This is a genomic window from Bacillus massiliigorillae, from assembly GCF_000380245.2.
GTDB lineage: Bacteria > Bacillota > Bacilli > Bacillales > DSM-1321 > Bacillus_AD > Bacillus_AD massiliigorillae.
On the sequence record NZ_HG428745.1, the window covers coordinates 7,374 to 65,044 of the forward strand.

General features: G+C 34.6%; 57 protein-coding genes (1 of these 57 only partly in view). 11 read left to right on the forward strand and 46 right to left on the reverse strand.

Annotated features, from left to right (window positions below; translation table 11 throughout):
* On the forward strand, nucleotides 1-530 hold a 530-nt coding region (locus TX86_RS27345; protein ID WP_230203702.1), incomplete at its 5' end, for a hypothetical protein.
* 453 nt (nucleotides 531-983) lie between these two features.
* Here TX86_RS27345 and TX86_RS21550 read toward each other — a convergent pair.
* The 6 genes from TX86_RS21550 to TX86_RS21575 all read right to left on the reverse strand — a co-directional run bounded on the left by TX86_RS21550 (nucleotide 984) and on the right by TX86_RS21575 (nucleotide 8,551).
* Nucleotides 984-1,217 (reverse strand): MMPL family transporter, encoded by a 234-nt coding sequence (locus TX86_RS21550; protein ID WP_042352088.1) that lies wholly within the window; start codon nucleotides 1,215-1,217, stop codon nucleotides 984-986.
* Nucleotides 1,218-1,788: 571 nt separating this feature from the next.
* A complete protein-coding gene (locus TX86_RS21555) occupies nucleotides 1,789-3,219 on the reverse strand; it encodes a 6-phospho-beta-glucosidase (RefSeq protein WP_042352089.1) in 1,431 nt (476 codons plus the stop codon).
* Between the two features lie 102 nt (nucleotides 3,220-3,321).
* Nucleotides 3,322-3,975 (reverse strand): beta-phosphoglucomutase, encoded by a 654-nt coding sequence (gene pgmB / locus TX86_RS21560; RefSeq protein WP_042352090.1) that lies wholly within the window; start codon nucleotides 3,973-3,975, stop codon nucleotides 3,322-3,324.
* A gap of 12 nt (nucleotides 3,976-3,987) precedes the next feature.
* On the reverse strand, nucleotides 3,988-5,688 hold the full coding sequence (locus tag TX86_RS21565) for a glycoside hydrolase family 3 protein (protein ID WP_042352091.1): 1,701 nt from the start codon (nucleotides 5,686-5,688) through the stop codon (nucleotides 3,988-3,990).
* 24 nt (nucleotides 5,689-5,712) lie between these two features.
* A complete protein-coding gene (locus TX86_RS21570) occupies nucleotides 5,713-7,599 on the reverse strand; it encodes a beta-glucoside-specific PTS transporter subunit IIABC (protein WP_042352092.1) in 1,887 nt (628 codons plus the stop codon).
* A gap of 85 nt (nucleotides 7,600-7,684) precedes the next feature.
* On the reverse strand, nucleotides 7,685-8,551 hold the full coding sequence (locus TX86_RS21575) for an AraC family transcriptional regulator (RefSeq protein WP_042352093.1): 867 nt from the start codon (nucleotides 8,549-8,551) through the stop codon (nucleotides 7,685-7,687).
* Nucleotides 8,552-8,952: 401 nt separating this feature from the next.
* Between TX86_RS21575 and TX86_RS26840 the strand changes: the two genes are divergently transcribed.
* Complete coding sequence (locus TX86_RS26840) at nucleotides 8,953-9,111, forward strand: hypothetical protein (protein WP_154663194.1); 159 nt, start codon at nucleotides 8,953-8,955, stop codon at nucleotides 9,109-9,111.
* A gap of 45 nt (nucleotides 9,112-9,156) precedes the next feature.
* Here the strand turns inward: TX86_RS26840 and TX86_RS21580 are convergent, their stop codons facing one another.
* The 4 genes from TX86_RS21580 to TX86_RS21595 form a co-directional block, all read right to left on the reverse strand.
* Nucleotides 9,157-9,879: an amino acid ABC transporter permease gene (locus tag TX86_RS21580; RefSeq protein ID WP_042352094.1), complete on the reverse strand. Its 723-nt coding sequence runs from the start codon at nucleotides 9,877-9,879 to the stop codon at nucleotides 9,157-9,159.
* A gap of 13 nt (nucleotides 9,880-9,892) precedes the next feature.
* Nucleotides 9,893-10,594, reverse strand: a complete 702-nt coding sequence (locus tag TX86_RS21585; protein ID WP_042352095.1) for an amino acid ABC transporter permease — start codon at nucleotides 10,592-10,594, stop codon at nucleotides 9,893-9,895.
* A 104-nt stretch (nucleotides 10,595-10,698) separates the two neighbouring features.
* Complete coding sequence (locus TX86_RS21590; protein WP_042352097.1) at nucleotides 10,699-11,562, reverse strand: transporter substrate-binding domain-containing protein; 864 nt, start codon at nucleotides 11,560-11,562, stop codon at nucleotides 10,699-10,701.
* A gap of 19 nt (nucleotides 11,563-11,581) precedes the next feature.
* Nucleotides 11,582-12,337 (reverse strand): amino acid ABC transporter ATP-binding protein, encoded by a 756-nt coding sequence (locus tag TX86_RS21595; RefSeq protein WP_042352099.1) that lies wholly within the window; start codon nucleotides 12,335-12,337, stop codon nucleotides 11,582-11,584.
* Between the two features lie 185 nt (nucleotides 12,338-12,522).
* Between TX86_RS21595 and TX86_RS21600 the strand changes: the two genes are divergently transcribed.
* Nucleotides 12,523-13,710: an acyl-CoA dehydrogenase family protein gene (locus TX86_RS21600; protein ID WP_042352100.1), complete on the forward strand. Its 1,188-nt coding sequence runs from the start codon at nucleotides 12,523-12,525 to the stop codon at nucleotides 13,708-13,710.
* Nucleotides 13,711-13,810: 100 nt separating this feature from the next.
* On the opposite strand, the gene TX86_RS27650 is transcribed toward TX86_RS21600, so the two are convergent.
* The 6 genes from TX86_RS27650 to TX86_RS21610 form a co-directional block, all read right to left on the reverse strand.
* The gene (locus TX86_RS27650; RefSeq protein WP_081707796.1) at nucleotides 13,811-13,897 is read right to left on the reverse strand and encodes a transketolase C-terminal domain-containing protein; all 87 of its coding nucleotides are present in this window, start codon (nucleotides 13,895-13,897) and stop codon (nucleotides 13,811-13,813) included.
* Nucleotides 13,879-14,079 (reverse strand): hypothetical protein, encoded by a 201-nt coding sequence (locus TX86_RS26845; RefSeq protein WP_154663195.1) that lies wholly within the window; start codon nucleotides 14,077-14,079, stop codon nucleotides 13,879-13,881. Before TX86_RS26845 ends, TX86_RS27650 begins: the two co-directional genes overlap by 19 nt.
* 6 nt (nucleotides 14,080-14,085) lie before the next feature.
* Nucleotides 14,086-14,232: a hypothetical protein gene (locus TX86_RS26850; RefSeq protein ID WP_154663196.1), complete on the reverse strand. Its 147-nt coding sequence runs from the start codon at nucleotides 14,230-14,232 to the stop codon at nucleotides 14,086-14,088.
* Nucleotides 14,233-14,893: 661 nt separating this feature from the next.
* Nucleotides 14,894-15,418 carry a YwhD family protein gene (locus tag TX86_RS21605; RefSeq protein ID WP_042352101.1) on the reverse strand — a complete coding sequence of 175 codons (525 nt, stop codon included), beginning with the start codon at nucleotides 15,416-15,418 and terminating at the stop codon, nucleotides 14,894-14,896.
* Nucleotides 15,419-15,420: 2 nt separating this feature from the next.
* The gene (locus TX86_RS27655; RefSeq protein ID WP_369126218.1) at nucleotides 15,421-15,537 is read right to left on the reverse strand and encodes a riboflavin kinase; all 117 of its coding nucleotides are present in this window, start codon (nucleotides 15,535-15,537) and stop codon (nucleotides 15,421-15,423) included.
* 46 nt (nucleotides 15,538-15,583) lie between these two features.
* Nucleotides 15,584-16,207: a superoxide dismutase gene (locus tag TX86_RS21610; RefSeq protein WP_042352102.1), complete on the reverse strand. Its 624-nt coding sequence runs from the start codon at nucleotides 16,205-16,207 to the stop codon at nucleotides 15,584-15,586.
* A 238-nt stretch (nucleotides 16,208-16,445) separates the two neighbouring features.
* Between TX86_RS21610 and TX86_RS21615 the strand changes: the two genes are divergently transcribed.
* The gene (locus TX86_RS21615; RefSeq protein ID WP_230203703.1) at nucleotides 16,446-17,105 is read left to right on the forward strand and encodes a helix-turn-helix transcriptional regulator; all 660 of its coding nucleotides are present in this window, start codon (nucleotides 16,446-16,448) and stop codon (nucleotides 17,103-17,105) included.
* 48 nt (nucleotides 17,106-17,153) lie between these two features.
* Here TX86_RS21615 and TX86_RS21620 read toward each other — a convergent pair whose 3' ends face one another.
* From TX86_RS21620 to TX86_RS21660, 10 genes are all read right to left on the reverse strand, one after another.
* Nucleotides 17,154-18,368 (reverse strand): multidrug effflux MFS transporter, encoded by a 1,215-nt coding sequence (locus TX86_RS21620; RefSeq protein WP_042352106.1) that lies wholly within the window; start codon nucleotides 18,366-18,368, stop codon nucleotides 17,154-17,156.
* An 83-nt stretch (nucleotides 18,369-18,451) separates the two neighbouring features.
* A complete protein-coding gene (locus tag TX86_RS21625) occupies nucleotides 18,452-19,267 on the reverse strand; it encodes a MerR family transcriptional regulator (protein WP_042352107.1) in 816 nt (271 codons plus the stop codon).
* A gap of 172 nt (nucleotides 19,268-19,439) precedes the next feature.
* The gene (locus TX86_RS27920; RefSeq protein WP_500676235.1) at nucleotides 19,440-19,610 is read right to left on the reverse strand and encodes a hypothetical protein; all 171 of its coding nucleotides are present in this window, start codon (nucleotides 19,608-19,610) and stop codon (nucleotides 19,440-19,442) included.
* Nucleotides 19,611-19,628: 18 nt separating this feature from the next.
* Entirely contained in the window at nucleotides 19,629-21,275 is a 1,647-nt protein-coding gene (locus TX86_RS21630) for a gamma-glutamyltransferase family protein (protein WP_230203704.1), read from the reverse strand.
* Nucleotides 21,272-22,426, reverse strand: a complete 1,155-nt coding sequence (locus TX86_RS21635; protein ID WP_042352111.1) for a CapA family protein — start codon at nucleotides 22,424-22,426, stop codon at nucleotides 21,272-21,274. Before TX86_RS21635 ends, TX86_RS21630 begins: the two co-directional genes overlap by 4 nt.
* Before the next feature lie 10 nt (nucleotides 22,427-22,436).
* Nucleotides 22,437-22,886: a poly-gamma-glutamate biosynthesis protein PgsC gene (pgsC, locus tag TX86_RS21640; protein WP_042352113.1), complete on the reverse strand. Its 450-nt coding sequence runs from the start codon at nucleotides 22,884-22,886 to the stop codon at nucleotides 22,437-22,439.
* Nucleotides 22,887-22,897: 11 nt separating this feature from the next.
* Complete coding sequence (gene pgsB, locus TX86_RS21645) at nucleotides 22,898-24,085, reverse strand: poly-gamma-glutamate synthase PgsB (RefSeq protein ID WP_042352114.1); 1,188 nt, start codon at nucleotides 24,083-24,085, stop codon at nucleotides 22,898-22,900.
* A gap of 427 nt (nucleotides 24,086-24,512) precedes the next feature.
* Nucleotides 24,513-25,511 carry a C40 family peptidase gene (locus tag TX86_RS21650; RefSeq protein ID WP_042352116.1) on the reverse strand — a complete coding sequence of 333 codons (999 nt, stop codon included), beginning with the start codon at nucleotides 25,509-25,511 and terminating at the stop codon, nucleotides 24,513-24,515.
* A 778-nt stretch (nucleotides 25,512-26,289) separates the two neighbouring features.
* Nucleotides 26,290-26,979 carry a response regulator transcription factor gene (locus tag TX86_RS21655; RefSeq protein ID WP_042352117.1) on the reverse strand — a complete coding sequence of 230 codons (690 nt, stop codon included), beginning with the start codon at nucleotides 26,977-26,979 and terminating at the stop codon, nucleotides 26,290-26,292.
* Nucleotides 26,976-28,235: a HAMP domain-containing sensor histidine kinase gene (locus TX86_RS21660; protein WP_230203705.1), complete on the reverse strand. Its 1,260-nt coding sequence runs from the start codon at nucleotides 28,233-28,235 to the stop codon at nucleotides 26,976-26,978. Before TX86_RS21660 ends, TX86_RS21655 begins: the two co-directional genes overlap by 4 nt.
* 337 nt (nucleotides 28,236-28,572) lie before the next feature.
* Between TX86_RS21660 and TX86_RS25955 the strand changes: the two genes are divergently transcribed.
* On the forward strand, nucleotides 28,573-28,863 hold the full coding sequence (locus tag TX86_RS25955) for a hypothetical protein (protein ID WP_052343826.1): 291 nt from the start codon (nucleotides 28,573-28,575) through the stop codon (nucleotides 28,861-28,863).
* A 190-nt stretch (nucleotides 28,864-29,053) separates the two neighbouring features.
* The gene (locus TX86_RS21670; protein ID WP_042352118.1) at nucleotides 29,054-30,190 is read left to right on the forward strand and encodes a conserved virulence factor C family protein; all 1,137 of its coding nucleotides are present in this window, start codon (nucleotides 29,054-29,056) and stop codon (nucleotides 30,188-30,190) included.
* A gap of 66 nt (nucleotides 30,191-30,256) precedes the next feature.
* On the opposite strand, the gene TX86_RS21675 is transcribed toward TX86_RS21670, so the two are convergent.
* The 6 genes from TX86_RS21675 to TX86_RS21700 all read right to left on the reverse strand — a co-directional run bounded on the left by TX86_RS21675 (nucleotide 30,257) and on the right by TX86_RS21700 (nucleotide 39,528).
* Entirely contained in the window at nucleotides 30,257-30,589 is a 333-nt protein-coding gene (locus tag TX86_RS21675; RefSeq protein WP_042352121.1) for a DUF1904 family protein, read from the reverse strand.
* 377 nt (nucleotides 30,590-30,966) lie between these two features.
* Nucleotides 30,967-32,385 (reverse strand): NAD-dependent succinate-semialdehyde dehydrogenase, encoded by a 1,419-nt coding sequence (locus TX86_RS21680; RefSeq protein WP_042352442.1) that lies wholly within the window; start codon nucleotides 32,383-32,385, stop codon nucleotides 30,967-30,969.
* A gap of 155 nt (nucleotides 32,386-32,540) precedes the next feature.
* On the reverse strand, nucleotides 32,541-33,914 hold the full coding sequence (locus TX86_RS21685) for a putrescine aminotransferase (protein WP_042352123.1): 1,374 nt from the start codon (nucleotides 33,912-33,914) through the stop codon (nucleotides 32,541-32,543).
* Between the two features lie 50 nt (nucleotides 33,915-33,964).
* A complete protein-coding gene (locus TX86_RS21690) occupies nucleotides 33,965-35,431 on the reverse strand; it encodes an aldehyde dehydrogenase family protein (RefSeq protein WP_230203706.1) in 1,467 nt (488 codons plus the stop codon).
* Nucleotides 35,432-35,848: 417 nt separating this feature from the next.
* Nucleotides 35,849-37,972, reverse strand: a complete 2,124-nt coding sequence (locus TX86_RS21695) for a sigma 54-interacting transcriptional regulator (RefSeq protein ID WP_042352124.1) — start codon at nucleotides 37,970-37,972, stop codon at nucleotides 35,849-35,851.
* A 209-nt stretch (nucleotides 37,973-38,181) separates the two neighbouring features.
* Nucleotides 38,182-39,528 (reverse strand): APC family permease, encoded by a 1,347-nt coding sequence (locus TX86_RS21700; protein WP_042352126.1) that lies wholly within the window; start codon nucleotides 39,526-39,528, stop codon nucleotides 38,182-38,184.
* 508 nt (nucleotides 39,529-40,036) lie between these two features.
* On the opposite strand from TX86_RS21700, the gene TX86_RS21705 reads away from it, so the two are divergent.
* Together TX86_RS21705 and TX86_RS21710 are read left to right on the forward strand one after the other, a co-directional pair.
* On the forward strand, nucleotides 40,037-41,134 hold the full coding sequence (locus TX86_RS21705) for an AI-2E family transporter (protein WP_042352128.1): 1,098 nt from the start codon (nucleotides 40,037-40,039) through the stop codon (nucleotides 41,132-41,134).
* A gap of 205 nt (nucleotides 41,135-41,339) precedes the next feature.
* Complete coding sequence (locus TX86_RS21710; protein WP_042352130.1) at nucleotides 41,340-41,840, forward strand: GNAT family N-acetyltransferase; 501 nt, start codon at nucleotides 41,340-41,342, stop codon at nucleotides 41,838-41,840.
* A gap of 79 nt (nucleotides 41,841-41,919) precedes the next feature.
* On the opposite strand, the gene lepB is transcribed toward TX86_RS21710, so the two are convergent.
* Nucleotides 41,920-42,474, reverse strand: coding sequence for a signal peptidase I (gene lepB, locus TX86_RS21715; RefSeq protein ID WP_042352131.1), 555 nt, complete (start codon nucleotides 42,472-42,474; stop codon nucleotides 41,920-41,922).
* A 461-nt stretch (nucleotides 42,475-42,935) separates the two neighbouring features.
* Here lepB and TX86_RS21720 point away from each other — a divergent pair, with 461 nt between their 5' ends.
* Nucleotides 42,936-44,780: an acyltransferase family protein gene (locus tag TX86_RS21720; protein ID WP_042352132.1), complete on the forward strand. Its 1,845-nt coding sequence runs from the start codon at nucleotides 42,936-42,938 to the stop codon at nucleotides 44,778-44,780.
* Between the two features lie 334 nt (nucleotides 44,781-45,114).
* On the opposite strand, the gene TX86_RS21725 is transcribed toward TX86_RS21720, so the two are convergent.
* The 6 genes from TX86_RS21725 to TX86_RS21750 all read right to left on the reverse strand — a co-directional run bounded on the left by TX86_RS21725 (nucleotide 45,115) and on the right by TX86_RS21750 (nucleotide 49,396).
* The gene (locus tag TX86_RS21725) at nucleotides 45,115-45,390 is read right to left on the reverse strand and encodes a late competence development ComFB family protein (RefSeq protein ID WP_042352134.1); all 276 of its coding nucleotides are present in this window, start codon (nucleotides 45,388-45,390) and stop codon (nucleotides 45,115-45,117) included.
* Nucleotides 45,391-45,575: 185 nt separating this feature from the next.
* Nucleotides 45,576-46,088: a methyl-accepting chemotaxis protein gene (locus tag TX86_RS21730; protein WP_195892939.1), complete on the reverse strand. Its 513-nt coding sequence runs from the start codon at nucleotides 46,086-46,088 to the stop codon at nucleotides 45,576-45,578.
* 19 nt (nucleotides 46,089-46,107) lie between these two features.
* Complete coding sequence (locus tag TX86_RS21735; RefSeq protein ID WP_042352138.1) at nucleotides 46,108-47,274, reverse strand: methyl-accepting chemotaxis protein; 1,167 nt, start codon at nucleotides 47,272-47,274, stop codon at nucleotides 46,108-46,110.
* 42 nt (nucleotides 47,275-47,316) lie between these two features.
* Nucleotides 47,317-47,907: a spore protease YyaC gene (gene yyaC, locus TX86_RS21740; RefSeq protein WP_052343828.1), complete on the reverse strand. Its 591-nt coding sequence runs from the start codon at nucleotides 47,905-47,907 to the stop codon at nucleotides 47,317-47,319.
* 166 nt (nucleotides 47,908-48,073) lie between these two features.
* The gene (locus TX86_RS21745) at nucleotides 48,074-48,676 is read right to left on the reverse strand and encodes a YczE/YyaS/YitT family protein (protein WP_052343830.1); all 603 of its coding nucleotides are present in this window, start codon (nucleotides 48,674-48,676) and stop codon (nucleotides 48,074-48,076) included.
* A 72-nt stretch (nucleotides 48,677-48,748) separates the two neighbouring features.
* Nucleotides 48,749-49,396: an HD domain-containing protein gene (locus TX86_RS21750; RefSeq protein ID WP_042352140.1), complete on the reverse strand. Its 648-nt coding sequence runs from the start codon at nucleotides 49,394-49,396 to the stop codon at nucleotides 48,749-48,751.
* A 107-nt stretch (nucleotides 49,397-49,503) separates the two neighbouring features.
* On the opposite strand from TX86_RS21750, the gene TX86_RS21755 reads away from it, so the two are divergent.
* The gene (locus tag TX86_RS21755) at nucleotides 49,504-50,283 is read left to right on the forward strand and encodes a potassium channel family protein (protein WP_042352142.1); all 780 of its coding nucleotides are present in this window, start codon (nucleotides 49,504-49,506) and stop codon (nucleotides 50,281-50,283) included.
* Here TX86_RS21755 and TX86_RS21760 read toward each other — a convergent pair.
* The 4 genes from TX86_RS21760 to TX86_RS21770 form a co-directional block, all read right to left on the reverse strand.
* Nucleotides 50,271-50,672, reverse strand: coding sequence for a YugN-like family protein (locus tag TX86_RS21760; RefSeq protein WP_042352143.1), 402 nt, complete (start codon nucleotides 50,670-50,672; stop codon nucleotides 50,271-50,273). The two genes, TX86_RS21755 and TX86_RS21760, sit on opposite strands and share 13 nt — an antisense overlap.
* 469 nt (nucleotides 50,673-51,141) lie before the next feature.
* Nucleotides 51,142-51,714, reverse strand: a complete 573-nt coding sequence (locus TX86_RS21765; RefSeq protein ID WP_042352145.1) for a hypothetical protein — start codon at nucleotides 51,712-51,714, stop codon at nucleotides 51,142-51,144.
* 222 nt (nucleotides 51,715-51,936) lie between these two features.
* The gene (locus tag TX86_RS26855) at nucleotides 51,937-52,095 is read right to left on the reverse strand and encodes a hypothetical protein (RefSeq protein ID WP_154663198.1); all 159 of its coding nucleotides are present in this window, start codon (nucleotides 52,093-52,095) and stop codon (nucleotides 51,937-51,939) included.
* Nucleotides 52,096-52,326: 231 nt separating this feature from the next.
* Nucleotides 52,327-53,676, reverse strand: coding sequence for a glucose-6-phosphate isomerase (locus TX86_RS21770; RefSeq protein WP_042352147.1), 1,350 nt, complete (start codon nucleotides 53,674-53,676; stop codon nucleotides 52,327-52,329).
* Nucleotides 53,677-53,965: 289 nt separating this feature from the next.
* Here TX86_RS21770 and TX86_RS21775 point away from each other — a divergent pair, with 289 nt between their 5' ends.
* Complete coding sequence (locus TX86_RS21775) at nucleotides 53,966-54,199, forward strand: DUF378 domain-containing protein (RefSeq protein WP_042352149.1); 234 nt, start codon at nucleotides 53,966-53,968, stop codon at nucleotides 54,197-54,199.
* 275 nt (nucleotides 54,200-54,474) lie between these two features.
* On the opposite strand, the gene TX86_RS21780 is transcribed toward TX86_RS21775, so the two are convergent.
* The 3 genes from TX86_RS21780 to yugI form a co-directional block, all read right to left on the reverse strand.
* Complete coding sequence (locus TX86_RS21780; RefSeq protein ID WP_042352150.1) at nucleotides 54,475-55,758, reverse strand: Glu/Leu/Phe/Val family dehydrogenase; 1,284 nt, start codon at nucleotides 55,756-55,758, stop codon at nucleotides 54,475-54,477.
* 20 nt (nucleotides 55,759-55,778) lie between these two features.
* The gene (locus tag TX86_RS21785) at nucleotides 55,779-56,978 is read right to left on the reverse strand and encodes an ornithine--oxo-acid transaminase (protein WP_042352151.1); all 1,200 of its coding nucleotides are present in this window, start codon (nucleotides 56,976-56,978) and stop codon (nucleotides 55,779-55,781) included.
* A 326-nt stretch (nucleotides 56,979-57,304) separates the two neighbouring features.
* Nucleotides 57,305-57,671, reverse strand: partial view of a S1 domain-containing post-transcriptional regulator GSP13 gene (gene yugI, locus TX86_RS21790; RefSeq protein ID WP_042352153.1) — the 3' portion only. The gene runs 35 nt beyond the window's last position; the window shows 367 of its 402 coding nt (coding positions 36-402); its start codon lies off the right edge, out of view; it ends in the stop codon at nucleotides 57,305-57,307.

A 57,671-nucleotide genomic window follows, 5' to 3' on the forward strand; every position in this document is an offset into this window, starting at 1 on the left:
CTACGGGTGCCACAGGACCTACAGGTGCTACGGGTGCTACGGGTGCTACGGGTGCTACGGGTGCTACGGGTGCTACGGGTGCTACGGGTGCTACGGGTGCCACAGGTGCTACGGGTACTACGGGTGAAAGCTTATTGCTGATTTATTTGGCTTCAGATCAATCAATTGGCAATGGTGATTTCATGGGATTAGGTACCTCACAAGGTGGAGCAGATGGATTTGTGAGGGATAATGTAGTTATATCACAGACCTCAACAATTACAGGCTTAGTTTTAAATATACGTGATAAAGCTTTAGCCGCTGGACAGGCGGTTAGTGGTGAAATATTTAGAAGTACGGACGGCGGGGTAACTTTTACAGGTACAGGAATTATAGCGACAGTAAATGGCCCGAACCCTCCTAATTTTGCTGCCGCGACTACCGCTAGTTTCACTGTCAATGAATTCGATTTGTTATCTGTACAAATTACTTCTGAGGCTGGGGCCTTAGCCCATGGCGCAGCAGCTACTATCATATTAAGTGCGGTTTAACCAGATTAAACGAGACAATGAATAAGTAAAGAGTTTCCTGCTCTTCAAAAAATATATAAATCCAATGCATTGTATGGTGTATTGGATTTATTCCTTGTATTTAGATTCATCTCAGGGTTGACGAACTGACTTTACAATTTGCGGTTTTGTTAATAATAAAAGAGGAAGTTTTGAAAAATGATTATTCAAAACTTCCTCTTTTCATTTACTTTTATTTCATAATAATTATTTAAAAATCATTGGAAGATTTCTTAAGGCAGCATTAACACTCAATAATTATTCTGTCCCTACCTTACTTTCATTCCAAAAATTATTTAACTTTCTTAGGCCAAAAACTATATTTTCCTGCATTCTTTTCAGCACGTTTACACGGATTAGATGGCCAGAATGACTTCTCTCCTGCAATAGCGAATAAAGCTGGCATCAGAGTTAAACATGCAATTAATATAAGTTCTATTGCAACAACAAATACTGGTCAAAGCCACGATAAGATTCATATACAGCAAAGAATAGTGTTGCCATACTTAGTAACACTGTACTCCCAATGAATACAATTGGTTCTTTAACAAAGTTCAAAGCATTTTTCATGACTGCATTTACGTGCAAGCCTTTTTCCAGCTCTTCGCGGAAACGAGAAAATAGTAAAAATGAATAATCTGTAATAACAACAAATAATAATATCACCATTAAAGAGAATAATTTCGTTAATAAGCACTACACCCGCCAATTTCTTAATCTATAGGTGGACAACCACTCTCCATGCATTAAAATAGCATACCCTAATGTATATAAACGAAAGGTGGTTGTGCTTTTTATGTCATGTAGACGTGAATTTGAATCATTAGACTGTAATAGAAATCGTTGCGATTTCAAATCATGTGACTGCGATAAATGTCGTTGCGATTTTAAATTATTTGACTGCGATAAATGTCGTTGCGATTTTAAATTAGACTGTAATAAAAACCAATGCGATTTTAAATCATGTGACTGTGATAAATGCAACAGTAGAAAACGATGTAAACGCTTCTTCCTTTGGTAGATCGCCTTTTAAGATTTATTCTAGAGTCATACTATTAGTTAGTTTCTGCAAAATAAAGAGTCTATGGTTTATTAAGGACTCTATAAGGGCTTATCTTAACCTAGAACGCTAAATATCAACCTTTGTAATCTACTAAAAAAGCGTAAAAAGGGCTGTCCAAAAAGTGATCTACAATCACTTTTTGGACAGCCCCTATAATTACTTGAAATAGGTTTCACCTTATAAGTTTGCCCCATTGGTAGCTATTACTTCTTTATACCATTCAAAGCTTTTTTTCTTCGTTCTTTTTAGTGTACCATTTCCTTCATTATCTTTATCTACATAGATAAAACCATAGCGCTTTTTCATCTCACCAGTAGATGCACTCACTAAATCTATACATCCCCAAGATGTATATCCCCAAAGGTCAACGCCATCAATGTTAACTGCATCTTTCATAGCTTTAAGATGCGCCTTTAGGTAATCAATTCGATAATCATCTTCAATATTTCCATTCTCATCTGGAATATCAACAGCACCTAATCCATTTTCCACAATGAAGAGTGGCTTCTGATACCTGTCGTAAATAGCATTCATAGTAATTCTTAACCCTAGTGGATCAATCTGCCATCCCCATTCGCTAGCTTGTAAATATGGGTTCCTTAAAGTTGCAAACACATTTCCTTCAGTTTGTTCCTCTTCAGGCTCTGCACTTGTTAATCGAGAAGAATAATATGAAAATGAAATAAAGTCTACGGTATGTTCTTTCAATAACTGCTTATCTTCCTCTGTAATACCAATATCTATGTTCTTACGTTCTAATTCCTTAAGTGCATAAGAAGGATACTCACCTCTCGCTTGTACATCAATAAAGAAATAATTCTCGCGGTCTTTTTCCATCGATTTCCATATATCTTCCGGGTTACACGTTTTTGCATACGTATTTCCGGCTGCAAGCATACATCCAATCTTAAAATCCGGATTAATTTCATGAGCTATTTTTGTCGCAGCAGCACTGGCAACTAACTCATGATGAGCAGCTAAATATTTAACAGCTTCTTCATTTTCACCATCTTCAAAATATAAGCCTGCTCCTAAGAAAGGTAAATGCATAATCATATTAATTTCATTAAATGTAAGCCAATATTTGACTAAATCCTTATATCTAGTAAATAAAACTCTACATAAATTTTCATAGAAGCCAATTAGCTTTCGGTTTTTCCACCCACCATATTCTGTTATTAAATGCATTGGACAATCAAAATGCGTGATTGTTACCAAAGGCTCTATTCCATGCTTTTTACACTCTTTAAAGATATTCTCATAGAATTGTAAGCCTTCTTCATTCGGCTCACTCTCGTCACCTTTTGGAAAGATACGACTCCAAGCAATCGATAATCGGTATGTTTTAAAGCCCATTTCTCCAAATAAAGCGATATCTTCTTTATAACGGTGATACATATCAATGGCTTCTAAAGCAGGAAAATAATGTTCCTCATCTAATTCAAACATTTTCTTTTTACCTAACATTACTGGAAAACGATCTTCACCACGAGGAATAACATCTACATTCGCTAAACCTCTTCCACCTTCACTATATCCACCTTCACATTGATTCGCAGCGGTTGCTCCGCCCCATAAAAAACCTTCGGGTAATCCAGATTTCGACATAATATCCTCCCAAACTACTACAACTCATTGTAGTCATTTTTTTAGAAAAGGTTTGAAATAGATTAGACATTTACTAATTTATTTCAAACCTCTTGTTCCACTTTATAAACTCAATCTCTCTATCACATCATTAATAACTATTTTATCGAAATCTGCTACATGCATATCTGCAATTGGTAGATTTTCTACATTACCTACTCCAACTGCTTTCATTCCCGCATTGTGCGCTGCTTCGATTCCAGCAAGAGCATCCTCAAAAACAAGGCATTCTTCATTTTGAAGATGTATTGCCGCTGCACCTTTTACAAATACCTCAGGATTCGGTTTTGCTTCAGTAACACTCTCTCCATCAATAATTGCATCAAACATATTCATAAGACCTACATTTGATAATATTGTTTTGGCATTTTTACTTGCTGAACCTAGTGCAATTTTATAACCCTGTTCTTTAGCATTTTGTAAAAAGCATTTCATACCTGGAAGTATTTCTTCCTCTGTCATATTACTAATATATTGAAGATATATTTCATTTTTCCGACGGCAAAATTCATTCTGTTCTTCTACTGACATCGTTCGATTACCTAGTTCCAAAATAATCTTGAAAGAACGATTTCTACTTACACCTTTTAAAAGCTCATTATCAGCGAGTGTAAATTCGATTTGTAATTCATCCGCAATCGATTTCCACGCTAAATAATGATATTTTGCTGTATCAACTATGACACCATCTAAATCAAATAGTAATCCTTTAATCATGTAGTACCTCCATTAAAGAGTTGTATCCCAGTATCCACAGAACGGATCGTTCGGATTGATACCTTTGAATTCACTCTTTCCGATGATTTTTTCAACAATATGCTTTGGATTAAATTCATTTGCTGTATACGCATTGATATATGTTTTAATCATCGGTACATCTTGTAAATGATATGGATTTGCGATTGATACAAAGATCGTCGGTACTTCATTTACAAACCAAGGCGCATCTAAGCCCATTGGTGGCTGCCAATTGATACGAACCGTTGTCTGATTACTTGCCGTCTTAATGTTAGCAAAGTAGAAAATAATATCATACTTTTCTTGTAGTTCACTTGTAGGAGCATTCATAAACAATTCTTTATGCGTTTCCACTTCAAATCGTTCAACATCAAAACCTGCTTTTTCAAGTTCACTAATGAACAATCCACCTGTAGCAGGCTTTCCACTTGCACTTACAGCATCACCAAGCACGATGACTAACGCTTTCTTATGCTTCTCTACATCTAGAGGAATAAGATTTTCATTGTTTTTTACTAAAGTAATAGATTGGTCGGATAATTCATTTGCCCAATCCATATGCTCTTTACATCTTAGAACGCTTAGATTTTCAATAGGAGGCATAATCTTGCCTTCCTCTTTTTTTCTATGCAATTGTAAAGAGGCTTTAGTTGCTAGGATTCGAGCAACTGCTTCATCTAATCTTTCATTCGTGATTATGCCAGTTGCGACACCTTCCATAGCTGCTTCATAATCTTCTGCTAAATTTCTCGTAAACAGAATCATGTCACAGCCAGCAGCAATCGATTGTGGAATTAACTCTTTTCTCTTTCCTTGAGCAGTAAATCCAACCATTGATGTTGCATCTGTTACAATCATCCCATTAAAATTCAATTTACCTCGAAGCAAGCCTTGCAGAAGCTCAGGTGATAGTGAGCCTGGCATAATCTCATCATCTTTAATCTCTGGAGAGAAATGCTTTGTATAGGATGGTAGCATAATGTGACCAGCCATCACTGTTTTTGCACCTGCGTCAATCATTCCCTTATAAACCATTCCGAAAGTGTCATTCCACTCTTCTATCGATAAAGTATTAACGGACGCTAGCAAATGCTGATCGCGGTCATCCACTCCATCTCCTGGGAAGTGCTTGATTGAAACAGCTACATCATGCTCCTGACAACCTTTCATATATTCCTTAGCCATCGCTAAAACACGATTTTTGTCTGATCCAAATGTTCTCACATTCGTAATAGGGTTTGAAAAGTTCATATCAATATCAATAACTGGCGCAAATGACCAGTTGCACCCAACCGCACTTCCTTCACGACCAGCAATGGCTCCAAGTCTATAAGCATTCTCTACATTATTACTTGCTGCAACTTGTATATGTCTTCCGTAAAATGTACCTTCATTTCCAATTCCGTCACCACCGGACTCTAAATTAGCCGCTAATAACATCGGTACAGAACTATTATCTTGTAGGAATTGATGAATCCCATAAATCTTCTCACTTGCGCTTGGACGGTACATCATCCCACCAGGCTTATAATCTTCTAAAATTCCTTTCAGAACAGTATAATCGTCTGAATCTCCATGTAAACAAAATAGTTGTCCAACTTTTTCATTTACAGTCATTGAGTTTAATGTATCATTTACCCACTTAATATCTAAATCTGATAAATAGAAAGGATTTTCCTTAAATCTAATCATTGCTGCCTCCAAGTATGTCTAATTTCAACCTAATGTAATAATGGTGTCGTTTGATGAAACGTTCTCTTTTGTTGTTAAATCAAAATTTGCATATTGATGACTATTCGTAATAATGATAGGCGTAGTCGTTGAATATCCTGCGTTTACAATTCCTTCAATATCAAACTCTATTAACAAATCACCTTGTTTAACAGAATCACCTTGCTTTACCTTACTTGTAAAGTGAGCACCTTTTAAATTAACCGTATCCATTCCAACATGAATTAAGATTTCAACACCATTGCTGCCAGTAATACCAATTGCATGTCCAGTAGGGAATAAGCTTGTAACCACTCCATCAATTGGCGCAATCATTTTTCCTTCAGTTGGGTTAATAGCAATACCTTTCCCCATCGTACCGCTTGCAAATACTTGATCCTTTACATCATGAAGTGCTACAACGTCCCCTTTCATTGGGCTAGCAATTTCAACAGATTGACTATCATTTTTTGTTTCTTTTACTTTAGACTCTTTTTTATCCTTAAAAATAAAGATCGTTGCAACAAAAGCGATAACCATTGCAATAACGATAGAAATGACTGCCATTAATACACTATTAACCGCACTTCCATTAGGATCAATATAACAAGGGAAAGAGAAGATACCTTGTCCACCCATTGTATAGAATTTAACACCTAACGCCATTGCTATACCGCCACCAATACCAGATGCAATACAGCTAATGATAAAGGTTTTTTTCAGCGGAAGGGTTACACCATAAATAGCTGGTTCCGTAATCCCAAATATCCCTGAGAAAAACGCCGAAATAGAAGTCGTTTTCAATTTTTGATTTTTTGTTTTTAAAATGATCGCAATTAAGATTGCTACTTGGGTAAATGGAGCTGCCAGTGTAGCTGCAAAAATCGTATCATAGCCGACTGTTGCTAAATTATTAAGTACAATCGGAATAAGTCCTTGGTGAATACCAAAAATAACAAATATTTGCCAGAATGCACCTACGAAGACTCCATATAAAATTGGATTCAATTCAAACAGAAATTGAACAATCAGACCGATTCCACTAGATAACCATGTTGCGATAGGACCAATGACCAAAAATGTAATTGGAATTACAATCGCTAAAGTTAACAATGGAACTAAGAAGGATTTCACAACATCTGGAATGATTTTCTTAGCGACCTTTTCAACCTTTGAAGCGAACCAAACGGCTAAAATAACCGGAATAACCGTTGAAGAGTAATCATTTAACAATACAGGAATTTCTAAAAATGTTAAAAATACATTTGATTCAAACGCTGTACCCTCAAATAAAACACTTAGTGGTTCTCCACTCATCACTGCGATAAGTGTCGGGTAGACCATAATCGTACCGATGGCTAAACCGATTATTTCACTAATGCCAAACTTTTTGGCTGCTGTATAACCAAGGAAAACAGGAAAGAAATAAAAGATACAGTTTCCAATGGCTGATAAAATAATGTAGGTTCCATCTGTTTCAGCTAACACACCTGCAGCTGTCAAAATAACAAGTAAACCTTTCATCATACCTGCCGCACATAGAAGACCGATTACCGGTAAGAAAATACCAGATATGGTATTAATGATTCTACTAAAGATTCCTTGCTTTTCTTCGTTCTGCTCTTCAGAATCTGCTTTTTTCAACTTTGCTTTATCCAAAACCGCCTCACAAACTGCTCCTACATGATTTCCGATGACAATTTGATATTGTCCACCGCTTTGAATGACATTTACAATTTCGTCAGACTGCTTGAGCATTTCAGTATTTGCCTTGCTCTCATCTTTCAGTCGAAATCTTAATCGTGTAAAGCAATGTTCAAGAGAGGCAATATTCTCTTTTCCACCGACATTTTGAATGATGATTCTTGCTAATCCATCATATTTGCTTGCCACTTGTATTCCTCCTCTTTAAAATCTTGTTGATAGTGTCATTTTACGGTGGAAATCGTTTTCATTCTATCCAATACTTGTTTCGTTTTTAGTCGATTTTTGACATGTCACGGTGTACCTTCCTAAACTTCAAAGGCGTTACACCATACGCATTTTTAAAATCACGGATAAATGCTTTACTGTCCGGAGCGCCTATTTCAAAGGCTATATCAGTAATTGTTTTATCTGATTCAAGCAATAATTTCTTCGCAGCATTCACTCTCAAACTTTTAATATGATCCTTATAATTAATACCAATATACTTCTTAAAGCTTCTCGAAAAGTACTCGGACGTATACCCGAAATGCTCTGCCACTTCGTTTAAAGTAATATTTTCTTTATAATGCTCATTCATATACGACAATATCTCTTTATATCTTTCCGCATATTTCTGTGTTTGAACATCAAACACTTCATGCTTGTCATATTTAAAATCCTTCATTAATAGGTATAAAATTTCGTATAAAACACTTCGAATTTGCAGATTGTATAATTCTTCATTTTGTAAATAGATATCCTTCATGCGTGATACAGCATCCATAAGCTTGTTATAGCTCGGATGATTTCGATCTAATATGAAGTGATAATTATCAATATCCGCAAATAACTCTTTCAAAAATTTATATGAAATTAAAATGGAACAACCATACGTTGTATCTTGTGCAAATCCATAATATTCATGAGCTTCCCCACTATTCATGATTTCCATATCATTCGCGACCATTTTCTTTGTTTGTCCATTTTTCCAAATCATACAACTACTATTAGCTACCCAAAAAATCTCAATGCTTCTATGCCAATGTTTCAAAATATGACCATTATCTAAATGAGTACTTTCAATTAAATGTTCATGAGGAACAATTTTCACCGGGTAATTTCTCGTCATACGATTAATTTCATAATATCCACGCTCCACACGATTTCTCTCCTTTTTAAACTCCATAATCCTATTGTTTCCATCGTTAACTCCGTTATTAACTTAAAATATTAATCAGAAATTACATTAGTATAACAAATTATCCCCCTTAGAAAGTAAATCTTTGTGTATTAACTTAAATTAACTGTTTGTTTCTGTCATAAATAGTATCAATAATAATTTCTCTGTACATAAAGCTCCTTCTGTCAAATAATTAGTCATATTCAAAATTACCTAATGATCCAATAAAAACCAATTCCTTTACAGAGAATACTATTAATATCAACTATTACACCAGCCCATTTTCATAATCTATAGGTAGACAACCACGCCTCGTACCGTATAACACCATATCCTAATATATATAAACGAAAGGTTGTGAGTTTTTATGTCATGTAGACGTGATTGCGAATCATTTGGCTGTGATGACAGATGTCATAGAAGAAGAAGATGTTGTTGTAGAAGAAGAAGATGCTGCTGCTTCCCATTCTTTTTCCCATTCTTTTGGTAAAACATATCTACATCAGTTTTCAATAAAAAAAGCACTCCCAATAATTTAGGAGTGCTTTTCAATTCAGCTAGCTTCTATCACTGAAGAAAACTCTTTAGCCCGTTATAGTAGTTGGTTTATACTTATGTGCGCTCATGTTCTTTTCTAAGTAGTAGAAAATCAATTCAAGTAGTAAGCACACAATCCAATAAATAATAGATGCAACGAGATACATTTCTAAGAAATTGTATCCTTGGTTCGCAATCATTTTTGAAATTGCCATAATTTCTACGACTTTCACTGCAAATGCAAGCGATGTTGATTTAATTAAGTTAATAAAAATATTCCCCATGTTTGGCAATGCCATCACGATCATTTGTGGAAACACAACACGACGTAATCCTTGCCATGTTGTCATCCCTACACTGTGACATGCTTCCATTTGACCTGCAGAGATAGAATTTAAGGATGCCCGGAAAATCTCAGTCGTATAAGCAGCTGCGTTCATTGAATACACAATAAAGGCATACCACAACGGTGAGATATTGTCAGCATCCCATTTAGTTTCCCACGTTGCATTAACCCAATCGAGTAGCTCTGGTATACCGTAGAAGAATACGTAAAGTTGTACAAGCAATGGTGTTCCTCGAATAAATGATACGAAAACCGTTGTACATTGATTTAATATCGGAACTCTATAAATACGTGAAAGTGCCATTCCTAAACCGAATAATGAACCTATAACAATCGAAACGGCAGCAATAAGTAGCGTAATCGGTACACCTTTTAATACTTCGGGAAAATGTTCAATTGCAAAAGTCATATCAAAAACTGGCATTTATTTTCTCCCCCTATGATTTCGCTACATTTACATGCCCTTTTTTAAAGCTTTTTTCAAATTGATGAATTAAAACTTCGATTATAGCGCATGTTGCCCAATAAATAATCGAAATGACAACATACACTTGAAACATACCGAGACCGTAATTGTTCCCGATTATTAAGCGGACTTGCCCCATAATATCAACAACTCCAATCGTAAATGCGAGCGTTGTATCCTTTAATAGTTCAATTATGGTGTTCCCCATATTCGGTAACGCCAACACGAAAGCCTGTGGTAAAATGACCCGACGCAAAGCCTGCGAATAGGTCATGCCTACACTATAGCAAGCCTCTAATTGATGCTCGCCAACAGCTAAATAAGCGGAGCGAATCACTTCTGCTAAATAAGCAGAAATATGCAAAGCAAATGTGGAAATCGCAAAAATGAGTGGTGCGACATCATTAATATAAATTCCGAAATATGCTAACAGTTGTGGTAAACCAAAATAAATTAAGAACAGTTGAACTAACAGAGGCGTACATCGAGAAAATGAAATAAATACAGTCATCAACTGATGTAATACTGGTACTTTTTTAATGCGAATAATTGCAATTAACGTGCCGAGAATGAGTCCCACTAGTAACGAAGTAATTAGCATAAAAATTGTTAGTGGTAGCCGCTCTAATATCTGTAGAAACAAATCGCTCCATTGATGAATAGAAGAATCCATTTCTTTCTCCTTTCTAACAAAAGAGAGTGTAACTTTTTCTCTCTTATTACTTGGAATAATTTCAAGAGCCGTACACTCTCCACATCGTTTTCAGTTATGAACAATTATTTACTATTAAATTTATATTGTTCTTGATTGATATAATTTAAGTCTTGGAAGAAATCTACATCGAACCACTTCTCTGCAAGTTTCGATAACGTACCTTCTTTTTCAAGCTCTTTTGTTGCTTCATTAATCGCTTTTTGTAGCTCTTCATTTTTCTTGTTATAAACAATATGAACAGGCTCTTTTGACACAATGCCCCCTACTTTTATGTCTAGATTTAATTCCTTTTGGATCGCATCAAAAGTTGAAACATTTAAAAATACTGCATCATATTTTCCAGCTACCAAGCCTTTTAAATTATCTGCATTAGATGGATGTTCAATTGTTTCAATTTCAACGGCTGTCTTTGGATTTTTTTCATTATAGCTATTCAAAATGGTACGAAGACCGCCACTCGGAGCCATCGGTGCTAGTTTTTTACCTTTTAAATCCTCAAATGTTTTAATATCATTTGTGTCTTTGCGTGTAATAAGAGCTGTCATTGAGTATCCATACTCTGGATTACCGTATAAGAATTTTGCTTCACGTTCTGGATTTTTGAAAAACCAGTTAATCGCAAAATCAAATTTATTGGTACTTACACCGATTAAGTTTCCTTCCTCTTCACCAAATTGATAATCGAATTCATATTTCCCATCTAATTTCTTCTCGACTTCTTTTAAATAGTCGATATCATAACCTACCGGATCGTTTTTATCATCTGTATATAAAAATGGCGGGTTGACCTCATCGCTTAGTGCGACTTTTACAATTTCTGCCCCATTTTCAGATGTCGCTTTTTCATCTGATGAACCACAGCCTGCTAAAAGCGCCCCTGTTAAACTTAAGACTACTGCTATTGAACCAATTTTTTTAAGTGCCATTTCTCTTTTCCCCTTTAATTTAAATAATAAATTCTGGTGCTTTATTTAATCTGCGTAAAAATTGTTTTGTACGCTCTTTTCTTGGATGGATGATTACTTCTTCTGGCGTACCTTCTTCCACAATATATCCTCCATCCATAAAGACCACGTGATTGGATACTTCACGCGCGAATTCAATTTCATGCGTTACAACAATCATTGTGATTCCCTCGCTCGCAATGGTTTTCATTAAAGTTAAAACTTCTCCCACCATTTCTGGATCGAGTGCTGAGGTTGGCTCGTCGAATAAAATAACATCTGGGTTTAAAGCGAGCGCGCGTGCAATCCCTACACGCTGTTGCTGCCCACCAGATAAACTAGATGGATACGCATCTTTCTTTTCTAACAATCCCACTTTTTTCAATAAATTTTCTGCCACTTGTTTAGCGTCTTGCTTATTACGTTTCTGTGCTACGATTAGCCCTTCGGTGATATTCTCTAAAACCGTCTTGTTTTGAAACAAATTGTAATTTTGAAACACCATAGCTGTTCTTCGACGAAGTTGTAAAATATCTCGCTTCGATGGTTTTATTGCATTAATTGATAATTCATCACCAATTTGGATGGTTCCCTTATCAGGCTTTTCTAAAAAATTAATGCAGCGAAGAAATGTTGTTTTGCCAGAGCCAGATGGCCCAATAATTGTTAAAACATCACCTTTCTTAACTTCTAAATCTATCCCCTTTAACACTTCATGATCTTTAAATTGTTTATGGATTCCAGTTAAACGAATCATACCTCCACTCCCTAAATACATTTTTTCAACGACCCGTTCTTTTTTTGAATATAACGACAATTTAACACAAGAATTCATACCTGTAAAGTATGTTTTTTGGTTTTTTTGATAGATTTTTTCCTGAATTATCTGTATTATTGATATTAGTCTCTACAAAATGACTAGGAATTAAGGAGAATTATAATATGAATTCAATAAATCTGTTTATCAAAAATAATGAACAACAAAACGTCATAAGCCAATTGCATACATTAAAAGAAGTGATTAGAAAACGTGGTGAAATAGCGGATCATGAAAATGGTTTCCCTTTTGATAATTTTCAAGACTTATTAAAGATGGATTATAATCAATTAACACTACCAAAAGAATATGGTGGTAAAGGATTTGGAATTTATGACATGATTCTATTCCAAGAAACATTAGCAAGCTTTGATGGGCCTACAGCACTTGCGATTGGCTGGCAATTAGGCGTTGTTGGTGAAATTTACAATAAGAAAATGTGGTCCGAAGCACACTTGAAGAGATTTGCGGATGCAATTGTTAAAGAGCGCGCCTTAACGAATCGTGCTGTAAGTGAAGCCATTACAGGTAGCCCAACGCGCGGTGGTCGCCCTGGTACAAACGCCAAACTCATTGATGGAAAATGGCATATTTCAGGTCGCAAAAGCTTTATGACACTTTCGTATGCCTTAACGCATTTTTTAACATCTGCATGGATTGAAGAAAAAAAGGCAATTGGATATTTCTTAATTCCAAGTGATACAGAAGGTGTTGCAATTGAAGAAACGTGGGATATGATAGCTATGCGTGGTACAGCAAGCCATGACCTCATATTAAATCAGGTCATTTTACCGGAAGATGCTCTCGTCGAAATAAATGATGGACCTCGTAGTAATAAAATTAATGGGTGGGCACTTCATATTCCAGCTGTCTACTTAGGCATTGCACAAGCTGCTCGTGACTATGCTGTTCATTTCGCTAGCACTTATTCGCCAAATAGCTTACCAGGACCAATTGGTGAGCTTCCACACGTACAAGATAAAATTGGGCAAATCGAGTTAAAACTAATGACGGCACGCCACTTCCTTTATAGTGTAGCTGAAAAAATAGAAAACAAATCAACTCAAGATTACATTCAAAATGAGCTAGGCGCAGCTAAAAACATTGTTGTAAACTCTGCCATTGAGATTGTTGATTTAGCTATGCGAGTCGTTGGTGCAAAAAGTCTTCAAAGTAATAATCCTTTAAATCGCTACTATCGTGATGTTCGTGCCGGATTGCATAATCCACCAATGGATGATATGACCATTACAAAACTTGCTCAAGCCGCAATTGCTGAAACACAAGAAGCAAAAAAAGAAATACTTAAATAGTATTTACTAGGGACTGTCTGAAAAGTGATTTTTATAATTAAAGCTATGTTCTTTTAAAACATAAACCGAGGCATCGATTTAAGACGCCTCGGTTTTAATGTTATTTCATAGAATACATATCAATCACACTAGCTTCAATTCCTTGTTCAGCTAGAATTTCTGCTGCCTTTAATGATTCTGCAACCATAATGCCGTTAGCGATTTAGGTTCCTGTCGAATGAATAAGAACATATATATCGCCATCATTCTTTCTTCTTCAGAGAAGAAAAGGGAAGTATCATTTTGTTCTTGCATCTGGTTGTTAGCAAATTGAAGTATTACTTCCGGAACCTGTATAATTGATGTTCTTTTATAAACAATTGCTGGCAATGATTGTTATTCCAACCCAAAATTTAATTTTTCAAAATCATAAAGTATTTGTCTTTTAGTTAATTGCGTTTGCTCAATCAATTGCATCATTTTCAATTTCTTCAAAGAAACAAGATGACTAAAAAGTAATGATGGTCTTCCTTCTAACTGCACTAGAACTACCTCCTGAATTCATCATAATGTAAAACGCTTTCATTTTGTGCTTTTATTGATAACAAATGCTGTTATTCCATTTTTACAAAATTGGTCTTAACTACATTCCTTCGTTGATACGCAACGACTTTATGTTGCACAATCCCCTAATATACTTCGTGTTAAATTATAAGAAAATAAAAAAAGAAACCCTTTTACATAAATTTAAAGCGTCCCATTAGTCACACATCATTTAATCATACAAGAGAAACTGAAATAAGCTATGAAGTCTTTTAGTATAGTTTTTGAAATAAGAAAAACCGTCACCGGTCTTTTTCGATTGATGCCTAGCTCCTTGATTTACTCCCAAACGAAAAAGAGCTATGCGGCAATATCGAAATGCTGAAGCGACCCGTTTAGCCCCGACCAGCATAAGACGGCTCGCTTAAGAAATACGCTTTTCATTTCTAAAGCGAGATGGCTTATGACTCGAGGGGCTGGTCGCTGAAGCTAGACAACATGTATAAGACGAGCTGTTCTTGAAAACCCGCTCTTGGTTTTCAAAACAGGTTGGCTTATTTCTGAGCATAGCAGGTATAAGGTTAGACACATAAAAAACCGCTGAATACTCATTTTATCAACGGCTTAAATACAACGCTCTACTATTCGATTATTATTTTGGTTACCATATATTCTTAAAATCATCACTAGAATACTTCCAATAGTCTTCATTAAATTTAATTAAAAAATCTTTGAGAATTATTTTTGAAACATCGTCCATTTTAGTAAGATCACATTTACTTTTCAAAACTTTACTCAAACTATTCACTTGTTCAGGCATTGATTTATAGCCTAGACGAATTCTTCTTTCTTCACTCGATACTAAAACCTCACAAGCACCGATACCAGAATAATAAGGACCATCTTTTCCTCGGTTTAACGCAACCCAAACAATCCAATATAACTTAGGATCGATAAGCCCTTCTTTTACTTTTTGAAATCTGACCTTTTTTTCAATTTTACTTCGTCCATGCATAGCCTCCATATCGATGTACGCTTCATTATTTTCGGGATCAACGATTATAGACGTAATATTTTCTAATGAAAGAGCTCCTACGCCATAACTTCCATCTCCATTTGTTGGATCATTCTTAATAATATTGAATTGAGCTTTGCTTTTCGGTGTATTAGAATCATTTGATTTCATAGCTAATCCTCCATTCTAAAAAAGACCTTAGCATTCTGTTTATCCATATTCATTTGGTCAATTAATAAGTAGAGATTAGAGAATTTTATTTCTTCTCTCATATATTTAAGGAAAGATATAGATGCCTCTTAAATAAGGTGCCATAAAGGCACCTTATTTAATTACTTATTTAATTAGCACTTGTTCGTATTTTTTAGAAACAACATCCCAGTTAATAATATTGAAGAAGCTTGAAACATAATCTGGTCTTCTATTTTGGTAATTTAAATAATATGCATGCTCCCAAACATCAAGACCTAGAATTGCTTTTTTACCATCCATAACTGGGTGATCTTGATTTGGAGTGCTCATCACTTCTAATTTATTATCTTCATTTACTACTAACCACGCCCAGCCAGAGCCAAATCTAGAAGTTGCAGCTGCAGTGAATAATTGTTTGAATTGATCAAGACTACCAAAAGTAGCATTGATTTCATCGGCTAATTGTCCAACTGGTGCATTGTTTTCTTTAGCTGGAGCAATTACTTCCCAGAATAACGAATGGTTTAAATGTCCACCACCATTGTTTCTTACAGCTGTTCTGATTCCTTCTGGTACACTTTCTAAATTAGCTAAAATTTCTTCAAGTGATTTTTCTTGTAAATCAGCATTTCCTTCAAGTGCTGCATTCAAATTAGTAACATATGTTTGATGGTGCTTACCATAATGAATTTCCATTGTTTGTTGGTCAATTATTGGTTCTAAAGCGTTGAAATCATAATTTAAAGTTGGTAATGAATATTTTGTCATAAGTATTCCTCCTAAGTTTACAAACTTTATAAACTAATAAGTATAAAAAGTATAAATAAAAGATACTATGATATAATTTTTAAAGCAAATTATTTGCTCTGTTATTTAGTGAAATCCACCAAAATCGCTGTTAATTGAATTAACACTAAGAATATTTTATACTTTTTTATATAATAAGTCTGAACAATAAGGAAAATGAGATACACTAACATCAATGATTAGAAATGAGGTGTCTACCTTGCAAACATCTAAACAAAGTACAAAAGAAAAAATTCTTGAGTATATAAAAAAAGAAGGATTACTTACTGTAAATGATCTTACAAAACGATTAGCTATTACAGATATGGCTGTAAGAAAGCATTTGAATATATTAGAAAAAGACCACCTTATTCAAGCAACAGAAATGAAGCAGCCGATGGGGCGGCCTCTTCAAATATTCTCATTAACTGAAAAAGGGGAACGACTATTCCCGAAGAATTATGAAAATATAAGTGTAGAATTTTTACACGATATTCAAGAGATACACGGAAAAGAATCCGTCAGCCTACTTTTTTCGAAAAGAGAGCAAAGACTAACTCAAGAATATTCCAATCGCTTAGCTCTTAAGCCCACAACCAATAAGATTGAAGAACTAGTAAAGATTCAAAACGAAAAGGGTTATATGGCTGATAGCACGCAGATTGATCATAATACCTATGAACTAATCGAATATAATTGTCCAATTATGGCTGTAGCAAATGATTTTAAAATAGCATGTAGCTGCGAAACGGAAATGTTAAAAAACGTGCTAGAAACACAAGAAATCAAAAGAACCTGTTGCCGTACAGATGGAGATCTTCATTGTAAATTCTTAATTACATTTCCTGACATCTCTACAAACGCAACAAAAAGAAGCTGATAAATCATTTCTCCTGATTTGACCAGCTTCTTTTTTTATTGTTCAACTTTACTTTTGCCGATGAGCCATAACAAAGTACAGAACTAATGCCAGTATTTCCGTTACGGCAATAATAACTGCCATCGGTAGCGCTGTATGCTCTCCACCCATTCCCACAAGTGGTGCAACAATTCCGCCAAACAAAAATGATAACAACCCTAACAAAGCTGCCGCACTACCCGCCGTCTTTTCTTGCTTTGCCATTGCTAAAGAGAATGTCGTTGTTCCAACAATACCAACACAAGATACAAGAAAAAATAAAGGAATTAATACAGCGAAGATATTTGCATTCAGAATAACTGCAACAAGCAATGCTATACCTGAAACCGCAGCAAGTGATAACCCAACTATCAACAGCTTTGTCTCTCCATAGCGTCCTGATAATCTCCCCGTAACTTGTGTGGCAATAATGATTCCTATTCCATTTATCGCAAAATACACGCTAAACATTTGTGGTGTGAAATTATATATATTTTGAAGTACAAATGGTGAACCTGCGATATAAGCAAACATAGCCGCAGTAACTAATCCTTGTGATAGCGCATATCCCATAAACAATCGATCACACAAAATATGTCCCATGGAAATGAATGTTTGTTTCATTCCCCCTTGCAATCTTCGTTCAGGGGGAAGCGTTTCTCCTAAACTCCAAACAACAGAAATTAGCGAAAAAACACCTATTAAACTTAAAACGAAGAAAATGCCACGCCAAGATGTTATTTCAAGCAATTGCCCTCCGGCGATTGGTGCTATGATTGGTGCTGCTCCGTTTACCAGCATAAGTAACGCAAAAAATTTCGTTAATTCACTACCTGAATATAAATCTCGTACCATTGCTTTCGAAAGGACAATTCCTACTGCTCCCGCTACACCTTGCAAAAAACGCAAAAAGATAAATACCCAAACAGACTGCGTGAACATACAAAGTAGCGAAGAAACAATATACAATAATAATCCTAAAATTAATGGCATACGACGACCTCTAACATCACTAATCGGACCTGCGAAAAGCTGACCTGCAGCCAATCCAATCATACAAGCTGTTAAGCTCAATTGTGCATAAGATGCCGACGTCTGTAATTCATTTGCTAGCATTGGCAGAGCTGGTAAGTACATATCCAGGCAGAAAGGGCCAAATGCCGATAAAACCCCCAAAACGAATGCTAGCCATAAACGTCGAGAAGCACTACTCTTCATAGAAACTGTTGTAGCCATTTGTTTCATACTTTTTAATCCTTTCCTGTTTTATAATGTAAATTTAAAATACCTGTTACACAGTTTAAACCCTCCCACTACTGGAGAATCAACTACGTAACAGGTATTTGAATTTCTGTTAAATATTCATTTTCATCCTTTGATATAAATTCATCAACAATCATTCTTTCTATCGCGTCACCCCTAATCTTTAAATGATGATCTTCGATATATTTCAGCAACATATGATAGTAATGCTTGGAATCTTCACGCTTCCCATTAAAATTAATACATACATAGTCCCCCTGTGGTAACTCCATGCTACAATCCCCATCATAGTGATGATCTTCTAATAAAATAAAAACAGAACTATACTCATTAAATAGATGCTTGCTTAAATTATGGACAGAAACTGTAAGACCAACTCTTCCTATAAATAAGGATGGCTCTAAATTAAAGCTATTTTCTAATCCCTTTAGCGTTAATTCTAACTGGTGTTCCGAGAATATATTTTCTTGTATAGCTACCATTCTTCTAGCTTCTATCTTCTTTAATTTCACTACACCCAATTCTTTTATTTGCCTAACAGCCATTAATTCCTCTATACGATTTTGAAAACGAGTACTAATTAACTGTAGCTCCTTAATCTTCTGGTCTGTTCTCTCTTTATGGTGCTCTAATAAATGTACAAAATTCTCTAAGCTCCCCTGTTCGAATTGGGTTTTAATTTCTTTCAATGATAACCCTAGAGCCCTCAAGTATTTTATGATATTCAATTGCTCAAACTGTTCTGTTGAATAATAACGGTAACCATTCGTTTGATTTGTTTCAATTGGTTTAAACAGTCCAATTTCATCATAATACCGTAATGTTTTAATTGAAATATTATGTAGCTTCGATATTTCTCCGATTGTAAAAATATTCTTCATGCCATCACCTACTTTTGCAGAATCATTATTAATCTACTTTACAATATATTTATAACTGTAGCACTTATATATGGCTAAAAAGGTAGCTCGCTTTATTTAAAGCAGAAAAGAGGCTATCCAAGAGAACCTTTCTTCTCTTTAGACAGCCTCTAAACTGTAAACAATAACTCTTTTATTCTTTAAGACTTTCAATTAACATTAGATTACTATGATATTTAATACTCTCAACTTCAGATTTATACAAAACATCCTGATATTTAAAGTGAGACATTATAAAGAGAAAGCCTGCAATTATCACAACTGGAATTAACCCGATAGAGATTTTTATCAAATTAGCTGTCATTGGATACTCCTTACTTTATTACTGAACCTTCCAAGTCCCGGACCTTCGGGCATCAGCAGCTCCATAAATTTCGTGATTTTTATAATCAATTACTAACGCTTGAACTCCCCCAAAAAACTCTGGAGAATTTTTTAACGTAACTTCATAATTATGTTTGTAAAGCTCTTTTATTTCATCATATGAAAGTTCTTTTTCTGTATAAACCATGTTATCTTCAACGAAGAATCTCGGTTGATTAATTGAATCTTGAAGTGATTCATTAAACATCAAATGACGAAGCAAAACTTCCGTTATCATTAACGGAATTCTTCTTCCACCTGGACTTCCAATTCCAATCGTTTTTTCTTCATTCCATAGCACAGTCGGTGCGGTAAATGTTCGTGATTTTTTTCCTGGCTCATGATAATTAATACTTTTCTTGTAAGTACTAAAATTACTCAAGCTATTATTAAGGAAAAAACCATTCACATAGTTACCTGATCCAAAGAAATTACTTAATGTATTAGTTACCGAAACAACAGTACCGTCTTTATCCGTTACAACAAAGTGAGTCGTACTTACATGTTCTTCATCTTGGAATGCTTCACTAAAATCATTGCTCTTACTATAATCATCATTCGACATATCTTTCAACATTTGTTCAATATAACTAGGCTCGAGCATTTTTTGATTATTAAACTTATAAAACTTTGGATCACCATTATATTTTAGTCGATCCATATATGTTCGATTTGTTATTTGACCTATCTTATGAATATAATCAGCTGAATTATTAGTTGGTGCTTCTATATTCATTAACTCTGCCATCATTAAAGATTGGATTAAAGTCGTGCCAGAAAACGGAGGTGGAGCTGATACTACATTGTAATCAAGAAACTTACCATATACTGGTTTTCTTTCGACTACCTCATAATTTCGTATATCTTCTTGCTGTATCCCACTCACATTTTTAACAATTTGATTTTCTATGAATGATTCATAAAATACTTCTGCACCATTTCTTTGCAAATTCTTTAAAGTAGTCGCTAATTCTTGTTGTTTTAAATTGGTTCCAGCCTCAAGTACTTTTCCTTCTGGAAAGAATGTAGCTAGCTTTTCAATTGGTAATCTAAATTGAGCTTTAGAAAGCCTTTTAACTAGTGTGTTATCCACAATAAAACCTTCTTCAGCTAGCTTTACAGATGGTGCAAGTAAATCAGCCAATTGCATAGAACCGAATTTTTCATGAACGGTTTCCATACCACGTACAAAACCAGGCATACCTATAGTACTTTCATTAGCTTGGGATGATTGCGGACTCGTTTCTCGATAATCAAAAAAAGTAGCATCTTCTTTGTTTTTCGGAACAATTAGCATTCCGCCGCCACCACCAATTCCCGAACCATATGGTTCAACTACACCAAGTGCATATGAAACGGCTACTGCAGCGTCTACGGCATTTCCTCCCGCTTCCAAAACTTCCATACCCACTTCTACAGCTAGTTTATTAGAAGAACTAACTCCGTAGCTCTTATTCTCTTCTATTGTTTTACTACTTTCAAAACCATTGAACACCTTGAATAATTTTCCACCTTTTTGTTGATCAACTTTTTGAATAACCACTACACCAATAACCAATAAACTTAATAGAATTACAACAACCAGAACAATTTTTTTCTTCATCATTGTTTTTCTAACATTTCATTGTAGTCAACTGAAAATGTTAGCTTTCCATCCTTTTCAGTGAAGTTAATAGTATCTGGTGATTCTTTCGTTAAACGTTTAAAGATTTTCTTCTTATGATAGAAATCATTACTTTTTAATGGGGTAGGAGTAGCTTCCTTAATAAGTAAAGGGGTAATTTCAAAATTAGCTATACCATTTGCATCTAATTTATATTGAACGATGGCTGATTCTCTAGTAGATGACCACCCTTGGTCAAAAATAAAATTACCTAAGCTATAAAAAATAATTGTATTGTTATAGCGATCAATTGACTGCAGAACGTGAGGATGACTACCTACAATGATATCTGCTCCAGCATGTGAAATAGCTTTTGCTAATGCTTTTTGTCTAGGTGAAGCTGATGTTTCATATTCTTGTCCCCAATGAACATTTACAATAACTAAATCTGCATTTTTTTTCGCTTCATTAATAAGAGGTATAAAGATTTCTGGCTTTGCAGCTAGGACGCCGGGTGTATTGATTGTGGCTCTTGAACCATCAACATATGAATCAGTAAAGCCAAGTGTTGCAATAACATTTCCTTTTATAGTTTGGTAATCTATTAATTTAGCTCCTTCTTCATGCTCACCGGCTCCAACCATAGCTAGATTTTGTCCTTGGAAGGCCTTTAAAGTAGCTAATACGCCTTCTGATGAATAATCCATTTGGTGGTTATTAGCTAAATTTAGAACAGAAAAATTTTGATTTTTTAAAGCGCTTAAAGAATCTTCTTTCGTATATAAATGAATCTTCTTATCCTGCTTTGTATATTGTTCAGGATTATCTAATATTGGATGTTCAAAATTCCCTGTTACATAATCAGAATTACGAAAATACTGATTTACATGACGGAATAGAAACTCATATCCACTTCGATTAACTATATTTTCAACATGACGACCGAACATAATGTCTCCAACCATTGTTGCAGTAATTACATTGTCATCTTTTTCACTAACAGCAGAGACTATAGATCTACGATCCATCCACGTCAATGCAAGCATGAGACATATACATGCAATAGTAACAATCCATACATATTTATGCGTCCATTTTTTCGATTTCTTTGTAAAACGAAGTATTTTTTCTTTGAAGTTTAATTTTTTTTTCATGTTATACACCTTAGAATAAATTATAAATAAGCATTAAACAGAACGTTGCTCCACTAATCAATAACGTACTACCATAGGTAACTAGTAAACCTTGTCTTTGAATTGTATTTGCAATTAACCCAGGTACAATTACACCAATTCCTCGGAATTCATAAATTTCAAATGGCATAATTGGATAAAAATAATCAAAAATTAATTTAAGAATTATTCCCACTGTGAGCATGGCTGCAAACTTTCGACGACCGTATAAAATAACAACTTTTGATATACCATACGTTACAATTAAATAGGTTAATAAACTAATAACGATAATCATAAGCATCATTGCAGGTTGGTCAAATACTAATCCTAAATAACCCGGTACAACCAAACCAGCAGGCACTATACCTGTTTTTTCAGTAAACAATAAACTTAATAACACGCCCAATATAAGAGCTACATATAAATCCGTTCCAAACATTCAATCTCACCCTAACTTGCTTTCTCTACAAATTTAATTTCTTCTATTTCTTCAATTAAAGGCTCTGCAGCACCATGAATATTTCCAACACCATATATCATGCGATTTGGTATTTGCGGCATAAGTTGACTGTATATTTCTTCTGTCGTTTGATTTTCAAGATTCATAAGTTTTTCTGCTGGAATTAAGCCATCATTATATGCCTTTACGATAGGAGATGTAGTTTCACCTATTAACACTAAAATAGCGCAAGGAATGTAAGGAAGTACGTCCTTAGCAAATTGTTCAGTACGATCTACACGGTCAGGGCGACAATTCATAATAACGATGGGATTCTCTACAGGATATCCAATCTCCCCAACCCTTTCCCAAATACGAAGTGTTGATGACGCATCGTTCGCTGCAAATCCATTAACGAAGTAAGAAACTGCCCCCGGTTGCCCAAACTTCTTAATTTTCATAGCACCTGGATCTGGATGAGCGTTTAGCATACCTCTAAATGCAATATCTTCAGGAATATCTAATGCTTTTGCAACACCTAACGCAAGAGCTGCATTATCAGGGAAAACCATATAATCAAATTCTCTTAAATAAGCATCTGTAATACGGTCATTATCTGCAACAATAACTTCAGTTCCTCTTTCACGTGCCACTTGCTTAAAATATTCTAAGTACGGGGATTCAATTGTAACTAGATATCCATTATGTGGTATTGTAGCGATAAATGCTTCAGCAACTTCATCAAGAGTAGGCCCCATAACATCCATATGATCTTCTAGAACATTAACAATTACACCAATATTGGCTTGAACCATTTTCTCTTGATAGGTAATTTGATAATCAGGATTAACCGCCATACATTCACTAATTAAGGCTTCAACTCCCATATGTGCAGCTTTCGCCACTACCTTTCTTTGTTCTCCTATATTCGGACCTTCCTTACGTCTAATAATTGGTTCTTCCTCTTTTTGATTCCAATAAATAATCCTAGCCGATGTTCCAGTTGTTTTCCCCATTGTTTTATAACTGGCTTCTTTCACAATTCCTGTAATAAGCCTTGTCACAGTTGACTTACCTCGGATTCCATTAACATTTACTCGAATTTTAATCGAATCTATATTCTTTTGATGATTTCTTTGCTCTATAACTCCGTAAATAATAAATAAAAGTACAGAAATCAAGATGACTATTAATTCCATTGAAATAGTGCTCCTTATTATATTGAAATATTATTTTTTGGAATATCGATTTATCAAAATAGTTTGAAATTTTTCTAATTCAAAATAATTTTTTAAATTCTTCACAAATCTCACACGCAATCACCATCTTATATAAGAGTTCGCTTCCAGGTCAATGCAATTCTAAATCCGCAAAATAGTTTATAAATAGCAAATTTTAAATTTTCTTTTTCAATCTTCGAATGTTCTCTCTACATGTATAGGTATGTTGATTATTTTTAGCTGTAATGGCGCTATTAAAATATTTTTTTAATATTTAAATATAATTATTTTCACCCATTTTCACCATTTATATCCTTCACAAATCCTTCTTTTTTGCACAAAAAAAACGCTCCAATAATTGAGTAACAACTCATTTTGGAACGGTCTTTTTTTATTTATCTTCTATTCACTTTACATTCAAACCACTATATAAAGCCGCTGAAAAATCTGCTCTTGTCGTATTATCATCTGGACGATATGTATCTGTTCTAAATCCTCCTGTTAAATCAATCGCATACATCTTATTAATCGTATTATACAAAGAATAATTAGGGATAGGATCTGAATATGTAAATTTAAAATCAATATCTAATTTATTTAGCTGAAATGTTCTTTCTATAATGAATGCCATTTGTCCTCTCGTCATTGTTTCATTGGGACGAAAAGTTCCATCAGAAAAACCATTTATAATATTCATTTTTTTAATAGCAGCTATATCTTTAGCAAAAGTATATCCTTCTGAAACATCCTTAAATGAATTAAGATTAGCTGGTGGCGTATTTTTCAATACTCTATTAACAATGGCAGCAGCCTGTCCTCTAGTAATTGAGATATCTGGTCGAAAAGTAGAATCACCATAACCACTAATTATTCCTTTAGAGCTTAATACACCAACAGCTCTATAAGCAAAATGTTGCTTTTTTACATCCGTATACTCCCTATATATTTCACTTTCAAACAAACGCTTAGCACCTGTATATTTTTCCTTCCAATAAGGATAGTCCAAACTATCTACCCTTACTCCACCACTTCTAGTTGCACTTATAAAACTATTATTTCCGGTATAAATACCAACGTGAGAGATTCCTTCCTTATATGTATCGGAGAAAAAAACCAAATCACCTAATTTTAAATCTGCTTTTTTGATACTTGTCCCCAAATCATATTGTTTCTCAGCTTTGTGTGGTAAAGATATACCGACTTCATTAAACACATATTTTGTATATCCTGAGCAATCAAAACCATCTACTGTACCTCCACCAAATATATAGGGAACACCTTCATATTTGTAGGCAACTTTCATTAAATCTTCTACAGTAAATGAATCAGAATTTGCACTTGTTTTATTCGTTCCAACGCTTAAAGCCAGTGCTACAACAATAAAAAAACATAGTATCCTCCTCATCAAGACTCCTCTCCTTTAACATTAAAGTATATTGATATAATTTAATGTTAACATAATTCTATAAATTCACTTATATATTTTCGGGGATTTTATAAAATATTTACTATTTTACAAAAATATAAGGAGTTTCAATGAATATAACTACTACAACAATCTAATAATTAATACAAATGTAAGACTAATATAACCCTCCATCTATACCTTTAACCACACAACAACTTCTAATCCCTATGACTCTTCTATTCTTTTTCTACACCTGCAGTATTTCTTCTGTTCATCCAACGTAATCCTACAATCATCACCATAAGAGATGCCACTGTAAATCCAAGCGACCAAAGAATTTCCATCTATAATCAAACTCCTTTTGTTTGTTTTTTAATGCCTCTTAACTATACAAAGGAAGTTTGCAGATTCTATTGATACTTTATCAAGATTTCATCGATATTTTTAGAAGTAGACAAATTACATTAAGATAAGCGCAAGCACCCGTTTAGAGACGTATAAACTGGAGCTCTCCTCCTTTAGATAAAGGAAACACCGCTAAATGTGGAGAACGCCCGTTTATCGGCGACAAGCATAAGGCAAGCTGGCTAGAAGGTCGCTTTTAACCTTCTGGACTGATCGACTTATGACCTCGAGCCGATGGCGTTCGGAACTAGACAACACGAAGAGCCAATAAGCGATTCGATTTTGACTTATCGTAGGGAAGAGATCGAAGTTTACTAGTCTCTGGGCTCTGAAGCTAGACATCGACTTAGGTTCAAGAAAGGGGCATCCATTATAGGATAGCCCCTTTCTTTGCATTCCATTTATAACCTACTCCCCATACAGTTGAAAGATACTCATCTATAGGAAAATTCACTTGTCTAAGCTTCTCGCGAATATTCCTCACATGAGAGTCAATCGTTCGATCTTCCGTGTAGGCTTCATACCCCCAAACCACTTCCAATAAATGCGATCGTGAAAATACTTTATTAGGATTTTTCACTAATAACGCAAATAAGGAAAACTCCTTTGGGGTAAGCTGAATCGGTTGATTTTCATAAGATAATTCATGAGCATCTTCATCTAATAAAAGACCTCTAAACAAAATACGATTGTCTTCATTATTTTTTAGGCGCCTACTCACCGCTGTCATTCTTGCCAATAACTCACCTTCATCAAATGGCTTCGTAACATAATCATCTGCACCTATTTCTAATCCTTTCACTATATCCGTTTTTTCATTCCTAGCCGTTACCATAATAATAGGTACATCCGAAAACTTCCTGATTTCTTTACATGTGCTCCATCCATCTAATTCAGGCATCATGACATCTAATAAAACAATATCCACATGATTTTCTTTTATATAAGAAATCGCGTCTAAACCTGAATTTTTCTTTATACATGAATAATAAGGAGACAAATATATCGTTAATAAATCAAGCATTCGAGGTTCATCATCAACAAGTAAAAGTGTTTTCATTCTTTCATCTCCTTCATCCTAATAGTAAATGTTGTTCCTTCACTTAAACGACTTGTTACTTCAATTATTCCATCTTGCGCTTCTATAAGCTCTTTCACAATAGAAAGTCCTAAACCCGTTCCACCAGAATCTCGTGATCTGGATTTTTCGACCCGATAAAAGCGTTCAAATATATAAGGTAAATCTTCTTCAGGAATTCCATTACCTTGATCGCAAATCTTAATAACAATACTGTCTCGCATTCTATTCATAGATATATTCGTAACTGTATTTGGTCCAGAATATTTAATAGCATTATCTAATAAATTAAAAATTACTTGTTCAAATCTCATAGGATCTATATATACTGAAACTTGTTCATTACAGTTAATTTGTAAATCCATTCCCTTTTCCTTAAAAGCTGGCAGTACTTTATCGTAAATAGTATGCAAATACGAACAGAGCTCTACCTCCGTTCGGTTGATAACAAATGTATTTTTATCAATCTTCGCTAAATCAAATAAATCCTTTATCATATCTGATAATTTCTCTGACTCTTCATAAATAATTTCTAAATATTTTTCTCGTTCTTTACTATCAATATTGGGGCGTTTAGCCACATCTGCATAGCCTTTTACATAGGTTAATGGTGTTCGTAATTCATGAGAAATACTAGCTAGGAATTCCTTGCGTTCTTCCTTTACATGTTGTAAATCTTTCGCTAATATTTTTATCGAACGTGAAAGCTCTCCTAATTCATCATTCCCCATTTCTGGAAGATGTACAGAAAAATCGCCTTTACTTAATTTCTCTGTTGCTTTCTTCATGCGAATTAATGGATTTGTTAATGCTTGTGATAAAAATAATATGGTTAAAACAAGTAAAGTAACCGTTATAAGAGCAGCCGCAATAAAGTGATTGTTTAACTCATTAATAAGAACTTGTACTTGATCGGTACTTCGAAACATATAAAGGTAGCCTTGTGTCCTCTTATTCACATAATAAGGAGTTACGGTCGAAATGAATTTCTCACTTTTCCATCTTTTCTCTAAAATAGCACCATTACGAGGAACGCTTTCCGGCTTCATATTAATGATTTTTAATTCTTCTGGGTCTAATTTTGCAGAGGCGATAATAACATTATGATTTTCATCTGTTATCGCAACTTCTGTATCAGCTTCTGATTCCATTAACGCAATATGATGTAATGTATCTTTATTATAATAATTCTCAAGCACATCTCGATGACCATTTCCACGTGCTTGCAATTCTGTCATTTCCTCATCAATTCTGGAGCTAACTATGCTCGAATGTAAGAAAAAAACAAAACACTTCAATAAAAAGCATGACTATTAAAAACCATAAACCAAATTTCAATGCTATTTTATTTATATTAATCACCACTTTACCGATTTCTACTATTATCATACAGAGTAAATATCAATATTTCATGCAGATTTGTGCATATGTTGCAGAAATCTCTCTTCTTATTATTCCAAAAGGATATATCCACCTAAAATATTTTTCTAAAAAAATATTTTTGCACATTCTGCATAATTTCTCGATAATTATTTTCTATACTACAAATACCAAAACTAAAGGAGTTGCTTATATATGTTTAAGAAGCTAGCTATTGGAATTGTAGGAGTAGGATTACTTGTTGGTGCAGGAACTGCAGTATTTGCAGATAAAGATACAACAGAAAATTATAATGATATAGAATCATATCAAAATGAAAACAACAATCAAAATAATTCATATACGGGTAGCAATTACGAGGACATGAAGCCTCATATGAAGCGAATGCATCCAGAAATGTCTGATGAAGCAATTAATCAAATGTATAATGACTGTCATGGTTCGTCAAAAAACAGACATATGAACTATAATAATCAAACATATTAAAATATATAATTGAGGCTGTTCGAAAGGCGATTTTTCATCACTTATCGGACAGCCTCAACTTATGTTGCGAGTATCAACGTTTATTTTCCCTTTCACAATGTATGATGTTTGCTTTCTAGTTTTATCAATGGTTAAGATAAGATTACATATGATTTCTATGAATCATTCTTTCTAAAGGGAGTGAACTTTTATGAAAATAAAATCAATCGAACCAACACCAAGCCCAAATACAATGAAAATTAATTTAACAGAAGAATTGCCAGCAGGACAAAGTAATAACTATAAAAAAGATCAAGCTGAACAAGCTCCATCACTAATACAGGACATCTTAAATATTGAAGGTATTAAAGGTGTGTATCATGTTGCGGATTTTCTAGCCCTTGAACGAAATGCTAAATATGATTGGAAAGACCTTTTAGTAAAAGTACGCCAAGTCTTTGGTGAAGAGACATCTTCACAGCAACAAGAAAACACCATGCTTGAGCATTTTGGTGAGGTTTCCGTATTCATTCAACAATTCAAGGGTATCCCAATGCAAGTAAAGCTAAATGATGGAACGACTGAAAAGCGCTTCGGTTTGCCTTCACAGTTCATCAATGCCATAGCTGATTCACAAAAGCCCGATGATAATGTTGTGATTCTGCGTAAATGGGTGGATTATGGCGTACGTTATGGCGATTTAGATACGATAGGAACGGAAGTAAGTGAGGAAATCATCGCTGCTTATCCCGAAGAACGATTAAAACATCTTGTTCAAGAAGCTCAATCCTACACAAAAATTAAGCAAAGCCATGCTAAAAGAGAGAAAATAAAATTAACAGTGGAAATGCTTGAAAATGATAGTTGGGAAAAACGCTATCAAGCACTTGAACAAATGGAAGACCCAACAATAGATGATCTTCCTTTGTTAATGAAAGCACTTGAAGATACTAAAGTTTCCATTCGCAGATTAGCTGTTGTATATTTAGGCATGATTGAAGACAAACAAGTATTAAATGGCCTATACAAAGCATTAAAAGATACAAATCCTTCTGTTAGAAGAACTGCTGGTGATTGCTTATCTGATTTAGGATTTGCTGAAGCAATGAAAAATATGGCTGAAGTGCTTTTTGACAAAAGCAAAATTGTAAGATGGCGTGCAGCGATGTTCTTGTATGAATTAGGGGATGAAAGTGTTCTACCTGCCTTAAAAAAGGCAGAGAATGACCCTGAATTTGAAGTAGCTATGCAAGTAAAAATGGCGATTGACCGCATCGAAAACGGCGAAGAAGCAAAAGGCTCCGTTTGGAAACAAATGACGGAAGCAAGACAAGATAAATCTTTATAAGAAAATCCACTAACACTGGAACAAAATGAAATCCCCGGTAAACTCGCACCGGGGATTTCTGAGTGCTTATTCTGCACAGCTTTCACCATTTATGTAATATGCATCCTCTTCATACGTAAGAAAGGCTACTTCAATTTCCTCCAAGCCTAATGACAACACTTGCTTTGTAATTGCTTGTGCAAACTGGTCACGAATTTCTTGGCCGCGTTCAAACCATTTAACCTCAATGAATGGATACATAGCAATTTCGTCTCCATTACAAATATATGTAGCTTGTGGAATTTCAAGTGTGAAATTATCTGTTCCACAAGAGCAAATTTCCGCTAATTCCTCAACTAATGGTTGGCTAATTTGTTTAACTTGATCTACAGATATTCCTCGAATCATAATTTGAGGCATATAATTCCCTCCTACTTGTTTTAAATACTCGCTTGTTCTAAACAACGAAAAGCTAAATGATATTCTAACATATAAAGCAATAAATCTGTCTACTATTCCTATATATTATGCTTCATTTTAATTTTTCATCCTTTTCATCACCTTGAGCTTATCTCCTAAAGGATTTCCTAAAATTAACAAAAATAAAAAAGCAGCTGAATTAGAAGCAACACTTCCTTATAATCAATAATCATACAAATAAACCTCTAGCTATCCTCCCCGATATATCTGGGGAAGAATTAGCTAGAGGTTTTTATTATAAGGTGAACTTCTATATTGCAAGGGGCTAAGAAATAGCTTTTCACATTAAGAAAAGGCAGTAATTCTTACTTATTTAATTAATTCAATCCAATCGAAACATACTTCACTTCTAAAAATTCTTCAATACCATAATGTCCGCCTTCTCTACCTAAACCACTTTCTTTGTATCCACCAAACGGCGCTTGAGCAACAGATGGTAGTGCATCATTTACACCAACAATACCGTATTCAAGCTCTTCTGAAAGTTTAAAGGCTTGGCTTAGATTTTCCGTGAATACATAAGCAGCTAAACCAAAGTTAGAATTGTTTGCACGTTCAATTGCTTCTTCTGCTGTTTTAAAAGTAGCTACTGGTGCAAGTGGTCCGAAAATTTCATCCGTCATACATAGCATATCCTCTGTAATATTTGAAAGAATCGTCGGTGCATAGAAGTAACCATTGTCTGCCGAAGGTGCATGTCCACTATAAACAACTTTACCACCTTTAGCTACAGCATCTTGAACAAATGATTCTACTTTATCTAAAGCAGCTTGATCAATTAGAGGTCCGATATCAATGCCCTCTTCAAGACCATTACCTACCTTTAATTGCTCTAATTCTTGCTTAAAGTAGCCAATAAATTCTTCCGCTACACTTTCTTGCACGTAAATACGATTCGTACAAATACATGTTTGACCTGCATTACGGAATTTCGATAGTATTACTTCTGCAGCTGCTTTTTGTAAATTAGCATCTTCCATAACGATGAAAGGAGCATTACCACCAAGCTCTAGTGACATTTTCTTAACCGTGTCAGCTGCGCCTCTCATTAATGTTTTACCTACTTCTGTTGAACCAGTAAATGTTAGCTTCGTTACGCGTGAATCACTTAACCAAACATCACCGATTTCTGAAGAACGTCCAGTTACTACATTGATAACTCCTTTTGGAATACCTGCATCATGAGCTAGTTCAACCATTTTCAACGCTGTTAGCGGTGTTTGTGATGCTGGCTTTACAACAACAGTACATCCCGCAGCAAGAGCAGGGCCCACTTTACGTGTAATCATAGCAGCTGGAAAGTTCCAAGGTGTAATAGCCGCAACTACACCTACTGGTTCTTTTCTAACAAGAATTCGTTTATTTGGGCTAGACGCAGGAATCGTTTCTCCATATACACGCTTTCCTTCTTCTGCATACCAAGAAATAAAGCTATTAGCATAGTTCATTTCCCCAATTGCTTCTTTCAATGGTTTTCCTTGTTCCATCGTCATGATTTTAGCAATCTCTTCTTTATTTTCTTCAATTAGAATATGCCATTTCATTAACAATTTAGATCGTTCTTCTGCAGTTGTTTTAGACCATGTTTTAAATGCTTGATGAGCAGCATCTACAGCTAATTTTGCTTCTGCAGCTCCTCCAATTGGCACAGCGCCCACAATAGCATTTGTTGCTGGATTTGTTACTTCTGTAAAAACACTATAGTCATTACCTACCCATTCACCATTAATGTACATTGGGTAAATTTCATATTTTTCTTGAACTGAACTCATTCGACTACCACCTCTTTTTTCGCTATGTATGCTGATTCAAAGCCTAGTATCTTATTACTAATAAAAGATGCCATGATTCTATTATCTTTAATAGAATCATGGCTAGATATATTGAGTTATTAAGCTTCTACTTGTGCAAGAACTTGTTTAAAGATGCTAACTACTTGATCAACTTCTTCATAACTAATTTTTAATGAAGGCTCAATACGGATTGTTTTTGAATTAATTAGTGTACCTGCAACAAGAACACCGTTATCAAACATACCTTTAGATACTTCATAGCCAATTTCATCTTTGTGGAATTCGATACCAATCATTAGACCTTGACCACGAATTTCTAATACTTTATCTTCAAAACCAACTGAAGCTTTTCTTAATTCATTTAAGAAATATTCGCCAACTTCTGCTGATCTTTCAGGTAATTTTTCTTCTAATAATACTGAGATTGTTGCTAGTGCCGCTGCACAACCAAGTGGATTTCCACCGAAAGTTGTTGTATGCATGAAAGGATTTTCAAACCAGCTAGAGAATACTTTCTCATTAGCAACTACCGCACCGATTGGCATTACGCCACCACCAAATGCTTTTGCAAGACAGATAATATCAGGTACAACATCAAATAATTCTGCTGCGAACATTTTACCAGTACGGCCCATTCCTGTTTGAACTTCATCAAGAATTAATAGAGCACCATACTCATCACAAAGAGCACGAACTTCTTTTAAGTAACCTGCTGGAGGAATAATGATTCCACCTTCTCCTTGGATTGGCTCAAGGATAACTCCTGCAACATCTTCACCAACTAATGCGCATGCTTCGAATGTTTTTCTCATCATATCGATATCACCATATGCTACATGACGGAAACCAGGAATTAACGGAAGGAATGGCTTACGGAACATACCTTTAGCTGTTCCAGAAAGAGATCCCAAGCTTTTTCCGTGGAATGCTTTAGTAGTTGAGATAAAAGTTGTACGATCGCTGTACATTTTAGCTAGTTTCAAAGCTGCCTCAACACTTTCAGTACCACTATTTGTGAAGAATGCATATTTCAAGTCTCCTGGTGTAATTTCAGCAAGAACTTTTGCTAACATCGCACGAAGAGGATCTAATAAATCTTGTGTGTGTAAAGCTTGACGATTTAATTGGTCTTGAACAGCTTTCACAACTTTTGGATGACGGTGTCCAACATTGTAAATACCAAATCCACCTAGACAGTCGATATATTCTTTACCTTGTAAATCTTTAATACAAGATCCACTATCAGACCATTCAACTGCAGCGAATTGTCCTCCACTAGTTACTGTTTTACGGTATTCTAAGAAACCTGGATTTACATTTTCTCTAAATCCATTAACTGTTTCTTTTGTAATCCATTCTGCTTCTTCAGCTGTAACCGTTTCTTTTTCAATTAAGCCTAAAACCTTATTTAAATAATCTTGAACGTTCTCATTGTTTTTTAATTGCTTTTCTGTTTGTAAATCGATACCCATTTGTCCCACTCCTAGTCGTTTTTTCATTTTATATTATTTAGAGAAATAACTTATTGTAAGTTAATATTAATTTGTTTTACTTCTTGGAATTCATCTAAACCGAATGTTCCTAAGTTACGGCCTACACCTGATTGCTTATAACCGCCCCAAGGTGCTTCATTGAAAGTTGGACCGAACGTATTAATCCAAGTGATACCTGCTTTCATTTTACGGATGACACGCATTGCTCTTGCACCGTCAGTTGTAAATACACCAGCTGCAAGACCGTATACTGTACCGTTAGCTAAAGCGATTGCTTCTTCTTCTGTGCTGAACTTTTGAATCACAACAACTGGTCCGAAGATTTCTTCTTGTACGATACGCATATCTGGCGTTACATTTGTGAATACAGTTGGCTCAACGAAATAACCGTTTTCTAAACCATCCGTTTTAATACGGTTTCCACCATATGCTAAAGTTGCGCCTTCTTCTTTACCAATTTCGATATAACCAAGTACTTTTTCCAAATGCTGCTGACTTACTAAAGGACCCATTTCCACGCCTTCAACATTTCCTGGACCTACTTTAATTTTCTTCGCACCTTCTACGAATGCTTCTACATATTGATCATAGATTGTGTCTTGTACAAGAATACGTGAACCCGCTGAACATACTTGACCTGTACCGTAGAAAATACCGCCTAAACCATATTCCACAACTGTATCTAAGTCTGTATCTTCAAAAATAATGTTTGGTGATTTTCCACCTAACTCTAGAGACACTTTCTTAATTGTGTCTGCAGCTGTTTTCATAATGTGCTTTCCTGTTTTTGTTCCACCAGTGAAAGAAATTAAATCAACATCTGCATGCTCTACAATGGCATTTCCAACTTCTGCACCTGTTCCAGTTACCATGTTGACAACACCTGCAGGTACACCTACTTCTTCAATGATTTCAATTAATTTTTGTGGTGTTACAGGAGTTACTTCTGATGGCTTGAATACGATTGTATTACCAGCTGCTAATGCAGGCGCGATTTTCCATACACTCATTAATAATGGGAAGTTCCAAGGAACGATTAATCCACATACACCAACTGGCTCGCGAACAACCATTGCTTGAATATCCGTAGATACATGATATGTTTGACCATCTGGCGCTTTAATTAAGCCTGCATAATAACGGAAGCAAGCAGCCGCATCGCTTACATCTGCGCTAGATTCTCCCGCAGCTTTACCATTATCCATTGTTTCTAATACTGCTAATTCTTCTGCATATTCTTCGATTTTGTCAGCGATTTTTAAAAGATACTCAGATCTTTCTTGTGCTGAAATATCTGACCATACGCCTGCATCGAATGCTTGGCGTGCTGCAGCAATTGCATCCTTCGCATCGGCAACAGTACCTTGTGGAAGCTGTGCAAATACTTCTCCATTTGCAGGATTGATAACCGGAATAGTTGGTCTACCTTCTGCCGCTTTCCACTCACCGTTAATATACATTTTTAAATCGATTGCTGTAGTTGTAGAATTACTCATATTATAAAATCCTCCTCAATATTTATTTGGATTTATCAACAGTCTGTTCTTCCGTTCTTCTAGAACTTCGAAGAATAACCTTGTATATAAATAGTTATAAAAACTACTTAAATCAAAGATTAGCTGTTTAGCTAAATGTTTACCGCTTTCATAATTCTATATTGCAAGTCTCGTGCCAAATTAAAAAAGCCTATAATTATAGGCTTTCTTTCTGTAAGTTTTTATTTTTTATTCCTTACTGAATAAAATTATTCACTTTTGCATAAAGCGAATCTTTAATCATATTCTTACCGATGCATAATTTCCCATCTACTCCTCTACGTGTTTTCACTGCCATGTTGAAGAAGAAGTCTTAGCACCCATTTGAATGGAATAAAACAAAAAAGACTGTTCATAAAAACAGTCTTTAAACGAATCTCAAATCTTTAATTGTTGCTCTGACACAATTTTTTGATACTTACGACTAACAGAGGACTGACTGATACCTAAAGCTTTGGCAGCCTTTGTAGTTGTCTTAAATTGCTTCATCGCTAACACTATTAGTTGTTCTTCTACTTGATCAAGAGCTTCTTGGAGAGGTACAACTCTAGTAATAACAGGCTTAGATTTATTAAAGTCATATCCTAATGAAAGGAATTGACTCACAAACTCAGCATCTATCGATTGATCTTCCGCTGATACCACTAATCTTTCGATAATATTTTGTAACTCTCGTACATTACCCGGCCAAGAATAAAACTCTAATACATTAACAGCATCGGGAGTTAAATGGAAGTTTTTATCGTATTTTTCATTAAGTTGCTGTAAAAAGTGGAAGGCAAGTACCGCGATATCTTCCGTTCTTTCTCTTAATGGCGGTACATAAAGAGGAATGACATTTAAACGATAATATAGATCTTCTCGGAACGTACCCTCTTCAACCATTTTTTCCAGACGCTTATTTGTCGCTGCGATTATTTGCACATTTACTTTAATTGGAACTGTACTACCAACCGGAATAACTTCCTGTTCTTGTAACACCCTTAGCAACTTCACTTGTAACTGTAATGGCATCTCACCAATTTCATCTAAAAACAAAATACCTTCATCTGCTTGTTTAAAGTATCCATCCTTGCCGTTCTTATCTGCACCTGTGAAAGAACCACTAGCATAGCCAAACAATTCGCTTTCTAATAAGTTCTCAGGAATAGCTCCACAATTTAATTTAAGAAACTTCTTGGAGGATCTTTTTCCAAGCTGGTGAATAGCTTGAGCGATTACTTCTTTCCCTACGCCAGATTCACCATTGATTAGGACTGTAGAAGAAAAGTCAGATACCTTTCTTGCTTGGTTAATTAATTTGTACATTTTATCACTGCGATAAACTAGCTTTTTAACAAAACGATCCTCGTTCTTAAAATCATCTAATTCTTTTTTATACTGTTCGGAAATCTTTTTCATTTCCATCAGTTCTGTTTTAAGACGAGTTGCTTCTGTGATATCTCTTGACGCAATGATAATTCGATCCAATTCGTTCTTCTCATTGAAAACTGGATTACCAACAGACAGAATTTTATTACCTGAATTTGTTTCTTGAACAATAGATACTTTTTTCTTCTTTTCCATTACTAATCTAGTAACAGATGGAGTAAAGATACCTTTTTCTTCTAATTCAATAATATTCTTCCCCACTAAATTCTTTAAATCCGTTTGCCAAAAACTTGCGATAATATTATCACTATATCTCATCAATTCGCCTTTATGATTAACTACAAGAATCTCATCATAAATACTTGAAAGAATGGCATTAAGATCTTTATTTAAATTATTAATATGTTCAATTTCCATAGCCATCTGCTCTACCATTGGTAAATCCTGAATTACAATTGCTATTCCTTTCACTTTCTTATCTGTATTAAAGATTGGACTATAATCTACAATAATTCCTATTTCACCTTTAACTTGAATTTCATTTAAAATGCTTTTTCCAGTAGTGAAAACCTTTTTAATATGTTCTGAAGAAAAAAACTCATCAGCACTATGTTGCAGAACTTTCTCCGACGTAGACCGAACCATCTTCAATCCAGAATCATTACAATTTATTATTTTATGCTCTTTATTAACAACAAAAATCCCCATAGGAATAGACTTTAAAATATTTCTCAATAAATCTACACTTTCATTTTCCTGTTTAAATAATTCCGCTATTAGCTCTTCCCTACGAATATAGCCTATCATTTGATTACTTTCTTTAATAATTGCTATAGGCTCCCCAATTATTTGAAACAATGTAGATAATGAAAGTGGCTGTTCTTGATTAAGCTGACCTAAACTTTCAATACTATTTGCATGTTCAAGGAGCATACTTCCATTTACATTCTTCAAGCTTTTTCGATCATATATCAAATTACCCACATGAACATAAGAAACTATTTCATTTGATTCCGTCAGAAAGATATAAGGTTCTTTCATAATCGTTAAATCAATATGATTAATACTTTCTAACCCCTCTTGATGAATGGAGATAATCGGCCTGATTTTTTCCTGAGCAATCGAAAACATATTACCATCCCCTTTAGCTACTAACTGTGAATACTCTATTCTATACACAATTTCAAAAAAATTCAAAATTAAGTGTATTTTTGTATACACTATATTAACGTAAAAAAGCGACTGTCTTATACAACAGCCGCTTTTTCTTCATAATAGTTATTTCCAATATTTAAAACGCTTTCATGCCTATCTAGCAAAAACACTTGAATAGTAATCTATTACATTTGAATTTCTTCCTCTTCATATTTTGGAGGAGCTACACGGAAAGCTTTGGTTAAATACATCAAATATAATATACCTACTGTCAGCCAAGAAACACCCATTATTAAGGAACTAGCTTCTACATTAGCCCATAACAGACCAATCATAACCGTTCCGCATAAAGGAAAGATTAAGTAATTGATGATTCCTTTTATAGATTTATATTGTTTTTTACGAATAATAAAATAATTAATTACAGATAGATTTACAAAAGTGAATGCCATTAAAGCACCGAAGTTAATCAATGAAGTCGCTGTTGTTAAGTTGAAGAAAATAGCTGAAAGTGAAATAATCCCTACAAGAATAGCGTTTAAAGCTGGTGTCTTCCATTTTGGATGAACATAAGCAAACCATTTCTTAGGAAAAACACGATCTCGTCCCATAACATATAATAAACGTGATACACTTGCGTGTGCAGCTAATCCAGAAGCGAATGTTGGTATAAACGTTAATACAAGAATTACAGATTGAAACATTTTCCCACCTATATATAAAGCAATTTCTGGAAGCGCTTCATCAGGGTGTTTAAATCTAGAAATGTCTGGAAAATATGATTGTATAAAATAGGAAGTTACAATAAAGATAACTCCTCCCCATAAAGCTGTTAAAAATATAGCTTTAGGAATAGTCTTCTTTGCATCCTGCGTTTCTTCCGATAAAGTAGTTACAGCATCGAATCCCAGGAAAGAGAAGCAAACTAATGAAGCACCTGTTATTAACGTTGACATATTAATTCCTTCATTGATAAGTGGCTGTATGGAAAAAACTTCTCCTGTTCCTTCACCGTTCATCAAACCTTTAATTACTAGAACGATAAAAACTAACATTATAGCAACTTGAATAAATACAAAGAATGCATTAAAGTTTGCGAGGATATTTACACTGGTTAAATTCAGAAAGGTAACAAGCCCTACGAAAACTACAACCCAAATCCAAGAGGGAACATTAGGAAATAGTGCGGTAAAATAAATTCTACATAATAATGCATTTACCATTGGAAGAAATAAATAATCTAATAAAGAAGCCCAACCTACAAGAAAGCCAAGGTGACCATTTATTGCTTTACGAGTATACGTATAAGCAGATCCTGCTTCTGGAAAGACTTTTACTAGCTTTCCATAACTTGCTGCTGTGAATAGAATTCCTACGAGTGCAATGATATAGGCAGTAGGAACATGTCCATCTGTTTCTCCCGAGATAATTCCGAACGTATCGAAAACGACCATCGGTGTCATATAAGCTAAACCCATCATAACAATTTGCCATAATTTAAGAGTTTTGTTTAATTGTACTTGATCTTGCATATCTAATCCCCCTCATTTAAAAAAATAACTATCAAATCCCCTAACACTTCTATATTTTTCAGAACATTCATAATTCATTTTGCAATTTTTGTGCCAAACTTGATTTTTCTTCAAAAATAGCGAAAAAACGGCAATAATCGGGAAATTAACTTCGACACTCATTTTTGAACAAACCTTATTCTATTCAAAACTGCATAATGTATGTCGTTTTTCATAACTTCACCAACTTTATGATTAGGGAAATATAAAGGGGTATTATTTCGAAATAAAAATCATTCAAATTCAACTATTAGCTCCTTCTTTTGTCTATAATGATTAATATGTCTAAAATTCAAGTGCTTTAGGAGAGGATTCGATCTATATAGAGGATTGTAAATCAAGGTCTTTCTACTCACTAACGTATAAAGTTACGAAAGAGAGTATAAGAAATACTTAAAAAATGAAACTTCACGTCAACTTCAGACGTAAATACAACAAGTATTCTGTATAAAATAGGGGTGAAAGGAAATTGTCAAAAGATAAATTTAAGAGTTGGACGATCCAAATTCTTATCATATTAACAATCGTTTTTTTATGTACTCAGCTGTCCTTTTTACTAAAGCCAGTTGGAGTTTTCTTTTCTACATTATTCATGCCGTTACTAATTTCAGGATTTCTATTCTTTATCTTTAATCCTGTAGTAAAGCTGTTTCAAAAAAAATTAAAACTCAACCGAAGTTTATCTATATTGCTTTTGTACGTGATTATTTTTGCAGCAATCGGGTTTAGCATTGCAAATATCGTACCGATTATCACAAAACAAATTACATCTTTTGTAAATGACTTACCTACATATGCTAAACAAATGGAAGTATTCATAGACAAAATGTCTCATTCAGCGGAATTAAAAAATTTCCTTGCTAATGACTATGTTCCATTAGAAACCCTTCAAGGTAAGCTAACTGATTTCTTAAATACTTTACCAAACAAAATTACGAATAGTGCTATTGGCTTTTTTGGATTTATTACTAGTGCGACAATCACAATAGTAACTGTACCAATTTTACTATTTTACATGTTTAAAGATGGACATAAACTACCTGGTGCTCTTTCTAAATTCATCCCGATTAACTATCGATCAGAAGGATTAGTAATCATTAAAGATGTAGGAAATACATTATCAGCATATATTAATGGTCAAGTAACAGTAGCATGTTTCGTTGGGTTTCTTTCACTCATTGGATATTGGATTGTTGATGTACCCTATGCATTATTGATGGCGTTAATAGTCGCTGTAACAAATATTATTCCTTATGTTGGACCAATTCTTGGAGGAGCACCGGCTGTAATCATTGCTCTATTTGATTCACCAGTTCAGGCTCTTCTGGTAGTCGTGGTTATTGTAATTGCTCAACAACTTGAAGGGAACTTATTATCACCGCTTATACTTGGAAAAAGCTTAGATATTCATCCAGCAACAGTTATTATTTTGCTCCTTGTAGCCGGAAATATCGCAGGTGTTCTTGGCATGGTATTAGCCGTTCCAACCTATGCTGTTTCGAAAACTATCGTTGTTAGTATTATAAAGTTCCTCAACGCTCGAAAACGATTCAAAGCGGAAACATAAAAAAGTAATTAGCAAAGTAGAAAGGCGTCCAAAAGTGACATTCAAACACTTTTGAGACGCCTTTTTATTTTCAACCCTCCATTTAAAGGTACCCAAAATGCACTTTCTCATCATATAATCGTTCACCTAAACTATCTAACAATTGATAAATATGAAGAAATTCGTTACTCTAATTAAAATTCACCTAAAAGGATGCGAAAAAGAGATGGTAACAGAGCTCACAGTTAGAGATGCTACATTAGAAGATTTACCTACTATTGTTGCAATATATAATTCAACCATTTCTTCACGAATGGTAACAGCAGATACTGAACCAGTGTCAGTACAAAGTAGGGAAAAATGGTTTCACGAACACTCACCTTCCCGTAGACCGCTTTGGATTGTTGAATATGAAGGAAAAGAATGCGGTTGGATTAGCTTTCAATCATTCTATGGAAGACCCGCTTACAACCGCACAGCTGAAATTAGTATATACATTCATGAAGATTTTCGAGGAAAAGGCTTAGGAAAAGCAATGCTACAAAAAGCCATCGATGCCTGCCCAGAATTGCAAATCAAAACAATACTTGGCTTTATCTTTGCCCATAACGAACCAAGTCTTCGCCTATTCAAACATTTTGGTTTTGCTCAATGGGCACATCTACCAAAAGTAGCAGAGCTAGATGGAGTGGAAAGAGACCTTATTATTTTAGGGAAAAGAATATAAGGGCTATTCGAAAAGTGATTGAACATAATCCATATAACAAAAAACGACTATGTCTCATAGTCGTTTTGCTCATTATTATTTACTTTGGAAATCCAATTTCATCAAAAGGAAAGAAACGAAGCTTCACTTCCCCAAGAACAGCCTCATCTTTAACGAATCCAAAATATCTACTATCATTACTATTCTGTCGATTATCACCTAGTACAAATAAAGAACCCTCTGGAACTTTTGTTTTTCCTGTTCTCTCACTTAACGTAAAATCATCAGTCAACTTTTTCCCTGGTTCAAGCTCGTCTTTTTTCTCTTGTAAATAAGGTTCTTTATATTCTTTCCCATTTATATATAGAACATCATTTTTCATTTCAATTGTATCACCTGGTAAACCTATTACTCTCTTAATAATATATTTACTGTCTACTAAATTGCTTTGAAATACAATCGTATCAAATCGCTTAATCTTACTAATTTTACTTACGATTACTTTATTTTTATCATGAAAAGTAGGCTCCATCGATTGACCAGAAACCGTAATTGGCGTAAATAAAAATTGGCGACATACAAACACTATTACGACAGCAAATATAATGGGTTTAATCCAAGAAAGTATTTCTTTTGCTACTGCGTTTTTCTCCACACCTTCACCTCTAATTCTTTCATTAACTTAATTTCTATTATACTACATAGATTTTTTCTTCTTCTAATTGTTTATCCTTTACTATCTTCTGTTTTCAAACTTATAATGATTAATGATTCTTAAATATTTTATAGAGTTCAACAACACTTTTAAAGAATAAAACCTTTTTTTCTTCTAATAAAAATGCAAGTTGCTTAGTTGAATTATATTATTACAAATAATTTTTTCCTATATCAAACTTTTTGTCAAACTCGTCCGTTTAATTAATAACTTGATTTTTAAATTTATAAAGAGTTTATCAAAATTTTGAACAGGATAAATATATTCTACAAGTTCAATTGCATTTAATTTATAACAATTAGATTGGAATGGATCAACTATGAAGAACAGAAAAACATATGTATGTTACCGGGATAATGGAAACAAACAACTAGAAGAAAAACTATACCGAGGCACTCAAAATGTCTAAAGGAAGAAATCGATATATCCCTGGTTTAGATGGACTTAGAGCATTAGCAGTTTTAGCCGTAATCGCTTATCATCTTAATTTCAACTGGGCTTCAGGAGGACTATTAGGCGTAACAATTTTCTTCGTCCTATCAGGTTATTTAATTACTAATTTACTTTTAATTGAGTGGGAGCAAACTCGCCGCATAGATTTAAAAAACTTTTGGATTCGTCGAGCAAGAAGATTACTTCCAGGTATGCTAACGATGGTGCTCATCATTACAGCATGGATTACATTATTCGACCAAGCATTCTTAGCAAAACTACAAGATGATTTTTGGGCAGCAATTTTATATGTTAGTAACTGGTGGTATATTTTCCATGATTTATCTTATTTTGAAAGCATGGGTGTTCCATCTGTACTAACACATTTTTGGTCTTTAGCAATTGAAGAGCAATTCTATATTATTTGGCCATTATTTATTTTTCTTGCTTTATCAATCAAGTTAAAAAGAAAGCCTCTACTTATCTTGATTATTTTGATGGCTACTATATCTGCATTAGCTATGGGATTCATGTATAAACCAGGCGTCGATCCAAGCCGAGTGTACTATGGTACAGATACAAGAGCTTTCTCATTACTAATTGGTGCAATTCTAGCATTTGTTTGGCCAAGTCATAAACTTTCTGCAAGAATTCCGAAGAAGCTACGACTTTCAATGGATTTGATTGGAATCGTCTCATTCATTAGTTTATTGATTATGATTTATTCTTCAAATCAATATAGTGGATTTTTATACCTTGGTGGTATGGTACTCGCTTCAATAATAACAGCAATATTAATTGCTAGTATCGTACATCCATCAAGTACCATTAATAAAGTGCTAGGCGTTAAACCGTTACGTTGGATTGGCGTTCGATCATATGGGATTTATTTATGGCATTATCCTATTATTCTACTAACTAATCCACTAGTTAATACAGAAAAGCCAAGCCTGTTGCACATAGCCTTTCAAATCGCATTAACTTTTGTTATTGCAGAATTATCGTATAAATACATTGAGAATCCAATTCGACGGGGTTGTATCAAACAATTTATTAAAAAAGTTAAATCAGGTAATTGGAAGCTAAAACAACTTTCAACTAGCCGTTGGGTTGCACTAGGATGTGGTTTAATTATTGTATTCATCTCAACCATTGGGCTTGCTGCAACACCTACTGATCAAGCATCGGAAGAAAAAGCAAATAGTACGCGTCCGTTAGAAATAGTAACTGACAACAATAAACAAGAACAAACTGATGCATCCGTGAAATATAATAAAGAAATAAAAGAACAACCAAAAGGAAACGCGAAAGAAGATTCAGAATTACAAAAAGTACCACAGCACGAAACTAATCAAGTAATCAATGTTATTGGAGATTCTGTAGTCCTTGATGTTGCACCATTTCTTCAAGAGAAATTCCAAAATATAAACATTGATGCCAAAGTTGGACGTCAAATGTCCAAAGCCGAAGAAGTTTATCATCAATTTGAACAAAACGGAAAAGCTGGTGACACAATCATTATCGGCCTTGGATCAAATGGAGCATTTTCATCTTCCCAATTACATTCTCTTTTAAGTGCAATTGGGACCGAGAAAAAGATCATTTTAATCAATACACGAGTACCTAGACCATGGGAATCAGTTGTTAATAATGCATTAAAAGAGGCAGCTACTAATAATCAAAATGTTACATTAGTCGATTGGTATTCACATAGTGCTGGTCATAATGAATACTTTGCTCCTGATGGAGTTCACCTAACAAAAACAGGCTCACAAGCTTATGCATCACTAATCGAGCAAACTATTAATAACTAAATGAGATTAACCAATAAGTCCAAATAAATGAATTTGGCTTATATGTATGGGAAGTTATTCATTACGATTATAAGAAAATATCGAGGGCACCATTTCCACCAGAAGCGCCAAATTTATACCTTTTTAGTCTACTAAATCAAACTGAGATTTAATTGAAAACGAATTAGAATGGTACAAAAAGCGTAAAAGGGCTGTACGACAAGTGATTTTCATCACTTGTCGTACAGCCTAAAATAAAATAGTGTCTAAATGAATTCAGACACAGTAATGTATACAATTATTCATTTGAATTGTTACCTACCGCTATCATTTAAGCCCCATTACTTCCTAAATCTTAATGCTTAGAATATTTCCCTACAGCATATATGGCTTTAATGATTCTTTTATTAATCCACTTTAAATTCTCCGGTGTGTTTAAAGCATCATATGCATGCTTTCGTGCTTCATCCGTTGCAACATAATGTGTTGGAAGATTGTTCAAACTAATTGCAATGATTTCATTACGGCATGATTCGCAATGACAAAAAGCTTGATACTCAGGCCCTGCCATAGCTATCGTCACAAGCGTTACTACAATCTCTTCCATAACATTTACATAGTCTTTTATCATCTCTCTCCCGCTTTCATTGTGAGTTGTTCGCTTACTCCTGCATAGTTTATAAGAAAAAATATCCACAAGTGTCAATTTGAATTTTTTTATTATTCTCTATAAAATTATATACAAAGTCCTATAAGAATTCGATAGTCATAGGGAATTTATTTCTCATAACCGAATTTTCACCATCAGACTAGGCATTATTTCCTCTTTCCTACTTTAAATTGCGACATCAAATCTTGAAGATTTCCCACAAGTTCTGTCAATGCCTGAGCAGAACGAGAAATTTCTTCCATCGCAGCAAGCTGTTCTTCCGTTGCTGCACTAGATTCCTGACTAGAATCCACTACCAATTCCGCTTTCTCTTGTACTAAACCTATGACCTTTAAAATAACTTTGGCAACTGCACTAATTTCATCAATTGCTATCGAAACAGTTTGTACTTTCCTCGTTACAACTTCTATACTACTTTCAATATTAGCAAACGCTACCGTTGTATCTTCTGTATACTCAATTCCTTTATTAATCATTCCATTCTCGATTTCCATTGCATGAACTGCTTTTTCTGTTTCTTTCTGAATGAGATCAATCATTCTAAAAATTTCGATTGAAGAGTTCTTCGTTTCCTCCGCCAACTTTCTCACTTCACCTGCTACAACTGTGAAACATCTTCCAGACTCTCCTGCTCTTGCTGCTTCGATAGCTGCATTCAAGGCCAATAAATTTGTTTGATCAGATACATTCGTAATAAATAGTTGTCACTTTACTAATTTCTTTAGAAAGCTCCCCAAGCTCCATAATCATCTTTGTTGTTCCATTTACAGAACGCCCTATCTTTTGCATTTGATCTACAATCGTTTTTAAGGATTTTGCTCCAATATTCGCTTGCAGAGCAGCATTTTTCGTAGCTAACAGCATATCATCGGTGCTTTGTGAAATATTCGATATTTCTGCATTCATTTCTTGAATCTGTCCATTCACATCATAAACAGATGCCAATTGTGTTTTTGCGCCATCTTCAGTGTCCTGTGCAATATTTGCTAATACTTTTGATGCTTCTGCACTTTGTTCAGCAGAGGCCATTAATTGTAAGGACTGAGAAGCCACATGTGAAGAAAAATCAACAACTTCACCAACCACTGAATGTAAATTACCAGTCATGTTGTTTAATGCCATTACCATGTCACCAAGCTCATCTTTATTTTTCACATTCATCTTTTCTATAGTTAAATCGCCATCTGCTACACTTTCAAGTGCACGAGATGCAATTTGCACTGGTTTAGAGATATTGCGAGAAATAAAGTATGCAATTGTAGCTGCAACAACTACAATGACAGACAATATCACAATAATTACATTCATGATAGAATGCGTCTCTTCTAATAGTGCCGTACTTTCTTTATTAATTAATTCATTCTGTTCTTTCACAATTAGTGTAGATTTTTCTACGATTAAATTATTAGCTTCATGAATTTTAGTTAACAGTGCATCTCTTTCTACCTTCTGATTCTTCGGCAACGCAATTAGCATTAGCTTATCATCAATATATGTCTTATTAATCTCAAGAATTTCATTAATTAAGTCAAGGTGTTTTTGTATTTTCAGTATATGTTTCAGTTCTTCCGCCTTCGCCTCAAACATTGCATTCATTTCTTTATGCTTAGTAAAATACTCAGGATCATCTAAGCTTAAGTAAGCTAATAATAAAGCGTGCTTTTCGTTCGCATAGTCAAGCAAATCGTTAACCTTATTAATTTTTTCTACTCGTTGATTTATCATATTATGATAATCATTGGCTATTTTGTTCATTTGATATAAACCAATCAGACCTGTTCCAAGAACAAGGAGAATAACGATAGAAAATCCTAAATATAACTTTTTCAATACAGTGATTTTCATAATAACCTCCATTTTACTAAGCTCACATCAATAAAAGTAGAATTACTTCGAATTTTTTCGAGCGAATGAATTTTGTCTTGCATACATCCAAATGCCATCTCTAATCACTTCTGCCATCATAAATACATCATGAAGTCTTGTGCTTTGAATAACTAAGTAATCCATAAAACCACTAATATTGACAATTCCTTTTATATGAGCATGTCCAACAGGGGTTAACTCCTTCTGTACACCTGCACCAGGCTTTATAGGACCCGCTTGTACAATAACTTTACCTACGTTCTTCTTTTGTCCTAAACAAGCATCTATAGCCAGAATGTAAGCATTCATATGGTTAGTTATTATCTCTTTGTATACATCATCTAAATTAATCGCGTGAATCGGTTCAAAAAGAGTTCCGTATACTTTGTATGGAAAATTAGTCACTTTATTTAATAAGGTTCCTACCAATGGACCTAAACTATCACCAGTAGCACGATCACTTCCTATACACATAATGACAATCTCTTTGTTTACAACTGGCATATTTAACTCTGTCAATTTCTCAGCAATACGTTGACTTGCCTTTTCATCACTTATATTTATATAATTCTTCAGATCATTGTACTTCTTTTCAAAAATATCATCCGTCACCTCATCTCACTTCCTCAATATGAATTAAATTATTATATGAATATAAAGTCGGGAGCGTACTACACTTTTGCACTAACCCAGTATCATAAAGCAGTTACAAAGATTGATTTTTATAACAAAAAAATCTCTTTCTTATGGGTAATGTTCTTATCCATAAGAAAGAGATTCATGAAAATTTGATTTTACCTTTGAATACATTGATAAGTGTCAATGTCCATTCAATCGTTGGACCGATTAACAAAACACCCACTAATGTACCCAATCCAACTGTCCCACCTAGAAGAAAACCGCTGATTACTAGCATAGCATCTAATCCAATTCGAACAAACTTAATTGATATGCCCCATTTATCACTCAAATAAATCATAAGGCCCTCTAAAGCACCTACACCAAAATTTGCTGATAGATAAACACCTAATCCCATTCCTAATAAAAACACTCCTACTATAGAAAAAAAATAGGTTTCTACTCCACTAAAAGAGAAAATAGGTAGCACAATCAAACGATTAATAAAATAACCAACACTTAATGCATTCAATAAGCTTCCCCAGTAAATTTTCGAACGATCTAATAAGAAAACAACAAATAAAACAATAGCATTAAATAGTTGACTTAAAGTACCAAATCGAAAGGGTGTGTAATTCTCTAACCCTTGAAGTAAAACGCTAATAGGGTCTACTCCATGACCCGTTGTAACAAAGAGAATTATACCAATACTAGTTATAAAAGAACCAAATAATACAACGCATGTTTTCCAAAGAAATCTCAAAAAGAACACTTCCCGTTATCTTTGATTACTTTAGTTTTTCTATCAGTGAATGATTTTATGTAGATAGCATTATTAACGTATTCCTTGCCATTCTCCTAAAAAAGTCTTCAAATACTCTTCCATAAATGCATGGCGTTGTTCAGCCATTTGTTTACCATAGCTAGTATTCATCAATCCTTTTAACTTAAGTAGCTTTTCATAAAAATGATTAATAGCTGTTGTTTTTTGCTTTCGATATTCTTCTTTTGTCAGCTGCTCCCTGACTGGAATCGTCGGATCATATATAAGTTGTCCCTTTGCTCCTGAAAAAGCAAACACTCTAGCTATCCCTACTGCCCCAATTGCATCTAAACGATCAGCATCCTGTACAACCTTTCCTTCGAGAGTTTTTACTGGTGGCTGTCCACCACCTTTAAATGACATCGTTGTAATAATTTCAATAATATGTTTACTCGATTCCCCATCTACTTGTAAAGAACGCAGCCACTGTCTCACTTTAGAAATACCTGATTCTTCACTACTATTAAGCTTCTCATCTGCAACATCATGCAGTAAAGCAGCCATTTCACAAATAAATAAATCTGCCCCTTCTTTTTCAGCAATGGTTTTCGCTAGTGAGGTTACCCTATGTATATGCCACCAATCATGACCGCTTGCTTCATCTGATAATAACTCAAAAACAAACTCTTCTGTTAATCGAATCATTTCACTTTGATTCATATATCTTCACTCCTTTTGAACAAATAAATACTATCATAACATGCTTGAGTTTAATCTCTTTTGAACATAATGGATATATAATGCACGAACATTCGGAGTGAGCTATAATGATTCAAAAAATTACAAGCCATATATCTAAAATCCCTAAAATAACAAAATTAGTTATCATCATTTTAATTTTAATTACTCTTTTCGGCTTTACAATGACCATCATCGAGCCAAAGACATTTCCATCCATTCTTGAAGGTATATGGTGGGCAATTGTAACGACTTCAACTGTCGGTTATGGTGACTACACACCTGTAACTATTGTTGGAAAATTAATTGGAATCCTATTGATTTTTATCGGGGCTGGATTTGTAACCACTTATTTTGCCACAGTTTCATCTGCGGCTATTTCATCGGAGGAAAAGCTAATGAATGGAACGAAGGATTTCACAGAAGAAAATCATTATATTATTGTTGGCTGGAATGAACGCTCAAAAAATATCATTTCACGCCTTCATGAACAAAAGTCCAAAGTTCCTATTGTATTAATAGATCAAACATTACGGAAGCATCCTGATCGCCATTTCGGCTTTCACTTTATAAACGGAAAAGCGACAGAAGATAATGTTTTATTAAAAGCCAATATCCAAAAAGCCGCTAGAATTCTTATTACAGCCGATTTCAAGCAACAAGAGTTTCAAGCGGATATGTTTTCTATACTAACTTTAATTGCAAGCAAAGGCTTAAATCCAAACATCTATAGCTGTGTAGAGATTCTCACACTTAGTCAAATGGAAAATGCTAAACGAGCAGGTGCTGATCATATTATCCAAACCAATATTTTTGCTGGTGCCATTATGGTTAACGTATTAACTGGTGAAAATAATTATGGTACATAAAACTCTAATTCTTCAACTAAAGCTTTACCTAAAATATGATACTGATTCTGAATATTTGCATCGCTATCAGCAGGCTCAGAGAACTGATTAAACGCTGATGTCACACTACTTGTATAAGAATGGTCATCTAAGCCACTTTGATATTGATGTGCAAGAACAAATGGAGTTCCTATTTTTACGACTGCACCTTGTTCATCTAATTGACCTTGCACAGCTTCAAAAGGAACACGCAAATACACATAACCTGGTTCATCAGCCATTTTGTAATCGAAATAACCACTATTATAATCCCAATTACCAGCTATGCTATATCCCAGCGGCTTCAATATTTGCTCTAACTCGTAAAGAGAAACAATCGTACCTTCTATTTTCGAAGTAATCTTTTGCATAAGCACACTCCTTTTTCGTATAGATTAACCGATTAATGACTTTTTACACGTCTATGCGAACATTTCACGACTTCATTTTTTTCAAAAGAAAACCCCTCACGCTAATTGGTTGAGGGATTTATTCTTTATATATGAAATTTGCAATATCATTACAACACTATCAAAAACAAACTATATAGCATCATGCATATTTTATTGTTTGAGAAAGTATTAATCATGCATTTCCATACTGAGCAGTTATAGTCTCATGATTAACTTGTACACGCGAAATCCAATTTTCACAAAGTCTCCCTCTTTCAAAAATAGTTGATATGTTTTAGAAGGTTACTATTAACATCGGCTTGTACCAATACTAATTCTTGCAAAACATGTTGATAGTTTATATTTATCATTAGTCCATAAATTTCTGAAAGATAAATATAGGGGACTAAAAAAGGCGTTTTCAGATTGAGTCCACCTCTTTTTTTAATCACTCAAAAACATGACATTTCATTTTAAATTTTTGATCAACAACTAAAGACGCATTTCCATATGTTTGAACTTCTCCAGCAACAAAACTAAAGCGAAGTGTAATGATATCTCCTTCATTCAAAAATCGCTCAATCGTACGCGAAAGCGTAACTTCGTGAGAAACAGAACCAGTACCATTATTCGAATTGAACAAGGAAGCAGAACTTGTTTGATCAACTTCTCCATTTATATAAATATTGACATACACTCTTGCTAAAGCATCTGCAGGAATAACTTGTAATACATTCACGCCAAAAGTAATCTCATAAATACCTGATGATAATACAGTAATAGAATCTGTTGCAACATCTGGCAATACTCTACGAAATGGCCCAAGCTGTGTAAAGTCTACTAAGGCTCCCTGTACAACAGGTATCTCCGCCAGAGCTGGCGGAATTGGATTTGGATTATATAAAGAACCAAAGGCTAAGCACTCACTTTTGATAACCTCTTCAGGTTGGTGATGATGGTGATGATTAGATGGACGACAGCTACAAGGTTTATCTGAACAATAACAATTTTGAAAACCCATAATATCCCTCCTTTATAATGAGCTATACTATATTAAGATGACATCAAAAAAAATTTGCTTGTACATTTATCATATGTTTCCTTCATTAACAATCTAGATTTTTCAAATCTCATATAAACACCTATAAAAAAGAAGAAAAAACCTCTTACAGAACACTTCTCCATTTTTGCACAAATAAAAAACTTGCCTTACAGCGTGGCCCTAACAATAAAAATTATTGAATTATCCCATTGGGTTAGAACCAATACCATTGCCTAAAGATAAACCGCTAAAGTTTCCTAGGCTACATACTTTATGTGCTTCTGATACAGACAATGTGGCATTACCAGACGCAGGAAGTGAACTAGTTGTAGCAATTCCACCAACAAGAGAAATAGTCAATAATGATACATGACTAAACCTTAGTGATACAGTGTCACCAGCTTTTAAGAAGCATTGAATTGTTTTAAAAGGCTTAACATCTTCTCCTTTAGTTAATTTAATGCCTCAAAGACACATACACCTGTACAAAAACCTAATATAAAAAAGGTCTTATCCTACTCTAATTAATTGCAAATAGGTAGAAGAAAACAAAAAACCACGCCATTATTAGCGTGGTTTTACATATATAGTTTATTTTAAACGCTTTTCAAGTTCAGCTTTTTTCTCTTCAAATCCTGGTTTTCCAAGAAGTGCGAACATGTTTACTTTATATGCTTCTACTCCAGGTTGATCAAAAGGATTTACACCTAATAGGTATCCACTGATTGCACAAGCCTTCTCGAAGAAATATACAAGATATCCAAATGTGTAAGCATCCATAGCTGGAATTTCAACAATAAGGTTTGGAACGCCACCATCTGTATGAGCAAGCAATGTTCCTTCAAATGCTTTAGTGTTGACAAAATCAACTGTTTTACCAGCAAGGTAGTTTAAGCCATCACTGTCATTGTCTTCTGCTTCAATTGTTAACTCGTGACGAGCTTCCTTCACTTTCACAACTGTTTCAAATAAGTCACGACGACCTTCTTGAACATATTGTCCTAATGAGTGAAGATCTGTTGAGAAGTTTGCAGAAGAAGGGTAGATACCTTTTTGGTCTTTTCCTTCACTTTCGCCAAACAGTTGCTTCCACCACTCATTGAAATATTGTAAGCCTGGCTCATAGTTAATCAGCATTTCAATTGTTTTACCTTTATTGTAAAGAACATTACGAACAGCTGCATATTGATATGCGGCATTTTCTGCTAATTCTGGGTTGCTGTATTCTTGTTGTGCTGCTTGTGCACCATTCATCATTTCTTCAATGTTTGCACCGCTTACAGCGATTGGTAATAAACCAACTGCTGTTAATACAGAATAGCGACCACCAATATCATCAGCAATTACGAATGTTTCGTATCCTTCTTCGTCTGCAACCGTTTTTAATGCGCCACGTGCTTTATCTGTTGTAGCAAAAATACGTTTGCGCGCTTCTTCTTTACCATATTTCTCTTCTAATATTTTGCGGAAAATACGGAAAGCGATTGCAGGCTCAGTCGTTGTACCTGATTTTGAAATAACATTGATAGAGAAGTCTTTATCTTGTAAAAGATCCATTAAATCCTTCATGTATGTGCTACTAATGTTATTTCCAACAAATACGATTTGAGGCGTTTTACGTTGTTCCTTCGAAATTGCATTGTAGAAACTATGTCGAAGCATTTCAATAGCTGCACGCGCTCCTAAGTATGATCCACCGATTCCAACAACAAGTAGAATATCTGAATCATTTTGAATTTTTGTTGCAGCTTTTTGAATGCGGTTAAATTCTTCTTTATCGTAAGAAGTTGGAAGATCAATCCATCCTAAGAAGTCATTACCCGCCCCTGTTCCTTCGTGGAGTTTATGATGCGCTACTTTCACTGCATCTTGTAAGTATGTAATTTCATGTTCTCCAAAAAATGACAGTGCTGTAGAGTAATCAAAACGTATGTGTGTCATGAGTGTTCCTCCATTTTTAATATTCATTTAACACTTTAGCGAAACGTGAGTATTTAATCAAGATTTCATTATAGTGAAAATGTTGCCAATACATATAACTCAAGCAATATATTTTCTTTTAGGATAACCCATTTCTACCTTTTTACTTCAGAAAAAACTAGTAGATTATGCATAAATATGATTATTTACATCATGCTATTAATACTCCTGAAATTATACGTTTCTATGGAAAAAATTATGTGCACATATCTATTTGCAGCTAAGAACACTTTACAAAGGAGGAAGTATAATGAGTGTTATTCAGCGTATAGCTCTTATTCTAACTGTTATCGGTGCTATTAATTGGGGACTTATCGGATTCTTTCAATTCGATCTTGTTGCATCCATATTTGGTGGACAAGGGAGCTTTATATCTCGAATCATTTATGGATTAGTAGGAATTGCAGGTCTTATCAATCTTGGTCTATTATTTAAACCAAATAAAGTAACTATGCGCTCTCCAGAATCAAGAGCAGTGAGGTAACAAGAAAAACCGTCACCGGTCCTTTTGGATTTAGAATTTGCTTCTTGTTTTTACTTCTAATCCAAAAGGAGGCACACGGCAGGCATAAGACGAGCCATTCTTGAAAACCCTCTTTTGGTTTTCAAAATGGATTGGCTTATGACCGAGTGTGGCAGGAGTAAGGTTAGACAACACGCAAAACTATATACATTCTTATCTTTTAAAATCAAAAGCATCCTTAGCTTGTAATCTAAGGATGCTTTTTTTATTTCTTGGCTTATATTAAATCGATATAATTATAACCAGCCACGGAACTTAACAGCTTCTGCCATTTTACGTGCCCCCGCCATGTAAGCCGCTAAACGCATATCAATGTTTCTTGTTTGAGAAATTTGATATACATTATTAAATGCTTGAACTAGAACTAGTTCTAATTTTTCGTTTACTTCTTCTTCTGTCCAATAGTAACCTTGGTTGTTTTGTACCCACTCAAAGTAAGAAACCGTTACACCACCTGAACTAGCTAACACGTCAGGAACTAATAAAACGCCTCTTTCAGTTAGGATTTTTGTAGCTTCTAATGTTGTTGGGCCATTAGCTGCTTCAACTACAATCGATGCTTTAATATTATGTGCATTGTCTATTGTAATTTGATTTGTAATAGCAGCAGGAACTAGAATATCACATTCTTTTTCTAATAGCTCTTGGTTCGTAATTGTATTATCAAATAATGTAGTTACTGTACCAAAGCTATCACGACGATCTAATAAATAATCGATATCTAAACCTTCTGGATCATATAAAGCGCCATAAGCATCAGAAATACCAACTACTTTAGCTCCTGCATCATGCATGAACTTCGCTAAGAAGCTTCCAGCATTACCAAATCCTTGAACGACAACGCTTGCACCCTCAACATTAATGCCTTTCTTCTTAGCAGCTTCTCTAATACAAATCGTAACACCTTGAGCAGTTGCTTTCTCACGCCCTTGAGATCCACCTAATACTAATGGCTTACCAGTAATAAATCCTGGTGAATCGTATTCGCGTAGCATGCTGTACTCATCTAACATCCAAGCCATAATTTGTGAATTCGTATATACATCCGGAGCCGGAATATCTTTTGTAGGTCCAACAATTTGACTAATAGCACGAACGTAAGCACGGCTTAGTCTTTCTAATTCACCCATTGACATCGTACGTGGATCACAAATTATTCCACCTTTACCTCCACCGTAAGGAAGGTCTACAATGCCACATTTTAAACTCATCCACATTGCAAGTGCCTTAACTTCATGCTCATTTACCTCTGGATGGAAACGTACTCCACCTTTAGTTGGTCCAACAGCATCATTATGTTGTGCACGATAACCTGTAAATATTTTCACACTGCCGTCATCCATCTTAACTGGCATACGAACAGTTAACATACGTAAAGGTTCTTTTAACAACTCATACATTTCATCTGAAAAGCCTAATTTATTAAGTGCTTCATGAATTACGACTTGAGTTGATGATAATAAATTTAATGATTCTTGTTCTTTATCAATCTTTTGATTATTTACCCCAGTTGCTCCCATTGTTCCAATCTACTCCTTTGTCACTCTAATACTTTTTTTATTTTATCAATTGCCCAATCCAATTCTTCTGGTGTAATTACTAAAGGTGGGGCAAATCGAATCACTGTGTCATGTGTTTCTTTGCATAATAATCCTTCATCTTTCAATGCCTCGCAATATTTTCGAGCAGGTTCATTTAGTTCAACACCAATAAACAAGCCTCGGCCGCGAATTTCTTTGATGACAGGACTATGTATTTTATTCAACTCGTCTAAGAAGTATTCCCCTCTTTTCATTGAGTTTCTTGCTAAATCTTCTTCTATTAAAACGTCTATTGCAGCAGTTGATACTGCACAAGCTAAAGGATTCCCACCAAAAGTTGAACCATGAGATCCAGGATTAAACACTCCTAATATATTCTTATCAGCTACTACACATGATAATGGCATTACTCCTCCACCAAGTGCTTTCCCCAATATATACATATCTGGTTGAACGTCTTCCCAATCACAGGCAAACATTTTTCCAGTACGTGCCAATCCAACTTGAATTTCATCTGCAATAAATAGAACATTATTCATTTTACAGAAATCATATGCCTCTTTGATAAATCCTTCTTTCGGTATAATAATTCCTGCCTCACCTTGAATTGGCTCTATCAAAAATGCTGCTGTATTAGGAGTAATCGCTTCGCGTAAAGCTTGTATATCTCCATACGGAATTAATTTAATTCCTGGCAACATGGGACCAAATCCCTGTTGATATTCTTCCTCTGAAGATAATGAAATCGCCGCCATTGTACGTCCATGAAAGTTTCCAGTACAAGCAATAATCTCTGCTCGATTATGTTCTACACCTTTCACTTGATACGCCCAACGCCTTGCAGTCTTAATAGCTGTTTCCACAGCTTCAGCACCGGTATTCATCGGAAGAGCCATTTCTTTTTTCGTTAAAGAGCAAATTTTCTCACACCATGGACCTAACTGATCATTATGAAATGCACGCGAAGTTATTGTCACACGGTTCGCTTGGTTCTGAAGTGCTTGAATAATTTTTGGATGACAATGTCCTTGGTTCACAGCAGAATACGCACTGAGCATATCCATATATTGGTTCCCCTCTGGATCTTTCATCCATACCCCTTTTGCCTCGGATATCACAATAGGTAGTGGATAATAGTTATTCGCACCATATTGCTCTGCTTGCTGAATTAGCGTTTCTGAACTCGTTTGCAAAGCCATTTGATTCCCCCTTTCAACAATTTCAGAAAAAAACTTTTTTTCTGAAATTTAACAAAAGAAAGCTAGCTTAATCCATATACTTCTTCATGGTGACTCCTCACTACTCAACTATTATAACTCATCTTCAAAATAATGCTATGAATTTTTTAAATTAAAATAATATTTTAATTTTACAAAAAAAGCGTTTTCATTTTAATGAGTTATCATTCCCTAACTGAGAATTCATACCATAAAGATAACACATGTTACAAAAAAAGAAAGAGATATGCACAAAAAAAACACCATTTCCTTTTAGGAAATGGTGAAAAAGATTTAGTTCTCAAAAATTATTTTTTGATTAAATCTTGGCGATCAGAAGCTTTAATCCACTCTTGTAACTTATCTTTAAGAGTATTGAATCCTTCTTCAGGAGCAGCAGTTGAAACTACAGCAGCGTGACGTTTCTTTGGAGCTTGTTGTTTTGGACGCTCTGTAGCAGCTGGAGCTTCTTCAGTAGCACGGATTGAAAGGCTGATTTTATTAGATTTTTCATCAACTGAAAGAACTTTCACGTTTACTTCATCACCAATTTTAAGGTGATCATTTACATCTTTAACATAACCATGAGTTACTTCAGAAATATGAACTAAACCTTGTGTATTTTCATCAAGCGCAACAAATGCACCATATGGTTGAATTCCTTTTACCGTACCA

Coding starts and splice junctions, on each gene's coding strand:
- TX86_RS21635 (WP_042352111.1), bottom strand. CDS start 22,426: ATGAAAAAAAAATTAAACTTCAAAGAAAAAATACTTCGTTTTACAAAG.
- TX86_RS21685 (WP_042352123.1), bottom strand. CDS start 33,914: ATGGGTATCGATTTACAAACAGAAAAGCAATTAAAAAACAATGAGAAC.
- TX86_RS21770 (WP_042352147.1), bottom strand. CDS start 53,676: ATGACACACATACGTTTTGATTACTCTACAGCACTGTCATTTTTTGGA.
- TX86_RS21590 (WP_042352097.1), bottom strand. CDS start 11,562: ATGGCACTTAAAAAAATTGGTTCAATAGCAGTAGTCTTAAGTTTAACA.
- TX86_RS21600 (WP_042352100.1), top strand. CDS start 12,523: ATGAATTCAATAAATCTGTTTATCAAAAATAATGAACAACAAAACGTC.
- TX86_RS21630 (WP_230203704.1), bottom strand. CDS start 21,275: ATGATGAAGAAAAAAATTGTTCTGGTTGTTGTAATTCTATTAAGTTTA.
- TX86_RS21755 (WP_042352142.1), top strand. CDS start 49,504: ATGATTCAAAAAATTACAAGCCATATATCTAAAATCCCTAAAATAACA.
- TX86_RS21720 (WP_042352132.1), top strand. CDS start 42,936: ATGTCTAAAGGAAGAAATCGATATATCCCTGGTTTAGATGGACTTAGA.
- TX86_RS21700 (WP_042352126.1), bottom strand. CDS start 39,528: ATGCAAGATCAAGTACAATTAAACAAAACTCTTAAATTATGGCAAATT.
- TX86_RS21760 (WP_042352143.1), bottom strand. CDS start 50,672: ATGCAAAAGATTACTTCGAAAATAGAAGGTACGATTGTTTCTCTTTAC.
- TX86_RS21620 (WP_042352106.1), bottom strand. CDS start 18,368: ATGAAACAAATGGCTACAACAGTTTCTATGAAGAGTAGTGCTTCTCGA.
- TX86_RS21565 (WP_042352091.1), bottom strand. CDS start 5,688: ATGATTAGATTTAAGGAAAATCCTTTCTATTTATCAGATTTAGATATT.
- TX86_RS25955 (WP_052343826.1), top strand. CDS start 28,573: ATGTTTAAGAAGCTAGCTATTGGAATTGTAGGAGTAGGATTACTTGTT.
- TX86_RS21585 (WP_042352095.1), bottom strand. CDS start 10,594: ATGGATTCTTCTATTCATCAATGGAGCGATTTGTTTCTACAGATATTA.
- TX86_RS21735 (WP_042352138.1), bottom strand. CDS start 47,274: ATGAAAATCACTGTATTGAAAAAGTTATATTTAGGATTTTCTATCGTT.
- TX86_RS21680 (WP_042352442.1), bottom strand. CDS start 32,385: ATGTACATTAATGGTGAATGGGTAGGTAATGACTATAGTGTTTTTACA.
- TX86_RS21725 (WP_042352134.1), bottom strand. CDS start 45,390: ATGATAAAAGACTATGTAAATGTTATGGAAGAGATTGTAGTAACGCTT.
- TX86_RS21650 (WP_042352116.1), bottom strand. CDS start 25,511: ATGAGGAGGATACTATGTTTTTTTATTGTTGTAGCACTGGCTTTAAGC.
- TX86_RS27920 (WP_500676235.1), bottom strand. CDS start 19,610: ATGACAGCTAATTTGATAAAAATCTCTATCGGGTTAATTCCAGTTGTG.
- pgsC (WP_042352113.1), bottom strand. CDS start 22,886: ATGTTTGGAACGGATTTATATGTAGCTCTTATATTGGGCGTGTTATTA.
- TX86_RS27650 (WP_081707796.1), bottom strand. CDS start 13,897: ATGGTTGCAGAATCATTAAAGGCAGCAGAAATTCTAGCTGAACAAGGA.
- pgmB (WP_042352090.1), bottom strand. CDS start 3,975: ATGATTAAAGGATTACTATTTGATTTAGATGGTGTCATAGTTGATACA.
- TX86_RS21695 (WP_042352124.1), bottom strand. CDS start 37,972: ATGTTTTCGATTGCTCAGGAAAAAATCAGGCCGATTATCTCCATTCAT.
- TX86_RS21605 (WP_042352101.1), bottom strand. CDS start 15,418: ATGAAATCAAATGATTCTAATACACCGAAAAGCAAAGCTCAATTCAAT.
- TX86_RS21595 (WP_042352099.1), bottom strand. CDS start 12,337: ATGATTCGTTTAACTGGAATCCATAAACAATTTAAAGATCATGAAGTG.
- TX86_RS21750 (WP_042352140.1), bottom strand. CDS start 49,396: ATGAATCAAAGTGAAATGATTCGATTAACAGAAGAGTTTGTTTTTGAG.
- TX86_RS21690 (WP_230203706.1), bottom strand. CDS start 35,431: ATGAGTAATTCTACAACTACAGCAATCGATTTAAAAATGTATATTAAC.
- TX86_RS21655 (WP_042352117.1), bottom strand. CDS start 26,979: ATGAAAACACTTTTACTTGTTGATGATGAACCTCGAATGCTTGATTTA.
- TX86_RS21580 (WP_042352094.1), bottom strand. CDS start 9,879: ATGCCAGTTTTTGATATGACTTTTGCAATTGAACATTTTCCCGAAGTA.
- TX86_RS21675 (WP_042352121.1), bottom strand. CDS start 30,589: ATGCCTCAAATTATGATTCGAGGAATATCTGTAGATCAAGTTAAACAA.
- TX86_RS21610 (WP_042352102.1), bottom strand. CDS start 16,207: ATGACAAAATATTCATTACCAACTTTAAATTATGATTTCAACGCTTTA.
- TX86_RS21710 (WP_042352130.1), top strand. CDS start 41,340: ATGGTAACAGAGCTCACAGTTAGAGATGCTACATTAGAAGATTTACCT.
- TX86_RS21555 (WP_042352089.1), bottom strand. CDS start 3,219: ATGTCGAAATCTGGATTACCCGAAGGTTTTTTATGGGGCGGAGCAACC.
- pgsB (WP_042352114.1), bottom strand. CDS start 24,085: ATGGAATTAATAGTCATCTTGATTTCTGTACTTTTATTTATTATTTAC.
- TX86_RS21550 (WP_042352088.1), bottom strand. CDS start 1,217: ATGGTGATATTATTATTTGTTGTTATTACAGATTATTCATTTTTACTA.
- TX86_RS21625 (WP_042352107.1), bottom strand. CDS start 19,267: ATGAAGAATATTTTTACAATCGGAGAAATATCGAAGCTACATAATATT.
- TX86_RS21775 (WP_042352149.1), top strand. CDS start 53,966: ATGAGTGTTATTCAGCGTATAGCTCTTATTCTAACTGTTATCGGTGCT.
- TX86_RS21780 (WP_042352150.1), bottom strand. CDS start 55,758: ATGGGAGCAACTGGGGTAAATAATCAAAAGATTGATAAAGAACAAGAA.
- TX86_RS21765 (WP_042352145.1), bottom strand. CDS start 51,714: ATGGGTTTTCAAAATTGTTATTGTTCAGATAAACCTTGTAGCTGTCGT.
- TX86_RS21670 (WP_042352118.1), top strand. CDS start 29,054: ATGAAAATAAAATCAATCGAACCAACACCAAGCCCAAATACAATGAAA.
- TX86_RS21660 (WP_230203705.1), bottom strand. CDS start 28,235: ATGACAGAATTGCAAGCACGTGGAAATGGTCATCGAGATGTGCTTGAG.
- TX86_RS21785 (WP_042352151.1), bottom strand. CDS start 56,978: ATGGCTTTGCAAACGAGTTCAGAAACGCTAATTCAGCAAGCAGAGCAA.